The following is a 57,671-nucleotide window of genomic DNA, read 5'->3' as shown; positions in this document are numbered from 1 at the left end:
CGGCGGCGGCGCTACCAGCGGTGGTGACGGCGGCGGCACGACCAGCGGTGGTGACGGCGGCGGCAGCGGCGGGACCGGCGGCAGCGGCGGGGTCGGGGGCGGCGACAACGGCGGAGGCGGAGGCGGCGGCAGCGGCGGGACCGGCGGCAGCGGCGGAGGCGGCGGCAGCGGCGGGACCGGCGGCAGCGGCGGTGACGGGGGGGGCACGCAGCCGCGTCCATGCGCCCCGGCCCGATCGCACGAACGGATCCCTCAGCGCCACTCGGCGACGGTCGAAGAGGCCCTCGATACCTTCGGCAACCTTTCAGGGGAGATCGAGATTCAATGTGGCAACTGCCACAAGGCCCCAGCAGAGCAAGGAGATTTCTCCTACACGGGCACCCCGGAGAACCTGTGCAATGCGCGCGGCAAGAGCGGCAAGACGCCCGTTGATGTCATGCTCAGCGGGGAGATGCCCTACAAGATCGGCGGGCAAGAGGCGCTCGGCCGGCGGCTGCAGGCGTGGATCGAGCAGGGGTGCTCCGCCGGCACGTACGTCCTCCCAAAGGGCGATATAGAGGTCGATCCGGGCGGAGATTTCGTGACCCCGCGCGCGATCGGCGATGCGCTGACGGAGCTCGGGAGCTGCATCCCCGACGCCGAGATCGTCGGTCGAGACGAGGAGGTGGACGAGCGCTTCGCCGCGATGCGATCGTTCGAGGACCTCCCGGTCAAGCTGTCGGAGACCGATTTCGTCTCGCTGGACGCCGAGGTGCTCGCGCGCAGGGGGACGCTCGCCTACGCGCCGACCTACCCTCTCTGGTCGGACGACGCGGCGAAGCTGCGCTTCGTGCACGTCCCGGCAGGACAGGCCATCACGTACGACCCGGAGACGAAGAGCCTCCGCATTCCCCCGAACACCCGCTTCTACAAGACATTCTTCAGGGCCGTGGTCGAGCCCGACGGCGTCACGCGATACCGCAAGATGGAGACGCGCATCATCGTGACGCGCGAGCACGCCGAGGACGCGATCTTCGGCGCGTACGTGTGGAACGCGGAGGAGACGAGCGCGAAGCTCCTCGGGACCGGGCTCGATCCAGCGTCACCGGACAGCAGGGAGCTCTACCTGAACGGAGAGCCGTTCCCGGATCACGTCCGCCCTTACACGGCCAACGAGACCACCGGCGCGCTGCAGAGCTACGCCGTGCCCGGCGCGACGCGATGCGTGGCGTGCCACTCGGGCTCGGAGAGCGAGAGCTTCGTCCTCGGTATCACGCCCTTCCAGCTCCACAAGCGACCCCAGGGGGAAGGCGGCGTCTACACGACGGACGTGCTCGCCGACGAGCTCAATCAGCTCGAGCGTCTCCTCGCGTACGGTGTCGTGCGCGGCACGTCGGCGACCCTCACGCCCGATGACTTCCCCAAGCTGGAGGAGTCTGCGCTGCCCCGCCGGCCGCGCAACGCCGACGAGCTGAATATGCAGGCCTACATGGCGGGCAACTGCGCCCATTGCCATAACCCGCGCGGCTATGCGGTGGCGAGCAAGGCGACGCTGCGAGGCCTGGACATGTCGCCTGGCGGGAGCGTCTTCGGGTTTCGCATGGATACCGTCGGCTCGGACGGGCTGTCCTACTTTCCTGGTGTGCCCGCGTCCTTCGATGAGCTCGTCATCCAGAACTCCATTCCGGTCGGAGGGATCTACCGTCGCGTCGTCCTGCCCACGGGAGCGTGGACTCCCCGCGCGTTCGGCCTGCCCGTGGACAACGAGGAGGCAAGCGCGTTCTTCAGCCTCCACATGCCGATGCACACGGCGTCGGTGGACTGCCGCCTGCCGGTCCTCGTGGCGCGCTGGTGGGCGTCGGTGCCGCGCGATTACGAGCGCGGTGGACGGGAGGCGCCGGAGGATCCGGAGGCGATCGAGCTCGCGATGCGCGCGGCGGACGCCGCGGAGGCGCGCGCCCTTCGCGACTGCGAGGAGCATCGCGAGCTCGGCTGGGTGCTCGAGGACACGACCGAGCGTTATCCGTACGTCCCGCGCAACATCGACTGGAAGACGAAGCTCGACGGCTGGATCCTCGCGGAGGAGGTGACGAGCGAGCACGAGGCGCTGGCGAAGAAGGTTTATGCTCAGGGGTTCTACGCCCCAGGCTGTGCGTTCCCGGGGGACGCGCCAGAGCCCGAACCGGTGGAGCAGTGGATGATCAATCCGGGGACCGGGAGGCCGCGCCAGCCGTGGAGCGCGATCTACTGGGCCAACCCAGGGGAGCATATCTACGCCGGGATCTGCTCGAATTGCCATGGGATTCACGGAGACGCTCAGACCGGCGCGGCCAGAGCGCTCCGCGCGACCTCCGGGGCGAGGGTGGCGAGCTTCGTCGACGGGCTCTTCGGCCCGCGCTGGGCGCCCAACGAGAACCTCGCCACGTTCCACGGGCCCGACGCAGGGGAGAACGACCTCGGGCCCGACGGGGCGGCGAAGTACCTCGTCTGGATGGCGACCGGGGGCACCACCGTCTCGTTCGGCCGTACCGAGGAGGAGGAGAGGACGTTCTTCAACGTCTTCGTCAGCAACCGGATCGTGGCCGCTGTGCCGATCCCGCTCGATCCGGAGACCGCGAAGGCCGCCTTCAGGCGATCGAGGGCGAACATGCTCGGTGTCGCGCGCGCCGTCTGCGATGAGATCCGCACCGATGCTCATCGGTTCGGAGCCCGTCACGACGCCGCGGTCGCGAGCGGGGATTGGAGTCGCATCCTGAGCTATGCAACGTCGCCGGAGTTCGGCGTGCCCATGTGGAGGGACGTCTGCACGCTCAGGAATCCTCTCACGGCTGAGCTCCGCGCCGCGGACGCGAGCTCGCCGGAGGTCGATGCATGGCTCCGGAGAGCGGTCTTCAACGCCGGCGTGATGGCCTACATCTATATGCGTGACGAGCTGACGAAGGGAGTCGTCGCGGTTCCGCGTGACGCCTGCGACCTGAAGTTCCCGAGGTAGTGAATCGTTCTGGCGCGTGCGACGCGCTACACGGAGATTTGTTACGATGAAGATGCGTCAACGATGGCTGATCATGGTGGGTGCGCTCGCCGGGCTTTCGATCTTCACGAGCGCTTGCGGGGACGACGATACCTCGTCACAGTCGGGGCAAGGCGGAGGAGGGACCACGAGCACCAGCGCCAGCACGTCGTCGGGCGGCAGCTCTGACGGCGGCGGCGCGGGCGGCAAGGACGGCACGGGCGGCGCTGGCGGTACGGGCGGCGCTGGCGGTACGGGCGGCGGCGGCGCTGGCGGTACGGGCGGCGCTGGCGGTACGGGCGGCGCTGGCGGTACGGGCGGCGCTGGCGGTACGGGCGGCGCTGGCGGCGCTGGCGGTACGGGCGGCAGCGGTGACGCTGGTGGCACGGGCGGCGCTGGCGGCGCTGGCGGCACGGGTGGCGCTGGCGGCACGGGCGGCAGCGGTAACGCAGGCGGCAGCAGTGACGCAGGCGGCGCTGGCGGTACGGGCGGCAGCGGCGGCACGGGCGGCGCTGGCGGCACGGGCGGCGGCGATCCGGAGGAGTGTGGCCTGCCGCCGGACACCGACCCTGAACCCAAGGTCCGGCTCATCAACGCCCTTTTGCCGAACCGCACGAACACACCGGTGGGCGTTGGCGACCCGCCCGCGCTCCGCCTCTATGCGAACGGGGCGCCGGTACCCGACACAGAGGCCGTGTCGCCCGGCATGGCCGCCGCGTCCGTCACGAGGTACGCCAGAGTCACGGCCGACGCGATCACCTTCTCGGCACGGAGTGATGACGGAACAGGCGTTGGCGTGGGCGACGCGCTCACGATCTCGGCCGATCCACTGACGGTTGCCCCTGGGACGCGCTACACGATCGTGGCCGTCGGAATCCTGGGCACGACGGGCACGTCGACGCCGCGGCTCCTCATCGAAGAAGAGAAATTCACGAAGCCTTCATGCAGCGAGGTCGCCCTGCGCTTCGTGAGCGCCGACTCCACCTTGTTCAATCCGAAATCGTTCTACATCGACCAGAGCGCCACGGCCGCGGCGGCGCCCGGCTGGTTCACCGCCAGCGCTCCAGAAGGCGTGCTCGTGCCCCTGTCGACCCGCTCGATCACGGTCACCGCGTCGAGGAACTTCGGTCCGACGGGTCGGGCGCCGTTCTCGCTCTCTCGGGCATCGCTCGTCGGCGGGCGATCGTACTTCGTCATCGAGACCGGGCAGCCGACCCGCGTCGTCGGCGACGCGCGCGCACACGGGCTGCTCATCGTCCCAGCGGGGGACGACTCGCCTGCCGTGTTCATCAAGCGGGATCCGCTCGTCTATCTCTTCCACGCCTCGCTGCCGCCCACGCCGTCGCCCCTCGAGGTGTACTCGGGCACGGAGAGGGTCGCCATCAACCTGAGGTATGCGCAGGCGCCGACGTATACCGATCTTCCGCCTGGCGAGTCGACGCTCTCGCTCGTCGCGCCCGGCGCCGGCGAGGGGGGCTCGGGCGCCGTGGTGGTCGAGGCTCAGCGGACGGGCCCGCTGGAGCCCGGCGCGATCTACCTGGGAGGCTTGCTTGGCACCACCGGAGAGACGGGCGAGAAGGCGCTGCAGCTCAAGCTGTGGAACCTTCAGCTGGAGCTACCCGGGACATTCACCACCCCGCGCGTCATGTTGATCAACGCCTCGGCGACAGCGCCCTCGGTGGATCTCGGCCACTGGTCGGTCAACGCAGACGGGACCCGAGGTGAATCGTTTACACCCGTGCTCACGGACGTCGCGTACGCGTCGGCGGGGGCCGGCACCGGCGTCGAGTTCGCGCCTCCGCGCGCGGCCTTCCAGCAGTGGGTGGGCGTTCGACCGGCCGGCTCGGCCGACGCCATCCGGAGCGTCTCGGCGGTCGTGGACACGTCCTGGTACACCGCCGTCCTCCTGGGAGACTGGGCCTCATCCGACGCTGCGAGCGCCGCGAAGATTGTGTTCATAAGGAACTTCGGCGCTGTCCCCGAGGCCCTCCCGTGGACGCTCCCGAGCCCCTGACCGGTCGAAATCCTGCGCCCCCCGCTCGACCGTACTGATCCTCCCCGCACGCACCCTCACGATACGCAGCTTGCCTGGCGGCCTGACGGAGCGGCACACGCCTTCCGGCCCGCGCGGCTCGTCTGCTACTGCTGACCAGGGTGCACATGAAGAAAGTCGTCGAAGCGCTGTTGATGGGGTCGTGGCTCCTGGCGGCCGCCGCATGCCGCGATAACGGGCCATCCTCGGGCGCGGGAGGAGGCGGCAGCGCGGGCGACGGCGGGAGCGGCGGTTCCGGCAACGGCGGTGTACCCGGGAGCATCCGTTGCCCCGGCTCGGACATCGTGTGTCCCGGAGGCGCGCGGTGTCAGATCGACGCCGAGGGCAAGCCGTCGGGCTGCGCGGCCGCGTGCGAGGAGGCGCGCGCCTGCGGCGACACGGCGTGCTGCAGCCCCGGCGCCACGTGCGTGCGCGGCAGCTGCGAGGCGGCGGACCTCGTGCTCGGGCTCCCCGAGCAAGGAGAGCCCGTCACGTTCGCCACGGTCCGCGTGGACGAGGACGCGTGCGAGGTGCTGCACGGGTGCTTCGGCGCGAGCGGCCGGCGGGCGCTCATGCGCTTCCACGTCTCGCTCGCGAACGCTGGCGACGTTCCGCTCGACCTCGGCGCGCCCTCGGAGAGCGACGTCTTCGAGCCGAACTTCTGCGAGGACAGCTACGTCGTCCCGCGCTTCTTCCGCGCGCGCCTCAGGCAGGGCGGCGCGGTGGTCGCCGAGGCCGAGCTCGACGCGCGCTGCGTCGCGATGCCAGGCGGCCAGTACGGCTGCGACGCGCAGGGCCTCGGCCCAGGAGAGCACGTCGAGCAGCCCGGCACCGTGGCCTGCAACGCCCTCGACGTGACCGGCGTCCCGGCCGGGCTCTACGAGCTCGAGATCACCGTGAACCCGAGCAGGACGCTCGCCGAGGCGCGCTTCGACAACAACACGATCGTCCTCCCGGTCGATTACCCCGCCTGCGACGGCACGATCTGCGGCGGCGCGTGCTGTCCGAGCGGCCACGCATGCGAGGCCGGCGTCTGCATCGTGCCCGACCTGCGCCCGGACAGGCAGCGCATCGTCGACACGATCCAGTTCTCGTACCAGACGTTCCCCAGAGACGCCTGCGAGCTCATGGAAAGGTGCATCGGCGGCCCCGGCCGGCGGCATCTCCTCGAGTTCGAGGGGCGCGTCGAGAACGCAGGGCCCGGCCACCTCGACCCCGGCCCCGAGTTCAACAGCCCGCTCTTCGAGTATGCGCAGTGCCACCAGCACTTCCATTTCCTGGACTTCACCGATTACCGGCTGGTGGACACAGAGGGCGAGGTCGTCTCCCAGGGGCACAAGCAGGCGTTTTGCCTTGTCGACATGGAGCCTCTCGATCCTTCGTCCCCCGCGCCGCGGGGCTACCCGACGTCGGGAGGCATGGGGTGCAACTTCCTGAGCGCGGGGTGGGCCGACACCTACGACGTCGGCACGCCATGCCAGTGGGTCGACGTGACGGACGTGCCCGAGGGGGACTACACCCTCCGCGTCACCGTCAACCCGATCGGCGCGATCGCCGAGCAAGCGATCGAGAACAACGTGGTCGAGGTGCCCGTCCACGTCCCGGCGTTCGCGCCCTGCGAGCCCGAGCCGGAGATCTGCGGGGACGCGGTGGACCAGGACTGCGATGGGCTCCCCGACGACGGCTGCGAGGGCGAGGGGTGCGCCTCCCCGGTGCCCGAGGTGTGCGGCAACGCGGTCGACGAGAACTGCAACGGCGTCCCGGACGACGGCTGCACGCCGATCCCGGGCGCCGACAGCTGCGAGACGCCGGGGGAGCTGACGGGCTCGATGGATTACGCGGCCGAGATCACGGCCGAGAACACCTCCGACGTCGCGCTGCCGTGCGGCGGCAGCGGCGGCGAGGTGTTCTTCCGGTTCACGCTCCCGTCCGACGAGGTCGTGTACCTCGGCACCCTGGCGTCGGACGTCGACACGGCGCTCGCGGTGCTCGAGGGCGACGGGTGCGGCGGCCCCCCCGTCGGCTGCGCGGCCGACAGCTGCGGCGACGCCGCGCCGGGCGCGCACTTCGCGGCCAGGCTCCGGGCCGGGACCTATACGGTGGTGGTCAAGGCCGCGCACCCCGAGGCGCTCGGCACGGTCCGCCTCAGGTTCCAGCGCGCGTCGTGCCTCGGCGAGCGGGCCGGGGTCATCTCGGGTAGCGGCCTCGTCAGCGGCGACACCACCGGGGCGCCGATCCCTCCCAGCTCCTTGTGCGGCGCGAGCAGCCCTGAGCAGACGTTCTATGTCCCCGTCTGCCCGGGGATGTCCACCGTGGTGTCCTCGTGCGGCCTGACCGACTTCCCGATGACGATCAAGACCGCGGACGACGCATGCAATCCCATCAACATCGAGTGCTTCGGCCCGCTCAGCGCCTGCGCGGGCGAGAGGGAGGGCGTGAACTCCCGGATTTACGGGGCACGACCGGGAGGGAGCCTCGGCGCCATCACCGTAAAGGGGCGTACTCCGGTGGATTTCGGGCCGTACCAGCTCTTCGTCACGCCATTCCAGTGACAGGAGCGCAGCGCCGAGCGTGAACCGCGCTGCGCTGCGCCTCCCTTTCCACGAGCGAAGTTTGCGCTCGACGTCGGGCGATCTGCGCTAAAACCGCGCTCATGCGAGCCCACCATCGGTCCGAACGGACGCGCCTCCGGGCGCTCTCGTCCCTGTCCACCGCGCTCGTCGCCGCGCTCGGCCTGACGTTGCCCGCCTACGCCGCGCCCCCGGCTGCAGCGCCGGCGAAGCCTGCGGCGGCTCAACCTGCAGCGGCTCAACCCGCAGCCAAGCCCGCGCCGCAGCCTGCGGCGGCGGCGCCGGTCGCGCCGAAGGCGCAGCCTGCGGCGGCGGCGACCAGCGTGAGCGTCGCGATCCCGGTCGAGAAGTACACGCTGGAGAACGGGCTCGAGGTGGTCCTGCACGAGGATCACCGCACGCCCGTCGTCGCCGTCAACGTCTGGTACCACGTCGGCTCCAAGGACGAGCCGCGGGGGAAGAACGGCTTCGCGCACCTGTTCGAGCACGTCATGTTCCAGGGCTCGAAGCACGTGGGCGAGGACATGTTCTTCAAGTACCTGGAGCGAGCCGGCGCGAGCGATCGCAACGGGACGACGAACACCGACCGCACCAACTACTTCGAGACCGTCCCCGCCAACGAGCTCGCGCTGGTGCTCTGGCTGGAGAGCGACCGGATGGGGTGGCTGCTCGACCACGCGAACGACGCGACCTTCACGAGCCAGCGCAATGTCGTGAAGAACGAGCGCCGCCAGAACTACGAGAACGCTCCCTACGGCCTCGTGCCGCAGTTCGTCCGCGCGGCCCAGTTCCCGGAGAGCCACCCCTACCACCTGCTGACCATCGGCACGCCCGAGGATCTCGACGCGGCGCAGATGGACGACGTGAAGGCCTTCTTCCGGACGTTCTACGTGCCCAACAACGCGACCCTCGTCGTGGCGGGCGACATCGACCGGAGCAAGGCGAAGGAGCTCATCCAGAAGTACTTCGGCCCCATCGCGAAGGGCGCCGCGCCGCCCGTGGCGACGAAGCCCGATCCCGGCGACCTCGCGACCGAGAAGCGCCTCGACATCGAGGCGGACGTGGAGCTGCCCCGCGTGACGATCAGCTGGGTGACGCCGCCGAGCTTCGCGCCCGGCGACGCCGAGCTCGACCTCGTCGCCAACGTCCTCGCCTCGGGCAAGACGAGCCGCCTCTACAAGAAGCTCGTGTACGATCTCCAGATCGCGCAGGACGTCTTCGCGTTCCAGCAATCGAGCCAGATCGCCAGCACCTTCCAGATCACGGCCACGCTGAAGAAGGGCAAGTCGCCCGAGCAGGCCCTGAAGCTCATCGACGCCGAGCTCGATCGGCTGCGCAAGGCGCCGCCGACGCAGGACGAGCACGACCGGGCCCAGGCCAAGGTGCTCTCGGAGCTGGTCTTCAGCATGGAGCAGGTGACGGCCCGCGCGAACGCCATCAACAACTACAACCAGCTCACCGGCGACCCGGGGTACTTCCCGAAGGACGTGGCCAGGTACGAGAAGGCCACCGCCGCCGACCTGCAGAAGGCGACCGCGGATCTCCTGCCCCAGGGCAGGCGCGTGATCGCCCTCGTCACGCCGAAGCCGGGCGCTCCGAAGGCCGGGCGCCTCGTGAAGCAGACCGGGACGGCGACGCCCGCGACGGCGGGCGCGAAGCCCACCGCCACGGCGCCCGCGGCAGCGGCGAGCGCGAAGCCCGCGGTCGCGGCGCCCGCGGCCGCGGCAGGCGCGAAGCCCGCGGTCACCGCGCCCGCGGCCGCGCCGGCGGGCGCGAAGCCCGCGGCGGCACCGGCAACCGACCAACCGGCGGCCGCGCCGGCCATCATGAAGCCCGCTGGCGACAAGCCCGCGGTCCACAAGCCTGCGGCCGGCCCGGCCGCGCCGAAGGGGGGTTGAGCCCATGCGCATGAAACGAACCGTCTCCGCCTCGCTCGCAGCCGTGGCGCTCGCCGCCTGCGCTCCGGTCACGTCGACGCCGCCCCCCGCGCCCCCCAGCGCGCAGCCCCCCGCCGCGGCGCCGCCCGCCGCCGCGGCGGCGGACGACTTCCGCAAATCGTCGCCTCCCCCGGGGCCGGAGGTGGTCTTCCAGCCGCCGCGGATCGAGGAGGCGAAGCTCGCGAACGGGATCCGCGTCCTCGTCGTGGAGCGGCACGAGCTGCCGATCGTGGCCGTGGACGTGACCACCGTCCGCGGCGCCGACCAGGCCGAGCCGGGCGTCGGCGCGTTCGCAGGCGCGATGCTCATGCAGGGCACCAAGACCCGCAGCGCGCTGGCGCTCAGCGACGCGCTCGGCAAGCTCGGCGCGAGCTTCTCGTCCGCGGTCGGCTTCGACGGCGGCGGCGTGGAGGGCCAGAGCGTGACGCCGCGGTTCGGGGAGATGCTCACGCTGCTCGGCGACGCGTACATGAACCCGGCCTTCGCGCCGGCGGAGATCGAGCGCGAGCGGTCGCGCCGCATCACCCAGCTCGCCGAGATGAACGATCGCCCCGCGTCGCTCCTCTCCATCGCCCAGGCCCAGGTCCTCTATCCCGAGGGCCACCCGTACAACGCGCCGCTGATCGGCACCGAGGCGGCGCTGAAGAAGATCACGGCGGGCGCCCTGGCGAAGTTCCACGCCGCGCAGTTCCGGCCGGAGCTGACGACCGTCGCCATCGCCGGGGACATCACCAAGGCCGACGCGGTGAAGGAGGTGGAGCGGGTCTTCGGCGCCTGGAAGGGCCCGGCCGCTGCGCCGCCCGCCCCCGCGAAGGCGACGCTCCCCGCCGATCCGCCGGCGATCGCCGCGGGCGCGCCGCGCGTCGTGGTCGTCGACCGGCCAGGGCTCACGCAGTCGACCGTGACGGTGGCGCTGCCGGGCGTGCCGCGCGCGACGAAGGACTACGACGCGCTGCTCGTGATGAACACCCTCCTCGGCGGGCAGTTCTCGAGCCGGCTCAACCTGAACCTGCGCGAGAAGCACGCCTACACCTACGGCGCGCGCTCCGGCTTCGACATGCGCCACGGAGCGGGCCCGTTCGCCGCGGGCGGCGCCATCGTGCGGGAGAACACGGGCCCCGCCGTGAGGGAGATCTTCGCGGAGATCGACCGGATGCGGAGGGAGCCCGTCACGAATGAGGAGCTCGCGGACGCCAAGGCGAACCTCATCCGCCAGCTGCCGGCGCGCTTCGAGACGGCGGACGCGACCGCGTCGACGATCGCGGGCCTCGCTGTCTACGATCTGCCGCTCGACGAGTACGCGACGCGACCGGCGAGGCTCCAGCGGATCACGCCCGCGGACGTGCAGCGGGTCGCGCAGAAGTACCTCGTGCCCGAGCAGCTCCGGGTCGTCCTGGTGGGCGACGCCGGCGCTGTCGGAGAGCAGCTGTCGGCGTTGCAGCTCGGCGAGGTCACCGTGCAGAAGGCGCCAGGCGTGGCGGCCGGACCGGCGGCGGCGGCCAGCAAGCCGGCGGCGCCTGCCGCGCCCCAGGCCACAAAGCCCGCGGCGCCCGTGCAGCCTGCCGCGCCCCAGGCCACAAAGCCCGCGGCGCCCGTGCAGCCTGCCGCGCCCCAGGCCACAAAGCCCGCGGCGCCCGCGCAGCCTGCCGCGCCCGCGCAGCCCGCAGCGCCCCCCGCAGCGAAGAAGCCGTGAGGTACGCCGCGCCGCTCGCCTGCGTGTGCGCGCTGGCGTGGAGCGCGCCCGCCGCCGCGCAGGCGGGGCCGGCGGCCCCGGACTGGGCGTTCGGCACGCCGGGCGGCGAGGCGGCCCTCGCCGCGGCCTGCACCGCCTCGCTCGCGACGTACCTGCTCCCGCAGCGGCGCTCCGGGTGGGGCGCCGCCTCCAGCGAGGAGCGCAACGACGCGATCGGCCTCGCCAGCGATATCACCGGCGCCGCGGTGGGCACGCTGCTCCTCCTCGGCAGCGGGTACGCCCTCGAGGGCAGCTACCTCGCGGGCGCCGGCGTCCCCCGCCCCTACGCGCGGGCGCTCAGGACATCGCTCATCGAGGTCGAGGCGGTGGCGCTGTCGACCGGCCTCTCGAACGTGATCAAGCGCCTGTCGGGCCGGTGCCGGCCGCGCTCGTGGCGGACCGATCGGTGCGGCGAGACCGACCTCGATTTCGACGCCTTCCCCTCGGGTCACACGACCCCGGTGGCCGCCATCGCGGGCGCGCGCCTGAACCTCGCGCTGCGCACGACCGGCGACGCCGCGCCGCGCCTCGGCGCGCTCGCCCTCGCCGAGGCGGCCACGGTGGTGACGATGGCGCTGCGGATCGGCGCCGGCGCGCACTCGTGGCAAGACGTCGGCGCCGGCATGATCCTGGGCCATGTGACGGGCTTCGCGATCGCGGCCATCCACCCGATCCAGCCGAGCGAGGCCAAGTACGCGGCAGGCGCGCTGCCCGGCCCGCCCCCCGAGCCCGCCGCGGTCACCTGGTCGTGGGCATTCTGATGCCGCCTTCGCGAGGCCGCCGGGGGCTCGGTGGCCGCGGTTGCGCCCCGCTCTCCGGCCGCCCGCCTCAGAGGCCCATGCAGTTCGCGTAGTACGTCACGGTGGCTGGCCAGTCGGAGAAGACGCCGCGGACACCCACGTCGCGCGCGAGCACGTCGAGCATCACCATCGTGTCGCCGTCGTTGTCGATGCTGTCCGCGACCGACTCGTAATAGTAGCCGCCGCCGCTCGCCAGCGGGCCCGAGCGCTCGAGCGTCCACGTGATGATGTCGAGGCCCGCGGCCTTGGCGGCCTCGGCGTAGTCGGAAGGCACGATCCCTCCTTTGCCGTCGAGCGTCACGAGCGCGAACATCGGCGGCGCGATGATCTTCACGCCCTGATCCGCGATGCTCTGCATCCCGGAGACCGCCTCCTCGTACCCCTCGGCCGTGTCGACGCGTTCGTCGAGGTACACGGCCTGCGCGCCGAACTCCGGCTCTTTCTCGAGCCAGTAGAGCACGTCGTCGAGGCTGAACGACTGCGCGAACACGTGCTTCGGGTCGATGTCGGCCGTTTTGTACTCGTCGATCATCTGCTGCGCGAAGTCCTGTTGCTCGTACTCGCCCTCGTACGGCATCTCCACCTCCGGGATCTTGAGCTCCGGGGTGAACTTGACGCCCAGGCTCGAGAAGAGGTCGATGCTCTCGGCGTGCGTGAGCAGCGTACCGCAGGTGGCGTAGAGGTCCGTGCGGAACGTGGGCGTCGCGGCCATGTACTCCTCGACCGTGGCGGCGTCCGGGTTCGCGGAGTCCATCTTGCCGCAGAGCCGCTTGAACTCGGCGAGCGTGATGTCGCTCGTGCAGCACTTCGCCGACGCGGGCGTTCCGGCCTCGGCGTCGGCCGGCGCGAACGGCTCCGAGCACTTCTCGGCGAGCTCCGGGATCGCGAGGATGTTCGTCGTCGTGTGGAGATCGCACTGGGCGTGGCGGCACACGAGCTTTCGGTCCTTGGTGAAGGTCACGTCGCACTCCACGATGCCGGCGCCCATGCGGGCGGCCGCCTCGTACGACTCCTTCGTATGCTCGGGGAACTGCATGCAAGCGCCGCGATGGCCGATGGAGAAATCGGTGCGCTCGAAGGGCCCCTCGGAGCACGAGAGGAGCTTCTCCTTCAGCTCGCCTTCGTCCATGTCCGCGACGAGGTAATACGGCCGCGGGCCGAGCTGCACGCTGTACTGCGCGGCATCGTCCTCGGCTGGCGGCGCCGGCAGCGGCGCGGGCTGCACCGACTCGTCGCCGCTGGAGCACGCGCTCAGCGCAGCGACAGGCAGCATGACAAGCGCCGTGGCCGCGCTCATTCTGGCGCTCTTCCTGATCATGAGACGCTCCCCTCTGGGTGGATTGAAGTTCGGACGGTACTCGCGTGCTCCTGTGAGAATATGTCGTCAGTGAAACAACCAAGCGACATCCCCTCTCCGGCGTGCCGTCGCCAGGAGCGGCGGTGATGCGCGTGCGCTTCTCGAAGAGGGGCGTGACGCGATCCATGCTCGCGCATGCCCACCTTCGAGAAGCGCACGCGCATCGCCGCGCCCCCCGAGCGGGTCTTCGCCTTCCACGAGGAGCCTGACGCCCTCGAGCGCCTCACGCCCCCCTGGGAGCACGCGCGCGTGCTGGAGAAGACCGGCGGCATCCTCGTCGGCGCGCGCGTGGTCGTGGAGACGCGCGTCGGCCCCGTCCTGCTGCGCTGGGTCGCGGAGCACACGCAGTACGAGCGGGGCCGGATGTTCCAGGACACGCAGCGCAGCGGGCCGTTCAAGCGCTGGGTGCACACGCACTGCATGGACCCCGACGGCTCGGGCGGCTGCTACCTCACGGACCGCGTGGAGTACGAGCTCCCGCTCGGTGCGCTCGGCCGGCTCGGCGGCGGCCGCTTCGTCCGGCGCAAGCTGGAGCGGATGTTCGACTACCGCCACGAGGTGACGCGACGGGCCTGCGAAGCCCCACCGCGGTAGCCCGCTCGCCGGCGGCCGCGTCCGCCGCGCACGCGACCCGCTGGTTGCCAGGACAGGCGCCGGGCCCAAGTCCCTCGCAACGCGAGGGCGCGCAGCGACGGCGGGGAGTAGGAGCATGGCTATCTGCCGTTGCGGCCAGTGCGGCTCGATCAACCAGGTTGTGTTGCGAGTCCGGCGAGACAGGCGCGCCGTCGCCGGATTCTTTGATTCCGCGCCGCTCGACGCGCTCATTTGGATTTCTGCACGCCCCGAGCGCTGCAGTAGAGTGGGCGCGGGAGGGCGAACAGAACTTGGCCGCTCACTACCCTTTCGGCGTAGTCACGCGCCGTGCCGAGCACACCGCACGAGGTTTTGATCGTCGCATTGCGTGAGCAGCCCGGGTTGCTCGGCGCGCTCGTCTCCAAGCTCACCGGCGTGCAGCTGCCGCGACGCCTCAAGCCGGCCGACGCCACCCTCCGCTTCGTGAAGCCGGCGGAGCTGCGGCTCGATCTCGTCCTTCATGGCGGCCGCCACCGCTGGGTCCTGGTCGAGCTGCAGCGCAGCGTCGATCCGGCCAAGCGCCGCCGATGGCCCCTCGCGGCCAGCCTGCTCTTCAGTCAGACCGGCGCGCTCGGCGACGTGATCGTCATCACCGCGCGCCGCGCCGTCGCCCGCTGGGCCGAGCGCGTGGCGTGCGTGCGGACGCGCCTCGGGACCGTGCTCCAGCTCAAGCCGGTCGTGCTCCACCTCGGCCACGCTGAGGGCAAAGCGTTGCTCGATGAGCGCCACCCGGAGCTCGCGCTCTTCGCGGCCTGGGCCATGCAACACCGCCATGGGCCTGGGGCGCGCGCGGTCGTCGAGCGCGCGTTCGAGCTGACCGAGCGGTTACCGCGCGCGTTGCGACGGGCCCAGCAGCGTGCGATCCTTTCCGTGCTCAGCGAGCGGATGCTGGAGCTCCTCAGAGAGGCATCGATGAACCCCGACAAGATCCCGGAGACACCCGCTGCCCGGAAGCTCCGCCTCTTCCTCGAAGCGCAGGGGCGGAAGAAGGGCCGGGCCGAGGGCGAGGCCAAGGGCCGGGCCGAGGGCGAGGCCAAGGGCCGGGCCGAGGGCGAGGCCAAGGGCCGGGCCGAGGGCCGTCAAGACGCGTTGCTCACGCTGCTGCGAGCGCGCGGGCTCTCCCCTTCGCAGGATGATGAGGCGCGCATCCGGGCCTGCGCCGACGCGGCGAAGCTCGATCGGTGGATCGCGAAGGCGGCCACGGCCACGACGGTGCGAGAGGCCCTCGGGATCAGAACCCCGGCCGCGAGAGCTCGCTCCCGCACGCCAGGTCGCCCCCGGCCGGCCTCCCCGTCGCGCTCTTGAGCCGCGCGGCCTTCGCCCGCCTCACCGCGCCAGCGCGCCCCGCACAGCGGAGCTGACGCGCTGCCTCCGCGTTCGCTCAGGTCGTCCCCGGGGCGCGCGACGCGGAGCTCGCCTCCCCTCGCCCGAACGCCGCGGCCGCCCCCCCGCCGCGCGACGCCCGGTAACGCGCCAGCTCCCCGAACTGCGCGAGCCGCGCGCGCACGATGTTCCTGCTGATGCCGAGCAGCCTCGCCGTCTGGAGCTGGTTGCGATCGCAGTAGCGGTACGCCGTCCGGATGATCGTCTCCTCGATCTGCTCGTGCAGGTTCGGCAGGTTCTGCTCGAACAGCGCGAGCAACGCGCCCTCCAGCGCCGTCGCCTGCGGTGTCGGCCTGACCTGGGACACGGCGTCCGTCGCCCCCTGATCCGGCGGAGGAATGCTCGCCCCCGCCTTCGGCTGAAGCGCCGTCAGGCGCAGATCCGCCGGGGTGACCTCCTGGCCTTTGCAGACCAGGAGCGCGTGGTGCATCGCGTTCTCGAGCTCCCGGATGTTCCCGGGCCACGGGTGCCCGAGGAGCCGCGCCGTCGCCTCCGCCGTGAGCACGGCCGGCCCCGAGCCGAGCCGCTGCGCATAGAGCTCGAGGAAGTAGCGCGCCAGCGGGAGGATGTCGCCCGGCCGCTCGCGCAGCGGCGGGAGCGACAGCGTCGCCACGTTGAGCCGGTAGAAGAGATCCTCGCGGAATTTCCGCGCGATCACCGCCTCCTCCAGGTTCACGTTGGTCGCCGCGATGAGCCGCACGTCGATGGGGACCGGCTGGCGCGAGCCGAGCCGCACCACCTCGCGCTCCTGCAGCACGCGGAGCAGCTTGACCTGGAGCGGCAGCGACAGATCCCCGATCTCGTCGAGGAACAGCGTCCCGCCGTCCGCCGCCTCGAACCACCCGGCCTTCGAGGTCGTCGCCCCCGTGAAGGCGCCTCTCTCGTGGCCGAACAGCTCGCTCTCGACGAGGGACTCTGACCAGGCGCCGCAATTGACCGCCACGAAGGGCCGCCCCCGCCGGTGGCTCAGCGCGTGGATGTGACGGGCCACGATCTCCTTGCCCGTGCCGGTCTCCCCCGTCACGAGCAACGTCGCGTCGCTCGGCGAGAGCTGCCGGATCCGCTCAAGGATCGCCTGCGAGCGCGGATCCTCGAAGACAAGCGCCTTGGCGCGCACAGAAAGGGCCAACGAGCTCGTGTTAGGAAGTGTGAGCAAGGGCATTGTCATCGGGCTTCACTCACCATGATAGCGGATGGTTCATCCATTATAACGGATGGCCCTGCCGTGCGCCAGAGATCTTTCTCTGGCGCGGCCCCACCGGTTGTCCCAGAGGGTTTCGGGCCTTCCGTCACGCTGCGCCTCGATCCGTCGCGCTACGCCTCGAGGAGATAGCCGCGCACCTCGTCGACGAGGGCCTTGATTTCGTGATCGGTGCGGGACCTCGGGCGCGGCGCGCTGACGGGGACGACGTGCTTGATCCTCCCGGGCCGCGGCTCGAGCACGACGACGCGATCGCCGAGGAACACCGCCTCCTCGACGTCGTGCGTGACGAGGATCATGGTGATCTGCTCCTCCTGCCAGATGCGCTGGAGCTCCTGCTGCAGCTTCGCGCGGGTCAGCGCGTCGAGCGCGCCGAACGGCTCGTCGAGCAGCAGGATGCCCGGCCGGTTGACCAGCCCGCGCGCGATCGCCGCCCGCTGGGCCATCCCGCCGGAGAGCTGGTGCGGGTACGCGCGCTTGAACGCCGACAGGCCCACGAGCTCGAGGTGCTCGTCGACCGCGCGGGCCTTCTCGGACTGCGTCCACGCCGAGCTCTCGAGCCCGAGCGCGACGTTCTGCTCGATGGTGAGCCAGGGGAAGAGCCGGTGCTCCTGGAAGACGATGCCCCGATCGAGGCTCGTCCCCTCGACGCGCGCGCCGCCGACGAGGATGTCGCCCTCGTAGTCGCCGTCCAGCCCGACGAGGAGCCGGAGGAGCGTCGACTTGCCGCAACCGCTCGTGCCCACGACGCTGATGAACTCGCCGGGGTGAATCGTCAGGCCGATCCCCCGGAGGACCTCCAGGGGCTTGTCCTTGACCACGTACTTCTTGCTGACATCACGAATGTTGATGACTCCAGGCGAGCCCATGAGTTCCTCCTCGAAGCAGACGAAGCAGACGGAATCAGACGTTGGCGACGTTCACACGCCACGGACGCGCCATCGCAACAGGCGGTCTTCCGCGGCCTTGGCCAGCGCGTTCAGGCCGAAGCCCACGAGGCCGGACACGATCAGCCCGACCAGCACGACATCCATCGCGAAGCGCTCGCGCCCGTCAACCATCAGGCTGCCGATCCCGGGCGCGGGCTCGAGCAGGTACTCGGCCCCGAGCGTGCCGAGCCACGCGTAGATGAGCCCCTGGTGCACGCCCGCGAAGAGCGACGGCGCGGCGGACGGCAGGATGACCTTGCGGAGGATCTGCCACCGCGAGAAGCGGAGCACCCGCGCCACCTCGATGTGCTCGACACCGACGCTGCGCACGCCTTCATAGGTGTTCACGACGATCGGGTAGAAGGCGGAGAGCGCGATGAAGGCGATCTTCGCCTGCTCGCCCACGCCGAGCCACACCGACATGAGCGGGATCCACGCGAACAGCGCCACCTGCTTCGCCGCGTGGAAGCTCGGTGAGAACAGCTTGTCGGCGGTGCGCGAGACGGCGAGGAGGCCGCCGACGGCGCCGCCCGCCAGGATCCCGAGCGCGAGCCCAAGGAGATCCCGGACGAGGCTGGCGCGCAGGTGTCCCCAGAGATCGCCGCTCTCGTGCAGCGCGCTCGCGGCCTTCCAGACCGCGAGCGGCGGGACCAGGATGCGGGTGTTGGCGAGCTCGTAGCGGCAGACCACGAGCCACGCGACGAACAGAAGGACGGGCAGGACCAGGCCGCGCCGCAGCCGCGGCTGGATCAGAGCATGGGTGATAGCACTCATCGTGTGATCTTCGGTGAGGTGTTACAGGGCGGCGCGCCGCCAGCGGAGGAGGCGAGCCTCGATCGCCTCGAGCCCCTTGTCGAGCACGAGCCCGACGATCCCCACGACGAGGATCGCCGAGAGCACCACGTCGAGCTGGAACAGCTGGCGGCCCCAGACGATCAGGAACCCGACGCCCTCGGACGAGGCCAGGAGCTCGACCGTGACGAGCGACAGCCACGCTTGCGTCAGGCCGTAACGGATGCCGACGGCGATGGACGGCACCGCGGCGGGGAGCACGACCTTCCGGAGCAGCTGAGCATGGCTGAACCGGAAGACCCGGGCCACCTCGATGTACGATCTCGGCACGTTCTTGATGCCCTCGAACGTGTTGATCGCCACCGGGATGAGGCTCGCCTGCGCGATGAGGATCAGCTTGAGCGACTCGCCGATCCCCACCACCATCATGACCAGCGGCAGCCACGCGAGCGCGGGGACCTGCGCGAGCGCCTTGAAGAGCGGGTGGACGTGCTCCTCGATCCGCCGCGAGAGCCCCATGGCGATGCCGAGCGCGAGGCCCGCCGCGCCGCCCGCCGCGAAGCCGCCGAGGACGCGACCGAGGCTGATGGCGATGTTCGTGTGCAGATCGCCCGAGCTCGCGAGCTCGGTCAGCGTCTGCACGACGAGCCCTGGCGCGGGCAGGATCTGCGCCGGTATCAGCTCGCGCTGCGAGGCGTAGCTCCACGCGAGGAGGAGCGCCGCCGGGAAGACGAGCCCCACGGCGACGTTGCCCACCTTCCGCGACAGGAGCCGGGAGACACCGCCCGCGGGCAGCGCCACGTCGGGCGCCGCGAGCTTGTAGCCGGCCTGGGTCTGGCTTTCTTGAATTCCCTGCTGCGTCATCTTGGTTGCCTTTCTCTCGTGGCGTTCCGCCCTGCGCTAGGCCCCTTCGCCGCGCGCTCCCCTCTCATGACCTCCCGGGGTGCTTGACCTTCCCGTTCACGTCGAACTCGGGCCAGTAGCCCTCGAGGTTCAGCTCCTTCAGCGCCGCGTTCAGGAACCGCAGATCGATCCAGGAGTCGACGTCGAACGTGTTCCTGACGAGGCCGAACCGCTTCGCGTCGGCGACGGCCGCCTTGTAGCGGGAGATCAGGTATTCATCGAACAGGGGGCTCGCGCGCACCTTGAGCGAGTCGCCCGTCTGGTCCGACTTGAAGTTCGAGTACGGCACGCCCGACTTGGACCAGAGCTGGTAGATCGGCGCCGGGTTGGCCTCGTTCTGCGCGATCCAGTGGGCGGCCTGCACCACGACCTTGACGACGCGCTTCGTGATGTCGGGATACTTGTTCGCGAAGTCCTCGGTGACGATCAGGTGGGCGTGCCGCAGGTAGGCCGGCGAGTCGTTCTTCGTCGAGTAGACGATCTTGGCGACCCCCTGATCCTGGAGCGTGAGCAGGTCGTATCCGCCGAAGGCGGCGTCGATGTCCCTGGTCGCCAGCGCCGCCTTCGCGGTCGCGCTGTCCATGTTGAGGATCCGGAGATCGCGCTCTGACAGGCCGCTCCCCGCGAGGATCTTGTTGACGGCGAGCTGGAGGTTCGTGCCCTTGAAGAGGGCGACCTTCTTCCCCTTGAGGTCCGCGAGCGACGCGATCGACGAGTCCGCCGGGACGGCCAGGTACGTATGCTGCCTCGTCGACACCCCGGCAAGGAGCTTCGTCTTGAGCCCCCCCGCCCTCCCGATGCTCGACGGCAGGTCTCCCTGGAGCGCGAAATCGAGCAGGCGGTTCGCATACGCCTCATTGACGGCGGGCCCGGCGCCCTTGAAGAAGGACCACTCGATCTTGATGTTGTCCTTCTTGAACTCCTCCTCCAGGAGCCCCCGCGCGTGCACCACGCTCAGACTGCTCCCGCCAACAAAAGGCCGGTTCCCGATCCCCACCCCCGCGAACGCCACCCGGATAACGCCAGGCGCCTCCGCCCGCGCCACATGCGCAGACAACGTCAAGATCGCCGCGACCAGTATCTGCACCAAAACCAAAGCTCGTCTCATAACTTTCCTCTCTGAATTCATTGCCACGCGCCGCCCCCAGAGGGGGCTCTCCCGCACAGGAGACGGGTCCAGATCGACGTTTTCGGCGCGCAGGCGTACTCCAGTACGCCGAGCACCGAAAACGTCGAGGTGGGCCCGTATCCGCAGCGGGTGAGCCCCCTCTAGAAGGCGCCTTGGAGTTGGGCTAGGATCTCGTGCTTGGCTCCCTCGGTGCTCGTGCGGTCGTCTCGACGGTTGAAGTTGAGCTGGAACTTCGTCGTCTCCGCGAAGAAGACGTTGAAGCCGAGCGTGTAGACGTCGACCCGGTTCTCTTTCACCTCGGTGCTGGGGTCGAAGAGGTCGACGCGGAGGAACGGCTGGTAGGTCTTCGGCCACCAGTCGTCGTAGCGGCCCTGGTTGCGGTAGCCCCTCAGGAACTGCTCGCCCCAGTTGTAGAAGAAGGTCGCCACGTGCGACAGGCTGGTTTGCCTCGTCTTCCGAGGGTCCTCCGCCGTCGTCCCGAGCGTCACGTCGTCCTGGCCGTAGATGAACTCGTAGGTGACGCCGATCGGATAGTGGTTGTAGTAGATATCGCCGCCGAAGCGGCGCTTGACGCCCTTTCCGGACAGCGTCTTCTTCTCGTCCTTGAGGAACGTGTTCTGCCAGCCGATGTACGCGCTCCCGCCGAGCGTGATCTGGCGGAGGATGGAGTTGTAGTCGGACGGCACGGTGAACGCGAGGCGGCCGATGATGTCCTTCTCGCTGTTGTCGTCGGGCGTGTTCGGCCCGCTCCCGTTGACGATGCCGATCGCGTAGGCGAGGATGGGCGCCCGGTAGTTGTAGCCGTAGTCCACCTGCGGCAGCACGTCGCCGCGGACGATGAGCCCGAGGTCGCGCCGGTTCAGCCCGAGCTTCGTCGTGAACTGCGCGTTGGTGATCACCGGCTTCAGCTCTTCGCTCGCGGGGACCTCCAGCCCGAAGGGCAGGAGCTGCTGGCCCAGGGTGACCTGCAGGACCCAGTCCTCGGGGGCGAGGGTGGGGAGCACGGAGTACGCCAGCTGGGCGTCCAGCAGGTTGAGGAAGCTGTTGTTGCTCGCCTGCTGGGGCGAGGCGCCGAAGCGCACCGAGTAGGTCAGGTTGCGGCCTTCCTCGTAGTCCTTGTAGAGGATGCCATTGAACGTGAGGGTCGCGGCGCCCGTGTCGAACGTCACCTTGCGATCGTTCGAGGTCGCCGAGTTCACCGGCTGCTCCGTCCATCCGATGCGCGCCTGGATGACGCCACCGACGAGGAGAGAGCGGGTCGAGAGGGCGGTGTGGAGGTCGCGCTCTCGCTGCCACTGGAACTTGAAGTTCTCGAGGTCGGTGACGAGCCCTTGCAGGTCGTCCCGCGTGACGGCGTTGGGATCCGGCTCGACGAAGGCCTCCGCGGCTGCGTCGCCCGCGGGCGGGGTGCCGGGGGCCGGCTCGCCGGGCGTGGCGCCGGGAGCAGCCGGGGCGGTGGCCGCGGCGCCCGGCGCGGCGGGGGCTGCCCCAGCAGGCGCCGCAGCCGCGCCAGCTGGCGCCTGCGCCGCACCAGCGGGCGCAGGCGCCGCAGCGGCAGGCGCGGGCGTACGCGCCGCGCCAGCAGGCGCAGGCGCCGCACCAGCAGGCGCCGCACCGGCGGGCGTACGGGCCGCACCAGCAGGCGCGGGGGCGGCGCCGGCAGGCGCAGGGGCAGCGCCGGCAGGCGCAGGGGCCGCGCCAGCAGTCGCGGGGGCGGCGCCGGCAGGCGCAGGACGCTCGCCCTGGGTTCTGCCGGGCGGGTTCTGCGCACTCGCCTGTGTCACGCAAAGGACGACGGCCGTCGCGAGGGTCGATGAGATGGCGGTTCTTGAGCGGTCGAGCAAACGCATGAATGGATCCAGATGGGTTCGTTGATTCACAGCTACCGTCGGGCGGGGCTGCTTCCGTCGCCCCGCCCGACGCTTCACGTTCAGGCCGCCTTGCTCTTCCGCAGCTTCTGCTCGACCGCGGTCCCGGCGAAGAAGCCGGGGTTCTTGCCGGCAAAGAAGTTGTATGGATGGGTGAACACGAGATCGCGGAAGTTCGCCTCCGTGAGCGCCCCGCGCTCGACGAGGCTCCAGGTGTCCGCGAGGACCTCGGTCAGATCCGGCACGTCCCAGTGGCCGCTGTCCGACGCCCAGAAGGCGTTGAGCTGGACGCCGAGCGGGTTGACCTTCGTGTTGAACGCGTACGCGATCGTCGCGTCGTCCGCCTCCGAGCCGAAGTAGAAGTTCGGCACGTACCGGTCGCGGATGTCCTCGATCCGCTCGATGCCCGCCACCGAGAAGTCGTCGAGCGCGCCCGGGTCCTGCGGCTGCCTCCGCGAGTTGTTCGAGACGCCGAGCGCACCGCCGAGGACAGCGTGGATGTCTCCGAGCCGCGCCCCGACCTCCTCGCCGCCGTACTGCTGGTACAGCGCGTACAGCAGCTTCGCGTCGATCAGGTCGGGGTTGTAGTTCTGGACCGCCCTGCCGTTGCGCTTCTCCCAGTGCCCCACCAGATCCGCGAACAGCGTCGCGCCCCACGCCGCCCCTCCCTCGAGGAAGCCGACGCGGAGATCGGGGAACCGGCGGGTCACGCCGCTGAAGAAGAGCGACTTCGCGAGCGCCTCGGAGGCGGAGGCGAAGTGGCCGATGTGGTTGTACATGTAGCTCGAGACCGAGCTGCGGCTGGTCCACCCCATCCCGGCGGAGTGGGTGGTCAGCACCGTCCTGAGCTCGACCGCCTTGGCCCAGAACGGGTCGTAGTTGTATTCGCTGTCCACGCCGAACGTGTCGAGCCAGTTCGCGTGCCGAGCGACGTCCGGGTGGTGCCGCGACGGGTACTTCTCGGCCACCGACCGGATCGGCCGCCGGAGGTTGCCCGGGATGAGGGCGACCTTGAGGCCGAGCTCACGCACGGCGAACTCCAGCTCTTCGACACCCTCCTCGGGCGTGTGCAGCGGGATGGCCGCGACAGGCGTGAGGCGGTCGGCGTACGGCCGGTACACGTCGGCGTGATAGGCATTGACCGCGCGGATGAGCACCCGGCGCAGGTCCTCCTTGCCGACGTGGGTGGCGAACGTGGAGACGTTCGGGAAAAGAACCGCGTAGTCCGTCCCCGACTCGCCGAGCCGCTCGTGCAGCAGCCTGGGCAGCGACACCGTGGCGAGATCGAGGGTGTTCTTCGTCGGCAGCGCCCACCACGGCGGCCGGACCGAGCGCTGCGCCGCGCGCTGCTCGGGCGTGAGCTCGTACCACTCGTTGCTCAGGTAGCCGAAGCCCCGGTTGATCGCGTCGCGGAACTCGTCGACGGATTTCGCGCCGCCGTACTTCGCGATGTAGTCCTCGAGGATCGGCGCGAACTCGATCGTGTGCAGATCGGTGTCGATCACCGGGTAATCGAGCTTGTCGCGCACCACCCGCGAGCGAGAGGTCTTCTTGCCGTCTTTCAGCGAGAGGTGAGAGGATGAGACGCTCATGACGATGACTCCATGGCGCGATCGCGCGGTCGCGCGGCGGCCATCGGCGCCGGGCAGCCGCGCCCAGGGCGCACGAGGCCGCGCGCCGACCAGGCGCCCGCTCCTGTGCTGAGAATGTGAGAGGCCTTCGAGCTAGAGCGCCGCGAGCGCGGCGCCCCTACAGCGCGTGGCGGTCCAACGCTCGACGTCAGCGCCGCTCCGGCGGGGCGCGAGCCGCTGCGAGCGCCAGGGGGGCGCTGCGGAGCGCGCCTGCGCGCAGAGCGCAGGGCGCGTCGCGGCTCGGCGCCGCACGACGGCTGGCGCGCCCGGGAGGGCGTTCGTCAGGGTCGTGCTCGCAAGGATGGCTGAGACCGCGCCGCGCGCGATCACTGGATCTTTCATGGCTCTCTTCAGGTCAACACTCGTCCTGACGCATTGCATTGCGCGGACCAAGCCTTCACCGTGGCCAGCAGAGCAGGTCGGGCGGAAGCACCGCAGATGCGCTCGGCCTTGTGGCCGCGCCCTCGCGCTCCAGCGCGCCGTCCCGGGGGAGAATTCAGAGAGGGCTCGAAGGCCCCGACGCCTCCCGGCAGCGAAGGAAACTCAGCCGCGCGCGGCACACGCCGCGCACTCTGTCAGGAAAGAAGCTCGACGCTCGTTGCGCCGCTGCGAATTCCCTTCTGCATGCGGCGTACCAGGTTTATGTCCGCTTCAAAAGACAAGGATCCGTTATATCGGACGACCCTTTGCTGCTGGAGCAGCAGGCGCGTGCTGCGGGGGTGCTGCTGCAGCAGCAGCCCCCGGGCAAGGTGCGTCAAGGCTGGGACGGCGACGCGGGCGCCAGGCTCATCCCGGTCGCGAACGAGATCGCGCTCTGCAGGTCACGGCGGGTCACGATGCCGGTGAGATCGATGTCGAGGCAGACGATGGCCTGGGACACCTCCGGTCGGATGCCCGTCAGGACGACCTGCGCCCCGAGCAGCCGGACCGCCCGCGCCACCTGAAGGAGGGCGCTCGCCGAGGCCGCGTCGATGTGCGGCACGCCGGTGACGTCGATGATCGCCACCCGCGCCTGCCGCTCGACCACCTTGCTCAGCAGGTTCTCCATCATCTGCTGCGCCCGCGCCGCGTCCAGCACGCCCACGAGCGGCAGCACGAGGACGCCCTGGCTGATGGGCACGATGGGTGTCGACAGCTCCAGGAGCGTCTTCGCCTGCAACCGGAGCGTGTCCTCGAGCCGCTTCCGGTCGGTGATCACCTCCGTGAACAGCATGATCCCGCCGATCTCGCCGGTCGACTTGTACCAAGGAAAGATCTTCCAGCGCACCCAGTCGACGCTCCCGTCGGCCCGCGGGAAGGGCTCTTCATCATTCGATTCCGAGGCCCCTGCGATGCAGCGCCGGTGGATCTCCCTCCAGTGCTCGGGGATCTCGGGGAAGAGATCGTAATGACATCGGCCGATGATGTTCTCCTCCTTCATGCCGAAGTCTTCCCGCCAGCGATGACTGGCCAGGATGTAGCGCATGTCCTTATCGAACATGGCCACCGCAGCCGGGCTGTAGGTGACAAAGACGCGCGCATGCTCCTCGCTCTGGCGCAGCTCCGCCTGGAGGCGATCCCGCGCCTCCTCGGCCTCCTCCAGCTCCCGGATGCGCTGCTTCAGCTGCTGGTTCTCCGCAACGACAGCCCTGTAATCCGCATCACCGTTCATCCGTACCCTCGGTTCCGTCCTGGTCTGTATATCAAAGAAGCGCGGTGCATGGCGCTCGACCGGCACACGCGTGCGCTACCGAGGGGGTGGGACAAGGCTGCAGCCGTCTAGACCGGCGGCTCGCGTTCACGCGGGAGGATCAGCAGGCGCCCACAGCGGCGCGCCCTGCGCCGGCGTTCAGCGCGCTCTGTGCGCGGCCTTGAGGCCGGCGATGTCCAGCTCCCCCATCTTGAGCATCGCCTCGGGGAGCCGGGCCGCCTCCTCCGCGTACCAGAGGTGCGGCGTGATCTTGTTGACCTTGGTGCTCGCCTAGCGCTCCTCTCCGCTCGAGTCGAACAGGACAGCGAACCCGCCGCAGATCATGCGCTTGGGGTCGAACGGCGGGTTGTCTGTCAGCTGCATGCGCGGGTCGTCCTTTATCTTCGCGCCCGCCTTGTCGCGCACCTCCTTCGATGGCCACACGATCCAGGAGAACATGATGGTCTCGCCTGGCTCGGCCTTCACTGCGCCCTTGAAGTCGGTGATCTTGCCGTCGGGGACGTCGTCGCCCCAGCACTCGACGACGCGCGTCGCGCCATACTCCAGGAAGACCTCCGCGGCCTTCACGCAGACCTCGCGATAAGCTGCCTTTTTGCCCGTGGGCACAGGAGTGACAAAACCGTCGATGTAGCTCATGGGCGTGATTATGCGGATCTGCCGCTCACGACGTCAAGTGCGGCTCCTCCACGTAAATGGCAGACTCTGCCGTTCACGCGAAGCCCGTCGGCCCCGGGCAGGCCCAACCAATCGCGGCAAACAGCCCCTGGCGCGGGCAATGATTCGGAGAGAGAGAAATCGAGATACGTACTCGCAATGCGCTCTGCGCGTCGTCGAGGACGGCGACCGCCGCGCCTGGATGGTCCACACCATCGTGTCCGGCGCGAGCAGCATCGAGGTGGGTCGCGATCCTCGTCGGGGCTCGCGACCCAGGCCTTCAGCGTGACGTCATGGCCAGCCGCGCAGGACGTCGAGCGCCCGGGCTTCCTGTCGCATCTCGCGCAGGAGGGCGGCGGCGACGACGCCGGGGTGCGTTCGCTCCGGCGCGGCGCCGAACGCGGCGAGGACCTCCGCGAGCGGGCGGGACGCGTCGTCTTCAGGAGGCGGCCCGCCGAGGCGCGCTGCCACGAAGAAGAAGCTCGCGGCGTAGAAGGCGAGGGCGATGGCGCGCGCAAGGCCCGCTCGCGCGCGCTCGCCGTCGTTCGCGGGCCTCTCGAGGTACGCCTCGAGCAGCGCCTCGCGCTGCTCGGGCCGCGGGCACGCAAAGACGCCGAGCTGCGCGAGATCGATGAACGGATCTCCCGCGCCCGCGTGGGTCCAGTCGACGAAGTACACGCGCTCGGCCGCCACGAGCACGTTGTTCGGGTTGAGGTCGCGATGACACGCGGCCGCGTGCGCGTGCGGCGCGCTCACACGCTCGAGCTCGACCACGGCGCGCACGAGCTCGGCTGGCAGGCCCGCGCCTGCGACCGCGGCGCACTGCGCGTCGAGGGAGCGCAGGAAGTCCATGCGCGACGGGCTGCGCGGGAACGGCGGACCGTCGTGGAGCCGCCGCAACGCCGTCGCGACCCGCTCGATCTGCGCCGGATCGCGCGTCGGGCGGAGCGGCGTCCCCGCGATCCGGTCCATGATCGTCACGCCCGTCCGCGCGTCCGCGTGGCGCAGGCGCGGCGCGACGCCGCGCTCGGACGCGATGCGCATGCACGCGCTCTCGCGCGCGGCGCGCTCCGGATCGCTCGGATCGAGCGCGAAGCGCTTCGCGACGTACGGCGCGCCGTCGACGACGAACGCGATCAGCGCGGCGCCGGAGAACCCGCCGGAGAGCGAGGTCACGTCCTGGACCGGGCGCCCCGGGAACGCAGCCTCGATCGCGGCGGTGAGGTCCGGGTGCAGCTCCGGGGCGCTCATGCCCGCCCCCGCATCGAGGCGAGCCGCTTTGCGTAGAGGCGGCTCCGCGCGGCGAGATCGGCAGGCCGCGCCCAGTCCCACCCGATCGCCTGCCAGTCCGGGTCGTCGGGATCGAGCCCGAGCGACGCGACGAACGCGCGATCGGCGACGAAGAAGTGGTGTTTGTACGCGAGGAGATAGCCGGGCGACGCCTCCGGCAGCGCGTCGACGTGGGCGCGCGCCTCCTCGTAGGTCGCGAACCAGTGGTGCAGCACGCCGCCATCCCGGCCGTAGAGCAGCGTCCCGAGCTCGGGCGCGCCGGGCTCTCCAGCGAGGGCGAGGCGCGCGCTCTCCCAGCTCGAGAAGCCGCACTCGCGCGCGACCACCGCGAGGCAGTGCTTCCTGCGGATTCCGGGAGCGGCCGCGGCGAGCGCGGCCTCGTCGGCGCGCCCGAGCTCGGGCAGCGCGCGCAGGCGCAAAAGCGCCTTGGCGTCGTTCGACGCGAGCTGCTTGTGCAGCAGCTCAGCGCGGGTCTTCAGCTCGCGAACGGGATCCATCATGGACGTCTCCTCTCGAATCGGCCGCTACCCGCTCCCTCGGCCCGAGGATGTCGACGTGGTCATGACAGTGCGAGGTGACTCGCGGTCGTCGCGTCGCAGGGTGAAAGGCTTCTTTCCGGCGGGGAGGGCGCCCCTGCGCACCCTGGCCAGACGCTAGCGCTTCGCGTCGGGGCGCGCCAGGCCGAACCCAGGAGCGCGCGGGCGCTGAACGCGCGAACGGGCGTCGGTGCTCCACCTTCTCCACCTCTTCCGAGCCGAAGGTGTGAGTGCACCCTCGCGGCCTCACGCGGGCCCGCACCAGGACGCGAGCGCGCTCCTCAGATCGGCGAGGCGCGTCGCCCGTCGGGCAGCGTCGCTCGCCCACGCGACGTGCCCGTCCGGCCTCACCAGGACCGCATCGACGGCGGCGAGATCGCTCTCGGGGGCGGCCGTCGCGCGGACGACGTCGACGCGATCGCCCCACGCCGCGCCTGCCTCCCGGAGATCGACCGCGCCGGCGAGGTCGATCAGGACGAACCGGGCCGTGTGGAGCAGCTCGTACAGCCGCGAAGCGCCGGAGTCCGTCACGAGCGCGCGATCGGGCGCCCGCCTACCGACCCAGGGGTGCGCCTCCGCTGCCCCGCCGGTCGGATACGCGACGTCGAGCGCGCTGATCATCTCGGAGATCCGCCGATTGACGGGATCCATGGCGAGCAGCTCGCTCATCATCTGGCGGAGCGAAAGCCCCGCTTCCGAGAAGTCGCCGAGCTTGGTCTGAATCTCCGTGTTGCGCCCCAGGGCCACGCCCACGGGGTGACGCTCGGCATGATAGCTGTCCAGGAGGTGGGGCGGCGCCCAACCGTTCACCTCGGCCGCGAGCTTCCAGCCGAGGTTCATCGCGTCTTGCAGCCCGACGTTGAGCCCTTGGCCGCCGGCGGGAAAGTGGATGTGCGCCGCGTCGCCCGCGAGGAGGACCCGCCCGCGCCGGTACCGCTCGGCGACCCGCGTCGCATTGCCAAAGCGCGACAGCCACCGTGGATTGCGCATCCGGAAGTCCCTTCCGACGATCCGCGCGACGCCGCTCTGCAGCTCCTCGAGCGTGACCGGCTCGGACGTGCTCACGTGCACCCTTTGCGGATCGAACACGACGAAGCGATAGACGCCCTCGTGATCGCCGGGTGGAAGCGGGGCCGCCAGCACGGAGCCGCGCGAGCACGTGTGCCTGAACGGCCTGGCCGGAGGCTCGTCGAGTTCCACGTCGCCCAGGATGGCCGTCACCGTCGTCTCCGTGCCCGGAAACCCGACGCCGATCGAGCGTCGTACGACGCTCCTCGCCCCGTCGCACCCCACCACGTAATGCGCGCGCTCCTCGGCCTGCCCCGCGGGGCCTTCGACCCGCAGCGCGACCTCACCTTCCCTCTCCGCGACCTCGACGACCGAACGACCGCGCTGGATCTCGACGCCCAGCTCGCGGGCCCGCTCCTCCAGGAGCGCCTCTGTCTGGGCCTGGGCCAGCCACAGCGTGTGCGGGTGCCGCGTGTCGAGGCGCGAGAAATCGAGCGGCGTGTCGAGCCACGCGAAATGCCCTGCCGGCACCGGCACGCCCCGGCGCTGGAAGCGGTCCACGATCCCGCGCTGATCGAGGATTTCCAGGGTCCTCGGGTGCACCGTGAGCGCGCGCGATTGCTCGGTGCGCATCCGCCGCTGCTCCAGCACACGGACCCGGACCTTCGCGAGCGCGAGCTCCGAGGCCAGCAACATCCCTACCGGGCCACCTCCAACCACAACAACATCATTTTGCATCAACACCGAAACCTCCACGTCCCAAACTCTAACAACGTTAGAGTAAATTGAACGGTGTTAGAGTCAAGGCCGTGCTTCGACTTCCGGGCGCGAACGAGGGAAGGACCGGCGATGCGGCTACGACGTGAGCAGGTCGTCGCGACGGCGCTGCGTCTCCTGAACGACGTCGGGCTCGATGCGCTGACGATGCGCCGGCTCGGGCAGGAGCTGGATGTCCAGGCGGCGACGCTCTACTGGCACATCAAGAACAAGGAGGAGTTGCTCGACGCGATGGCGGAGGCCATGCTGGCGGGCTGCGCGGACAGCGTGCCGGTAGCGCTCTCGGGGATGGAGCTCGCGGCGGACATGGCCGAACGGCTCCGCAGGGCGCTCCTCGCGCACCGCGACGGGGCGCGGGTGTTCGCGGGGACCTACGTCGCGCAGGACAACACGCTGCGGGTCTCGGAGGTGCTGCTCGGCGCGCTGAGCGACGCCGGTCTCTCCCCGCGCGCCGCGGCGTGGGGGTGCTGGTCGATCGTGTACTACGTGATCGGCTTCACCCTCGAGGAGCAGGCCCTGGTGGTCCGCCCGGGAGCGGACCCCGGCAAGGCCGATCCAGCGCTCTTCCGCGAGGCGGTGGAGCGAGGAGCTTACCCGCACCTCGCGGCGGCGCTTCCGCACCTCCTGAGCACCGACACGGACGCGCGGTTCCGGTATGGACTGGAGCTACTCCTCAAGGGACTTCAAGCGGAGCTCGAAGGGGCGCCGCGACCGAGGGAGTCCAAGAGCCCGCCGCACGCCGGAGCCAAGAAGCGGGCGCCCCGCCGGAGCGGCTGACCGCCGCCGGCGCGGATGGCCGCGCCCGCTCGGGCCGACGGTCGTTCCCGACCTGGACCGCGCCGCTGCGGCTGCTGTCCGGCGGCTGCACTTACCTGGATCGAATCGCTGCGATCACGCGCCACGCGCGCGGAGAACCATCCTCCCGCCGAGCTCACGACGTGCGGAGCGGCTCCGCGAGCCAGCGCACCAGCGCGTCGGCCTCGAGATCGAGCAACGCATCCTCGACCTCGCCCGGACCGATGGCGCGGGCTCGCTCGATGATCGAGCGCTCTTCTTCGGCCGTCGGACGCCGCCCGAGCCGCCGGGCGAAGAGCCGGCCGAGCAGCTCCGCGATCGCCTGCTGCTTGCCTCGCTCCTCACCGCGTCGCTCCCCGCGTTCCTCACCGCGTCGCTCCCCGCGCTCCTCGCCGCGCTCTTCACCGCGTCGCTCCCCGCGCTCCTCGCCACGTCGCTCGGCCTCGATGATCATCTCCCCGATGATCGGCGTGCGCCGGAGCAGCCCCTCTTCCTTGTCCTCCACCATCATGACGAGCTCCTTCAGCAGATTATGCCCCCAGGGATCGATGGTGGCCATCACCAGGAGCGCCGTGTACAGCTCGGCCCGCTCCTCGGCGGTGGCCGCCCCCGTATGGATCTCCGCGACGATCTGCCTCAGCGCCGCCAGGGTCGCGTTCCGGGCGAGAGGCGCGAACACCAGCCAGAGCACGCTGCCGCGCGCCCGCAGCTCGGAGACCGTGCGCTGGTAGACGGCGTCGATGCGGAAGTGCGCGCCGCTGAACGGCCGCCCCGGCCACGCGATGCAGCGTTTGCCCGTCGTCGGCAGTCGCTGCCTACGGCCCGACAGGACCACGGCGACGCTCTCGATCGGCGGCACCGCCTCCCCCTGGGCATCGAGGCGGAGCGCGGCGAAGAGGAAGCCGAGGTACTCGAAGAGGCGATCCGGAACATCGTCGCGGAGCGCGAAGCAGAACTCGACGTGCAGCACGCGCGGCTCGCCGTCGATCCGCAAGCGAATGGCCTTGTCGAGGCGACGCTCGATGTTCGTGACCTGGCTGTCGACCCAGCCGAGGACCTCGACGGGACGGCCCTCCGGAAGGAGGGCGCGCACCAGGTCCTCGGGGCGCCTCCGGGCGAGGTGGCGAAGCGTGATGTCGGCGTCTCCCATGCGCCGGGTCCATGGCAGCGCGCGTACCAGGGGCGCAGGCAGCCGAAATCAGGGGAATCCAGGGTGTGCCGTGGCGCCAGGCAGGTGGCGGCGCCATGGCGGGCGCGGCGCCGAGAACTGCTCCGATGGCCTGTCGAGTGCTCCGGGAGCAGCGGATCGCCACCGGGTGCTTCTGCAGCAGCAGCGCACCAGCAGCCTTCCGGGCGCATCGAAGCTCCGCGTGTCCTGCCAGCAGGCGCGCGCCGACCCGCGTCCACCGCCATACGCCGAGCGGAGCTGCGGCACTGGAGTTGCCTATCGCCCGCCGTCCGCCGCTTCCTCCATCGCGCCGTCGGCCGCCTCTCCATCAAGCCGCCCGCGCGTCCCCCGAGTTCGAGAAGGAGTATCCCGTGACCGTGCCCCCCCGACCCGGCAAGCTGCACCTCAACGCGTTCCTGATGACGATAGGACACCACGAGTCGGCGTGGCGGTACCCGGAGAGCAACCTGACCGGCACGTGGGACGTGGCGCACTACCAGCACCTCGCCCGCGTGGCCGAGCGGGCGAAGTTCGACTCGATCTTCTTCGGCGACGGCCCGGCGCTGCAGGGCGACATCCGGTACCGGCCCGTGGGTCGGCTCGACCCGACGGCGCTGCTGCCGGCATTGGCCGTGGTGACCGAGCGGATCGGGCTCGTGGCGACGGCCTCGACCACGTACAACGAGCCTTACAACCTGGCCCGCCGCTTCGCCACGATAGACCACATCAGCGGGGGCCGCGCCGGGTGGAACATCGTCACCACCGCGGGCAGCGACGCGGCCCAGAACTTCGGGCTGGACGAGGTACCGGAGCACCGGCACCGGTACGAGCGCGCGGCCGAGTTCGTCGACGTGTGCCTCCAGCTGTGGGACAGCTGGGAAGACGACTTCCTGATCGGCGACAGGGAACAAGGGCGCTTTGCGGACGGCGACAAGATCCACCGCATCGACCACGAGGGCCGGTTCTTCCGCGTGCGCGGTCCGCTCAACGTGCCGCGCACGCCGCAGGGGCACCCGCTCCTCGTCCAGGCCGGCTCCTCGGAGGACGGCAGGGAGTTCGCCGCCCAGTACGCCGAGGCGGTGTTCACGGCGCAGCAGACGCTGGCCGAGGGGCAGGCGTTCTACGCGGACCTCAAGCGGCGGGTTGCCGCGTTCGGTCGGAAGCCGGCGCTCGTGAAGATCCTCCCGGGGATCGTGCCCGTCCTGGGCGGCACCGAGGAGGAGGCCCGGCGGCGCGAGAACGAGCTGGCCGAGCTCCAGGTGCCCGCCTACGGCCTGAAGCAGCTGTCCAACCTGATCGGCGTCCAGCTGACGGAAGCGGACCTAGACAGGCCGCTTCCCCCCGTGGGCGACGTGACCGCGGTGCGGGGGATGCAGAGCCGCTTCGCGCTCGTCACCGACCTCGCGCGACGGGAGAACCTCACCGTGCGGCAGCTGCTCTCGCGCCTCGGGGGCGGCCGCGGACACCGCACGTTCACCGGCACACCGGAGCAGGTCGCGGAGACGATCGAGGAGTGGTTCACCCAGGGGGCAGCGGACGGCTTCAACGTGATGCCGCCGCTGCTCCCCTCCGGCCTGGAGGCGTTCGCGGAGCACGTGGTGCCCATCCTGCAGCGGCGCGGCCTGTTCCGTACGGAATACGAGGGCACGACGCTGCGGGACCACTACGGGCTTCCCCTGCAGGAGAACCGGTTTGCGGCGCGCCGGGCGGCCGGCGGCCAGGTCGCCGTCGCCGCGCCGGCGCGCTGATTGCTCTCCCGCGTGCAATTTGCGCAATTTCAGGATCGATGCCCCAGCGCGAGGCCGGTGACAGAATCATCTCACGCGGCCGGTTGCACGGCCGGCAAGGAGGGGCTCGATGCGAACGTTGATCACGACGGTACTCCTGCTCGCCACGCTCTCGGCGGGCTGCGCGGCGGAGCAGGCGGGAGCGCGGGGCAACACCCCTGGAGGCGCGGGCGCGAGTGACATCCGACTGCCCGAGGGCGCGCGGCTCGTCGACCTGACCTATCCCTTCGACGACAAGACCATCTACTGGCCGACGGCGACGACAGGCTTCACCCACGGTACGGTGCACCACGGCAAGACCGAGGGCGGCTACTTCTACTCGGCGTACACGCTCTGCGCGCCTGAGCACGGCGGCACGCACCTCGACGCGCCCATCCACTTCGCCGAGGGCAAATCGACCGCAGACGCCGTGCCCCTATCCCGCCTCGTGGGCTCTGCGGTGGTGGTGGACGTGTCGGCCGCCGCGGCCAGGGACAGCGACTACCTCGTGAGCCTGGCGGACATCGAGGCGTTCGAGCGGGCGCACGGCGCCATCGAGCCGCTCACCATCGTGATGATCCGGACGGGCTGGGGCGCGCGCTGGCCTGACAAGAAGCGTTATCTCGGCGACGATCGACCTGGCCACGCCGAGGCGCTGCATTTTCCGGGGATCGGCGAGGACGCCGCGCGGGCGCTCATCGAGCGGAACGTGGGGGCGGTGGGCATCGACACGGCGAGCATCGACCACGGCCCATCGAGGAACTTCATGGCGCATCGGGCGCTGCTCGGGGCGGATATCCCGGCGTTCGAGAACATCGCCTCGCTCGATTCGCTGCCCCCGCGAGGAGCGCTCGTCATCGCGCTCCCGATGAAGATTCGCGCCGGCTCCGGCGGGCCGCTGCGCATCGTGGCCGTGCTGCCGCGCTGACCGCCGGATCTGCATCGGCTCCTGGCCCGCGCTGCCGCGCGGGGAAGGAAGCCCGCGAGCGCTCGGACGCTAGAGGTTGATCTTGTAGTTCAGCTTGACCTCGTCGCCGTGCATCCCGCGAAACCCCCAGTCGTGGGGCGGCGACTCCGAGATACAGATCTCGATGTCCTGGTGGTCGATCCCGACCTCGTCCCGGATCTTGTCGAACAGGAGCCGCACGAGCTTCTTCTTCGTCTCCACGCTGCGCCCGGTGATCATCGAGATCTCGATGATCGTATAGGCGTCGGTGCGCCCGCCCGGCGCCAGCATGTCCTCGCGCTCCATCGGGAAGAAGCGATGCGCCCGCTTGTCCTGCGGCATCTGCAGCGCCTCCATGACGCAGGCGTGGATCACCCTCGACAGGGCCTCCTTCACCGGATTGAGCCTCTCCTTGATTCCGTAGATCTTCACCTGAGCCATCGGGAGTTCTCCTGAAACAACGTCAAATCATTCATACTGCTCTGCTCTCGTCTCTCGAGCGGGCTGAAGACGTGTTCCGCCGGCTCCGGCGCTGGGGCACCCCGCTCGGCGAAGCGACGCCGGGCCGCGGCCGCGCGCCCTCCGGCGACGCCGCCCCCGTCTGCGCGCGCTGCCTTCAGTCGTCCGCGTCCTCGCCCTTCGGCCCGGACTGCCCCGCGGCGGCCTCCTCGCCGTCGTCCTCGGGGAGCCCCGCGTCCGCCGCGCCCGGCGCCTCCGCGGCGAGCGCCATCCGTTCGGCGAGGGGCCGCTCGGGCAGCGTGAGCAGCGTGCCGTCGCCGAGCTCGCCGATCATGTTGAGGTACGCGTTCATCGCGTGGCACACCGAGTCGGTGCGCACATAACGATCCCTGACGCTCCAGAACACCCCGCCGGCGGCCGCCTGCGGGTTCTTCACCACGAACGAGCTCTCCGGACCGTAGGTGTATTGCAAGAGCAACCGGATCGCGGCGACCACCGCGTCCTTGTACCGATCGCAGCCCTCCGTGCCCCTCTTCCGGCAATGGTGGTACACCTCCGACATCACCTCGGCGAGCCAGCCGCTCCCGCTGCTCGACAGCGAGCGCTGCCAGCGGCCGTAGCGGTAGGCGTCCTCGGGCCTGCGCCACTGCCGCTTCACGAGGTCGTCGGCGCAGCGGAAGACGGTCTGCTCGACGCGCTGGTCGCCGCCGGCCTTGGCGAAGTCGAGCAGCGATTGGACCGCCCACGAGCTCGAGATCGGGTTGGGCTTCCTGTAATCGTCGCCGAGGAAACACCCCTTCTCCGCGATCCTGGCGAGCAGGTAGTCCGCGGTCCGGGCCGCGGCGTCGAGGTACTTCTTGTTGTTCGTGGCCCGGTAGGTGCGCGACAGGGCGGAGAGGACCTGACCCGTGTAGAGCGTCGAGTCCTTGCCCTGGACCTTCCACGCCCCGCCCTCCTGCCCGGTCAGGGCCGAGCGCACGCTGCCGTCCGGCCGCTGCATCGAGATCAGCCACTCGGCCGCGAGCACGGCGGACTCGAGGTACCTCTTGTCCTTCGTGACGCCGTGGAGCTCGAGGAGCGTGAAGATCGACTTCGACGCCGTACCGACGACCAGCCGGCGCTCGGGTCGCTCGCGCTCCAGGTCGAACGCATAGAAGAAGCCGCCGGCCGTGCGATCGCGCGCCTCGCGGCTCTGCATGCCCATCATGAAGCCGGCGGCCTCCGTCGCCAGCCGCAGCAGGCGCTCGTCGGGCTTGTAGGCGTGCAGCTTCAGCAGCGTCAGCGCCGTGGACGCGGTGTAGATCGTGTGCAGCTCGCGCTCGAACCGGTCCGCCGGGGCGTGGTAGTACTTGTGAACCCCCTTGTGCCGCGGATCGATGACGCGCAAGAGATAGCCTTTGCCATCCTCGATGCGCCGCGCGAGGAGGGGCTTGTCGAGGACGCGCACCGGCACCAGCCCCTCGACGAGCTCGACGCCCTTCCCCGGGCGCTCGACGCTCTCCACCATCGACTCGTGATGATCCGGAAGCTCCACGACCAGCCGCGCGCCCGCGAGCGCGCTCGTCATCGCCGCCGCGCCGCCCGCCGCGGCCACGGCCCTGCGCGCGGCGTCCTTCAGCGCGACGCAGAGCCCCGCGTCCGACGCCTCCCCGCGGGCGATCTGCTTCCCCTCCTGAAAGCCCATCACGACAGCGCGGAAAGGGCGTTTGGACGAGAGGGCGAGATCGCACGTCACCTTGTCACCGCCCGCTGCCACCTGGCGGACGAAGGCGATGGCGCGATCGCGGAAGGTGCCATTGTCGAGCTCGGCGCTCGCGCCCCCGCCGTCCGGGGCCTGGATCGTCGGATCGGGCACCCGGGGTAAGTTCGCCGCGATCTGGGCCGCGAAGCGGTCGTCACCCGGGGGCAAAGCGCGCTGTCGACGTTCCGCGCCTTCCGCGCCTTCCGCGGCGCTGGCCGTCGCGGAAGCCGCGGCGGCGGGCTTCCCGGCCGCGGGGTCCTCGCTCGGTTTGCGGCCGTCACAACCGCTCGTGCCCCCACACGACAGAGCGGCGAAGGCCGCCAGGGTTGCGATGGAGAGCACGCGAGCAGACGGCATGAACAAGGACCCCGGAAGCAGCGATTTCGACGCGTATCAAGAACCCAGAGGTCCCGCAAGGCCGAACGGGGTAGCCGCGCGCCTCGCGATGCGCCCGCACGCGCGCCTCGCGATGCGGCCGCATGCGCCCCTCGCTGTTCGCCTACACGCGCCCCGCGCTATTCTGCCCGCATGGGACCCGCGCAGATCAAGGGCAAGAACGTGGACATCAAGCTGTGGACCCGGCCGGACGAGGTCGAGGAGATCGCGCTGGAGCAGCTGCGGAACATCAGCGCCCTTCCCTGGGTGTTCCACCACGTCGCCGCCATGCCCGACGTCCACTTTGGCAAGGGCGCGACCGTCGGCTCGGTCATCGCGATGCGGGACGCGGTGGCGCCGGCCGCCGTCGGCGTCGACATCGGCTGCGGGATGGGCGCGCTCCGCACGAACCTGACCGCGGCCGATCTGCCCGACGACCTCCGGCGGATCCGCAGCGACATCGAGCGGGCGATCCCCGTCGGGTTCGCCGCCCACGACGCCCCGCCGGAGGGGTTCGAGCGGCTCCCGCTCTGGGACGAGTTCGCGAGCCTGAGCCCGAAGGTCCAGGGGCTGTTCACACGGGCGCGCTGCCAGCTCGGCACGCTGGGGGGCGGCAACCACTTCATCGAGCTCTGCCTCGATACGGACAGCGGCGTGTGGCTGATGCTCCACTCCGGCTCTCGCAACATCGGCAAGGAGCTCGCCGAGATCCACATCGCCACGGCGAAGAAGCTCGCCCACAACCGCGATCTGCCCGATCGCGATCTCGCGGTGTTCCTCGCCGGCACCCCGGAGATGAAGGCCTACCGGCACGACCTCTTCTGGGCGCAGCGGTACGCGCGGACGAACCGCGAGGCCATGTTCCACCTCGCCGAGGGCGTCCTCCGCCGGCACTTTCCGCAGCTCGCGATCCAGGAAGCCATCTATTGCCATCACAATTACGTGGCAGAAGAGTGTCATTTCGGCGAAGACGTGCTGGTGACGCGCAAAGGCGCGATCCGAGCGGGCAAGGGCGAGCTTGGCATCATCCCCGGCTCGATGGGCACGCGCTCGTACATCGTCCGCGGCCTCGGCAACCCCGAGGCGTTCGAGAGCGCCTCGCATGGCGCGGGGCGCAAGATGAGCCGCGGCGAGGCGAAGCGGCGCTTCACGGTCAACGACCTGGCCGCGCAGACGGCCGGAGTCGAGTGCCGCAAGGACGGCGGCGTCCTCGACGAGATCCCCTCCGCCTACAAGCCGATCGAGCGCGTCATGGAAGACCAGCGCGATCTCGTGGAGGTCGTCGCCGAGCTCCGGCAGGTCCTCTGCGTGAAGGGGTGAGCGACCGGCGCGGGTCCGGACCGGGAACTTTTCGCGGCGGCCCCGTTCGTGGCCCCGCCCCGCCCCGCTCTCGGCTACGATGCGTCGCTTTCACGACGCGCGCCGCCTACCCGCTGCGGCGCGCGCCGCCGCGCGGAGACGCCATGAAGTCGGACTGGATCGATCTGGGCCCCCTCTCCGAATTTCCGGCGGAGGTGCCCGTGCTGCGCAAGGACGACGCAGGGCGGCGCTTCGCCTGCGTCCTCCGGGGCGGCGAGGTCCACGCGCTCGACGATCGCTGCCCGCACCAGGGTTACCCGCTCTCGCAGGGCGCGCTGCGCGGCGGCGTGCTGACCTGCGCATGGCACAACTGGAAGTTCGAGCTCGCCTCGGGCGCCTGCACGTTCGGCGGCGAGCCGGTGCGGCGCTACGCCACGCGCATCGACGGCGGGCGCGTGCAGCTCAACCGGGCCGTCGACACCGCGGCCGAGGTGCGGCGCCTCGTCGCCGGGCTGCGGGAGGCCATCCTGCGCGACGAGCCGGCGCGCGCGCTGCGCGAGGGCCTCCGGCTGGGCGCCCTCGGGCTCCACCGGGGGGAGACCGGCCTCGGCAGCCTGCACCTCGCGTTCGAGGTGCTCGCCAAGGACGGGGCGGAGCGCGCCGAGTACGGCTTCGATCACGGCCTCGCCCTGCTCGCGGATCTCTGCGCCTGGGTCGAGCGCGGCAGGATCCCCGCCGAGGAGGCGTTCGTGGTCGCCGCCCACGCGATCGGCGAGGCGTCGGCCCGGCTAGGCCCCCGCGGCAAGGGCCCCGGCAAGGTGGGGGCCCGCTCGCCCCTCGCGCGCATCGCCGACTTCGAGCTCGACGAGCCGGCGAAGGTGAGCGAGGCGCTCGCGGCGGAGCGCCGCGACGAGGCCGAGGCGCGGATGCGCGAGCTCGTCGAGATCCGCGGCACGGCCGGCGCGCGCCGCGCGCTCATGCCCTTCGTCGCGCAGCACCTGTACGACTACGGGCACGGCGCCATCTTCCTCTCGAAGGCGCTCGAGCTGGCCGAGCGGTTCTCGTCCGCCGCCGACGAGGTCCTCGCCGCCTCCACGGTGCAGCTCGCCTGGGCGACCGCCGACACCAGCCTGCCCCCCTTCACCGCCACGCGCGCCGCGCTCGCGCGCCTCGCCGATCTGCCCTTGCCCGGCCCCGACGGCGCCGCGGCGGCCACGCGCCCGGACGCCGCGCCGCTCGAGGGCGCGGAGCGCGCCGCCTTCGAGGCCGAGGTGCTCGCAGGAGAGCAGCCGGCCGTCGAGGCGACCGTGCGCTGGCTCGCGCGCGGCGCCGGGCCGCTCGCGCTGCTCGGCGCGATCGGCCACGCCGCCGCCGTCCGCCTCGCGCGCTTCGACTCGGCCTGGGAAGCGCGCCTCGACGCCGAGGTCGGGGTGCTCGACGTCACCCACGCCGTCACCTTCGCGGAGGCGGCGGCGGCGCTCGGGCGTGAGGCCCTCCCGCGCGAGGCCGCGCAGCTCGCCGTGCTCGCGGCCGGCTTCGTCGGCAAGCTCCGCAAGGCGGACGCCGCCACGCCGCACGCGTCCGCTACCGCTGCTACCCGCGCGCGGGGCGGCGGGCTGCTCCAGGCGGTGGAGGCGCGCGACGTCGGCGCTGCGCTCGCGATCGCGCGGGAGCTCGACGCCGCGGGTCGCCGGCGCGCGTTCGCCGAGCTCGCCCCCTTCGCCGCGTTCGACGCCGCCGTCAGGCCCATCTTCACGGCGCACGCCGTGAAGACGCTCGAGGCGCTGGAGCGGCTCGAGTCGTCCGATCCTCAGCCCGACGGCGCGTACCTCGCGGCGCTGCTCACCCACGTGGTCCCCGTCCGGCGGGAGCTCTCCGCGCGCCGGATCGCGGCTGTAGCCAGGAAGTTCATGTCCGATGGGCGACCACCCGATGGGCTGTATTGAGCCGGCCGCCCGCCCGGTGGACAGAGACCAGAGAAACGTGCACTGGTGCGAGCATCATTCATACTGATTGTCTATGCGGCTTGAGCCTGGATCCCACGTAGCGCCGCACCTGACGCTCGACGTCCTCCTCCGGATGGGAGGCGTCGGCAGCATCTGGACGGCGCATCACCTCGGGCTCGGCAAGGAGGTCGCCGTCAAGTTCATCTCTGCGTCGCTCGCGACCGACGCGACCGCGGTCGCCCGGTTCCACCGCGAAGGCGCGCTCATGGCGAGGATCAAGAGCCCTCACGTGGCCGAGGTGTACGAGCACGGCGTCGCCGCCAACGGCCTCTCGTACATCGTGATGGAGCTGCTGCGGGGCGAGGAGCTGTCCGACCGGCTAGCGCGCGCCGGGCGCCTCCCCCTGGAGGAGACACTCGCCCTCGTCCTGCAGCTCTGCGCGGGGCTCACCGCGGCGCACAAGCTCGGCATCATTCACCGGGACATCACGCCAGAGCACGTCTTCCTCGCCGACACCGACGCAGGCATCTGCGTCAAGCTGCTCGATTTCGGGGTGGCCAGGGGGGATGTCGACCCGGATGGGACCACGCTGACGAACACGGGCGCGGTGGTCGGCAGCCTCGTTTATATGAGCCCGGAGCAGTTCTTCAACCCGAAGCTGGTCGACGGCCGCTCGGATCTCTGGTCCGTGGGCGTCATGGCGTACCACGCGCTCACCGGCGCGCCGCCGTTCGAGCAGAAGGGGATCGAGGCCCTCCTCGGCGCCATCCGGATCGGCACCTTCTCGCCTCCGAGCCAGCGTTGCGCCGAGATCACGCCTGCCCTCGACGCGTGGTTCGTCAAGGCGCTTGCCCGTGAGCCGTCCGGCCGCTTCGGATCGGCCGAGGAGATGTCCGAAGCGCTTCGCCGGGCCACCGCCGGGCCGCCGGGCCCAGGGAGCGCGCCTCCCAGGGTAGATTGACCGGCATGGCGCGCACCCGCACCCCGAGCCGTTCCAACCATGAGCTCGTGTTTCGCAGCGCCCGCAAGGGCGAGGAGGGCACCCTCGCGACGGTCGCCTACCGCGCGTTCCAGGCGGGTGATCCAGAGGCGTGGCTGCGGTATTTCACCGAGCACGCGCACCTCGCCCTCGACAACGTGATCGTCGCGGAGACCGACGGCCAGCTCGTCGGGTACGTCGCCTCGCTCGACCTGACGATGAGCTTCGCGGGCGCGGACGTGCCGTTCCAGGGCCTCTCGTCCGTGGCGGTGCTCCCGGAGTTCCGCCGCCGGGGCATCGCGGATCGGCTCGTCCGCGAGAGCCTCCGCCGCATGCGCCGCCGGGGCGAGGCGCTCACCCTGCTCCACCCTTTCCGGCTCTCGTTCTACCGCAGGTTCGGCTTCGGCGTCTGCGAGCTCCGGGACGTCGTGCGCACCTCGCCCGATCGGCTCCCGGACTCGGTGCTGCGCCGCCACGTGCGGGCCTTCTCTCGCCCGCGGGACGAGCCGCTCATCAAGCAGGCCTACGACGTCGCGCGGGCCGACACGACGGGGCAGCTGAAGCGGAGCGACTACTGGTGGGACGTGCGCGTCTTCAAGCGCTCTCCGAGCGGCGCGGTCTACGTGGATCCGGGCTCCAAGGCGATCGCCGGCTACCTGTTCTTCGACGTCCCGGAGGGCGGCGCCTACGGCGCCCAGCAGCTGCTCGTCCGCGAGCTCCACGCGCCGACGCCGGGCGCTTACCGCGGGCTCATCGGCTTCCTCGGCGCGCTCGGCGATCAGTACGAGGTCGTGGAGCTGACGCTCCCGCGCGGCCAGGGCGCGCCGCTGCTCGACGAGCCCGGCATCCGCGACGAGCCGATCGTGTACGAGACGGCGGCCCGGCACCCCGGCCTGTGCCCGCCCGCGCACACGGCGCAGCGCCGCAGCGTCCTCGGCCTGACGGCGGCGGGCGCGATGGGGCGTATCGTCGACGTCGCCGCCGCGCTCGCGCTGCACCCGTCACCGCGGAAGCACGCCGTCCGCGGCGCCATCGGCGTCGACGTCGAGGACCCCGTGTTCACCGACGCGCCGCGCGCCTTTGACGTCACCTTCGCGGCGCGCGGCATCCAGACGGCGCCCGGCAGCACGGCGGGAGACCGCCTCTCGCTCTCCATCGAGCGGCTCACGCAGATCTATTTCGGCGCCTCCTCGGCGCGCGATCTCCTGAGCCAGGGCTTCGTGGTAGGCAGCGCCAAGGCGGCCGCCCTCCTCGACGCCGCGTTCGCCGGCCCCCCGCTCTTCCTCGGCGCCTTCAACGCCTTCTGAGCGCCCCGCTCTACAGCTCTGCTACATGCAGAGCAGAGCGGCGGCTGCGGAGGAAGAGCTTGAGCGAGCGCGATGTCAGCGCCGTCTCTTCGCCGCCTTTCCGCGTCTCGACGGCGACGTCGTCCTGCGTGTCCACGAGGAGCTGCCACGGCCTGGGATCATCGGCGAAGGGGATGAGAAAGCCCAGGTCGCACGGCGACGCGTTGAGCAGCAGGACGAAGTCGTCGTCGACCAGCCGATCGCCCTCCTCGTCCACGTCGTCGAGCCCCTCTCCCGACAGGAACACGCCGAGGCACTGCGTGCACGGGTTCGACCAGTCCTCGTCGGTCATGAGCTCCCCGTCCGGGCGGTACCACTGGATATCGTAGGTCTTGCCGCCCCGGATCGGGCGCCCCTTGAAGAAGATCGAGCGCCTGAGCGCGGGGTGCTCGTGACGGATGCGGAGGCATTTGCGCGTGAACTCCAGGAGCGCCCGCGACGCCTCGTCCCAGCCCCACGGCTGCCACGTGAGCGGGCTATCCTGGCAGTAACCGTTGTTGTTCCCCTCCTGCGTGCGCCCCCGCTCGTCCCCGTGGAGGAGCATCGGAGTCCCCTGCGAGAACAGGAGCGACGCCATGATGTTCCGCGCCTGGCGCGCCCGCAGCTTCAGGATCTCGGGGTCGTCGGTCGGCCCCTCGACGCCGCAGTTCCACGAGCGGTTGTCGTCGGCGCCGTCGCAGCCCCCCTCCCCGTTCGCCTCGTTGTGCTTCTCGTTGTACGAGACGAGATCCGCCAGGGTGAAGCCGTCGTGGGCCGTGACGAAGTTGATGCTCGTGTACGGCTTGCGCCCGCTGTTCTCGTAGAGATCGCTGCTCCCCGTGAGCCGGAACCCGAGATCCGAGGCGGTGCCGCCCGAGCCGCGCCAGAAGTCGCGCAGCGTGTCCCGATAACGGCCGTTCCACTCCGCCCAGCGCACCGGGAAATTGCCCACCTGGTAGCCGCCGGGGCCCACATCCCAGGGCTCGGCGATGAGCTTCACCTGGCTGAGCACCGGGTCCTGATGGATGATCGTGAAGAAGCTCGAGAGCTGGTCGACGTCGTGGAGGCCGCGCGCCAGCGCCGCCGCGAGGTCGAAGCGGAACCCGTCCACGTGCATCTCGAGGACCCAGTACCGCAAGGAGTCCATGATCAGCTGGAGCGTCTGCGGGTGACGCACGTTGAGGGTGTTCCCCGTGCCCGTGTAGTCGAAATAGTAGCGCTCGTTGCCAGGGACGAGACGGTAGTAGGTCGGGTTGTCGATGCCGCGCAGGCTCAGCGTCGGGCCCAGGTGGTTGCCCTCCGCCGTGTGGTTGTAGACGACATCGAGGATGACCTCGATGCCTGCGGCGTGGAGCGCCTTCACCATCTCCTTGAACTGCCGCACCTCCGACGCCACCTCGGCGCCCGCGCGGTACCCGACGTCCGGCGCGAAGAAGCCTATCGAGTGGTATCCCCAGTAGTTCCGGAGCCCCTTGTCGAGCAGGAACTTCTCGTGCACGAAGGCGTGCACGGGCAGGAGCTCGATGGCCGTGATGCCGAGATACCGCAGGTATCCGATGATGGCCGGGTGGGCGATGCCAAGGTACGTCCCGCGGAGCTCCTCCGGGATCTCCGGGTGCTGCATCGTCATGCCGCGGACGTGCGCCTCGTAGATGACGCTGCGGTGGAACGGCACGTACGGGCGCCGGTCGCCGCCCCAGTCGAAGGACGGGTCGATGACGACGCCGAGCGGGGCGCCGAGCGCCTCCCCCTCGGCCATGGCGAGGTCGCCGTCGGGCTCGCCGCTCCGGTGGGCGAACGCGCCGGCGTCCCACCGGACCCGTGAGGCGAGCGCCTTCGCGTACGGATCGAGCAGGCGCACCCGCGGGTTGAAGCGCAACCCCCGCTCCGGCGCCCACGGGCCGTGCACGCGATAGGCGTATTTCTGCCCCGGCCCGACCTCCGGCACGTAGACGTGCCAGACGAGGGAGGTACGGTGACGCATCGACAGGCGTTGCTCGTTCCCCTCGTCGTCGACGAGGCACAGGTCCACGGCCTCGGCGTTCTCCGAGAAGAGGGCGAACTGCGTTCCAAGGCCGTCCCACGTCGCGCCGAGCGGGTATGGATCCCCGGGGCGCAATCCTTTGCGCTTGTGGCTCATGCTGGTCTCGGTTTCGGGATCCGCGGCCGGGGCGTGGCGCCCCTGGCGGGCCTTGTCGCCCCGGCCTTCGTGCTTGAGCGGCTAGGCGACGTGAGCGCGCCGGTTGCCCATGGCGTCGGTCACGACATCCGCGACGCTCCGAGCCATCCCCTCCGCGATGCGGAGGGCCTGGGCCTGCTCGCCCTCCGGGGTGCACATCCTGAGGCGCTCGATCATGTCCACGAGCCGCCGGGCTAGCTCGCACGCCTCGGTCATGGAGGCTGGTGACTCGAGGGAGGTCCTCCGCGTGAGGGAGACCATCTCTTCGCTCGGCGTCATCGTGGTTGACATCATGCCTGGCTCCTTATCGGTGATGGCTGCGGTCCGCACCCCCCAGAGCAGGCGTCGTGCCAGCGCGGCTCCGGTGCGGATGCTCACCGTAGACACAACGGTAGGTGGTCGGCTGACAGCCTGGGCGGCACAAACCGCCACAGGTGGGGCGATTTGTCCCCTCACAGCCATCCTCGCCCGGCAAAGCGGGGCGGCGCACCGAACAGCCAGACGCAAAAATTTAAGACACGATACATGCCGCAGGGGTTCGCTGCGCTCTGGCTGTCCGGGACGGCCGCTCGGGCTCTGCTGGAGTGTGCTCGAGCTTCCATGATCTCTGCGCACCCCTTGCCGTGGGGCGGCGGGCCGCGTGCGCTCCGCTGCTTGCGAGGGCGAGGACCGCGTCGCGCGCGCCTCGCGGGGGAGACGAACGTGGCGAGCACGATCGCGACGCTGGCCCTGCCTTACGCGCGCCGTCCGGGAGGCAGGTGGGCCGCGCGCCGCGCGACGCCGCGTGAGGCCGCGCGGTGATCTTGATCGCTGCGCGGCCCCGAGGCGGCTATGGCTACGCCCGGGGGGGCCAGGTTAGTATCCGTTCCGCCGCGGCGGCCGCCGGTCCAACGCGTCGCGGTCGAGAGAGCTCATGATCGGAACACTCCAGGCGAAGATCCAGTATCTCAAGAACAAGAACCTTCACAACTGGCTCGGCGGCTACGCCCGGCAGAGGATCGAGAACGCCCGTGCTCCGCGTCCGCTCGGCCCGCGGCACCTGCTCTTCGCGGTCTGTGATCACTGGGAGCCGGGGTGGGAGAACGCCACACCGGAGGTCGGCGACGCGCGGGTGAGGGCGTGGTCGAAGGGGTATCCCGAGATGGCAGGCGCGTACCGCGACGCGGACGGCCACCACCCGCGTCACAGCTTCTTCTTTCCGGGGGAGCAGTACACGCCGGGGTGGCTCGACGCGCTCGCGGATCTCACGCGCAGCGGCTTCGGCGAGGTGGAGCTGCACCTGCACCACCACAACGACACGGAGGAGAACCTGCGCGCGGACATCCTCAGGTACCTGGACATCCTGGGGAAGCACGGGCATTTCTCGCGCGACCCGGACGGGCGCATGCGTTACGGGTTCATCCACGGCAACTGGTGTCTGGCGAACTCCGGGCGGGACTCGCGGAACTGCGGAGTCGACGCGGAGCTCCCGCTCCTCTTCGAGACGGGCTGCTATGCCGACTACACGTTCCCGTCGGCCCCCGACGAGTCGCAGCACTCCATCGTGAACCAGATCTACTGGCCGACGGGCAACCTGGCGCGCCGGAGTGCCCACGCCGTGGGGGCGCGGGCCAAGGTCGGCGAGGTGCTGGAGGACCGGATCCTGATGATCGAGGGCCCTCTCGCCCTCGCGCTGAGGCGCCGGGGAAACCGGGTGGGGATGCGGATGGAATACGGCGCGCTGCAGGCGATCGACCCGCCGACGCCGGATCGGGTGAAGACGTGGGCCGATCAGAACATCCATATCGAGGGGAGGCCTGAGTGGGTGTTCGTCAAGGTGTACACGCACGGCGCCCCCGAGGAGCAGGCGGCGTCGCTGCTCGGCGCCGGGGGCCACGCGCTGCACCGGGAGCTCACCACCCGTTACAACGATGGCAAGGAGTGGGTGCTCCACTACGTGACCGCGCGGGAGATGTACAACATCGCGATCGCCGCGCTCGACGGCAAGACAGGCAATCCCGGTGACTACAGGGATTACCGCCTGAAGCCGCCGCCCTGCGCGAGCTGACGCGACCAATCCCCCTCTGACAACACCGCAGGCCCGAGGCGCGTAGGCGTTAACCAACCTTCGCGCCGCGTTCTCCTACATCCGAACGTTTACGTGGACGTTTACGTGGACGTTTACGTGGACGTGGACGTGGACGTGGACGTGGACGTGGACGTGGACGTGGACGTTTACGTGGTCGTGGTCGTGGTCGTCAACGATAGGTCGTGAACGACCACGACCACGACCACGTAAACGTCCACGTAAACGTTCACGTTGATTGTCCGTCGCGCGGGCCGGACAGCTGGCAGCGCCTCAGCCCGGCCCGCCACCGCGCTGCTCGGCGAGGACCTCCTTCAGGAGCGCGTGATAGCGCTCCCCCACGACGTCCCATGACAGCGCCCCCACGCTGCCCCGCAGCGCCTCCGGCTCCCATGCCGTGTCGAGCGCTCGCGTCAACGCGGCCCCGAGCGCCCCGGGATCGCCGGGGGGGACGAGGAGGCCATTGCCCCCTTGCCCTTCGCGGACGAGCTCCGGCACGCCGCCGACCCGGGTTCCGACGACGGGGCGGCCCGAGGCGAGCGCCTCCAGGACGACGTTTGGGCAGCCCTCGCGGCGGCTCGGCAGGCAGAACACGTCGCACGCGGCCATGTAGTCCGGGATCTCGACGGGCAGCGCCCAGCCAAACAGCCGCACGCGATCGCCCAGGCCGAGCGCGCTCACCTTCGCGCGCAGCGGCTCGAGCAGCTCGCCGCCGCCCACCATCATCAGGTGAATGTCGCGACGGCCCGCCCGGTCGAGGTGCGCCATCGCCTCGACGAGAACGTCGACGCCCTTCTCGGGCACGTGATAACCGGCGTACAGCACCACCTTCGCGTCCGCCGGGACGCCGAAGCGCCGCCGCGGCTCGGCCCGATCCCGGATCGCGAACCGCGCGCCGTCGACCGCGTTGTGCTGCACGACGACACGCTCCCTCGGCACCCCGAGCTCCACCAGGCGCTCCCCGAGCGCCCCGCTCACCGCGACCACCCGGGCGCAGCGCTGGAGCGCCGGCGCGATCTGCGCCCGCAGCGCGGCGTTCCTCGGCTGCTCGTTGATGTCGCTGCCGAGCACCGTCGTGACGACCGGCACCCCCGCCTCCCGCGCGAACGCCTCCGCTGCGACGGTGTCGGGATAGGCCCACGCGGCCAGGATCGCGTCGTACGGAAACTCACGCCGCAGCCCCGCCATCGTGCGCCGGAGCGATGCGCGGAGCGCCTGCGCGTGCAGGCTCGGCAGCCCCGGGATCGACCAGTACGTGGGGAATAGCGCGTCGATACCCGTGTGCGCCTCGCGCGTGCCGCCGAAGAGCTCCCGGTGCGCCCCGCGCGCGCGCGTCCACCAGGGGATCGGGGCCACGAGCCGGAGCTCGCAGCGGCGCGCGAGCGCCCTGTACGTGTGATAGCTGTACGGCGCCATCGTCGGCAGCCGCGTGGAAGGGTAATGATGGGTGAAGACGAGTACCTTCATTGCCCGCTCGCCTGTCACGTGAGGCGGAAATAGAGTTGCTCGTATTTGCGCGTCATCTTCTCGAACGAGAAGTCGTCGCGCACCCGCACGTGCCCCGCCTCGCCGAGCCGCCGCCTCAGCGCCGGATCGCGCGCGAGCCGCTCGATCCCGTCCGCGAGCACGTCGTGCCCGTCCACCGGGACGAGCAGGCCGTGCTCCTCGTGCCGCACCACCTCGGGGACCCCGCCGACGGGCGTCACCACGACAGGCAGGCTGCGCGCCATGGCCTCGAGGACGGCGAGCGGCAGCCCCTCGTCGCGCGAGGGCAGCGTGAAGAAATCGGCGGCGACGAGCAGATCGGGCACGTCCTTGCGGAAGCCGAGGAAGCGCGCCTCGGCGCCGTGGACCCCGAGCTCCCTCGCGAGCCCATGGATGCGATCGCGCTCGTCGCCGTCGCCGACGACGAGCACCGCGACAGCGACGCCCCGCTCCCGGAGCCGCGCGAGCGCCCGGAGCAGCACGTCGTGCGCCTTCACCGGATGGAACGCGGCGGGCATGATGCCAAGGAACACGTCCGGGCCGAGGCCGAGCTCGGCGCGCACCTCGTCGCGCGTCCGCTTGGCCGGGGTGATGTCGATCCCGTTGTGGATGACAGAGATGTTGCTGGCCACGCCAACGGCACCGCTCTTGTCGGCCGTGTCCTGCGAACAGCCGACGACAGCGTCCGTTTCACGCCACTCGAAGCGCGACGGAACGCGGATGATCCCGCGCGTCTGGGCGTGATCGGTGAAGACGAGCCGCGCGCGCGTAAGGAGCTTGCCGATCGTGGCGTAGTGGAGCGCAGTGGGGTTATGCGCGTGGACGACGTGCGGACGGGAGCGCGCGAAGGAGAGGGCCGCGTGCGCGAGCCGCGCGGGGAGGCGCCCGCCCAGCACCGTGGTCGGCAGCGTCCGCTGCCGCGCCAGCTCCGCGAGCGGCCCGCCGCGCAGCGCGAGGATGGAGGCGTCATGGCCGTGGCGCCGCTGCGCCTCGGCGAGGCGCAGCACGAAATGCTCCATACCTCCGCCGTTCAGGCTGCTCACGACATGGACGATCCGCAGCGTCGAATTCCCCATGAAGGCTTGCTACCCGAATCGGGTCCCCTGTTGAAGCGCAATCCGCACCCAGCATCACCCGCGCTGCCAAACGCCTACCCGGCACGCCGGCGGTCGGTGGCGTCTGGCGCGCGTCCACGTTCGTCCACGCTCGTTGGCGCTCGTTGGCGCGCGTCGACGCTCGTCCACGCCCGTCCACGCCCGTCCACATTCGTCCACGCTCGTTGGCTCGCGTCGACGCTCGCCGACGCGCGCGCCCAAGGTCGATGGATCAGCGTACCACCTCGCCTCGCCGTCACCTCACCTTTTGATTTGCCGAACGGAAGCGGCTACTAGACGGGCATGAACCCTGAGCTTCGGCGCGCCCTTGACGAAGGCATGCGCCGCGTGCCCGGCATGGACGCCGCGACGAGGCTGCTCGCCGTGCGGCTCGAGACGGTCAGAGCGCTCCTTGCGCGCCGGCTCGCCGAGAACCCGCTCCCCGTGCCCGACGCCGTGACCCCGAGCGAGATCCCATCGGTCGCCGAGCTCGGCCCGGGGGACAGGGTGCTCGCGGAGCTCGATCAGGACGGCTTCGCCTTCGCGGTCCACCCGGCCGACGTCGCCTTCTTCAACCGGCGGAGCGAGAAGATGCCGCGCCTGCGCTACCGGCTGCACGTCGTGCTGCGCCACGGCTACGTCTGCGTCCGCAAGCGCTTCATCGGCCAGCCGCAGAACGCGCCGCTCCAGGCGCACCTCTTCGCCCTGCTCGGTCTCTTCTTCTACAACGAAGCAGCCGCGCTCTTCCGCCTGCGCGACCTCCCCAGCGTCCCGAGGATTCGCGATCTCAGCCTCGCCACGCGCACCCTTTACCTCGACTACGTGCGCGGCCAGACGCTGCAACATCAGGTCGCCGAGCGCGGGGAGAAGGTGCTCGACATCGATCTCGCGCCGCTCGGGCAGCTGTTCGATCCCGACCGCGACCGGCGCGAGATCGAGGCGTTCTCGAGCGGCGGCGGGGAGACCTACCGCGGCCAGATCGAGGAGATCGTCCGGGCGATGAACACGCGCGGCGTCGCGCCGCTCGACGTCAAGCTCGGCAACGTGCTCATCGGCGAGAAGACGGGCGCCCTGTACTGGGTCGATTTCGAGCGGGCCGCGCTCGAGGGCACCCCCCGCTACCGCGACCGCCTCGAGGAGCACCATGACCTCGTGAACCGGTGGTTCGGGCTCGCGCTCCCCGGCGACGGCGGGGCGTGAGGCGCGCGGCGCAACGCGGTGCGCTGCGGTGGGCTCGATGGACGGCTCCCGCGATCGAGGGTGCGATCGATGACGAGAGATGAAGGCGCGGCGCCGCGGAGCGCCATCCAGCGAATCGGCGAGAAGGCGGGGCGATCGTGGCCGAGCATCGAGGCGGCCGCGCGGCTCTCGGCGGAGACCCGGGCGCAGCTCGCGGCGCTGCTCCGCGAGCAGATCCCGTGCGACACGAGCGTCGTGGTCTTCGGCTCGCTGGCGCGGGGCGAGTACACGACCGGCAGCGATCTCGACTGGACGCTGCTCATCGACGGTCAGGCCGACGAGGGGCATTTCAGCCAGGCTCAGGCCATCACGAGGATCCTGAGGGAAGCGAAGTTCCATGAGCCGGGCCCGACGGGCGTGTTCGGCAACGTGGCCTTCAGCCACCCGATCCTCCACCAGATCGGCGGGCAGGAGGACACGAACAAGAACACGACCCAGCGCATCCTGCTGCTCCTCGAGTCGCTCGCGATCGGCCAGCCGGACGCCCACGAGCGGGTGCTCAGGCTCGTGCTGTCGCGGTACGTCGAGGACGACCGCGGGCTGCGCTACGGCAGCAAGCGCGAGATCCTCCCGATGTTCCTCCTGAACGACATCGTCCGATACTGGCGCACGGTCGCCGTCGATTTCGTCTACAAGCAGCGGGAACGCAGCTCGGGCTGGGCGCTCCGCAACGCGAAGCTCAGGATGTCGCGGAAGCTCATCTTCGTGAGCGGGCTCCTCACCTGCTTCGGCTTCGAGCTGTTCTGCAAGGATCGAACGACGTTGACCGACGACGGCGAGCGGCTCTCGACGCCAGCGCTCGTGCGCTTCCTGCGAGAGCGCATCCGGGTGACGCCCCTGGAGAGCCTGGCCGAGGTGCTGCTCCGGCCCTCGATCTCCGCGGAGACGGCGCGCACGCTGTTCGACAGCTACGACGCGTTCCTCGCGCTCCTCTCGAATGAAGAGGAGCGCGGCCGGCTGAAGCAGCTGCCGCTGGACGATCAGCTGGGCAGCGACCCGACCTTCAAGCGGGTGCGGGACATCGGGCGTGAGTTCCAGGGCGGGCTCGACCGGCTCTTCTTCAAGGAAGACGACGAGCTCCGCAAGCTCCTCCAGACCTATGGGGTGTTCTGATGCGACCCGTGGGCTACTCGACAGGGGCGCTCGCCCTCAGCGACGTCGAACGGGCGCTCTCGATGCTCGAAGGGAGCTCGGCGACCGCCGTGGAGCTCTCCGCGCTGCGGATCTCGGAGCTCAAGCCGCTGCTCAAGCTCCTCGGCTCGCTCGACCTGTCGCGGTACGACTACGTCTCGTTCCACGCTCCGAGCCGCTTCGATGCGGCGGAGGAGCGCGCCGTCGCCGACGCCATGGCGGAGGTGGCCGCGCTTGGATGGTTGATCGTCCTCCACCCCGACACCCTCCATGATCTCGGCGCCTTCCGGCAGCTCGGCGGCTCCCTCGCGATCGAGAACATGGATAAGCGCAAGCGGACAGGACGCACCGTGGAGGAGCTCGTGCCCTTCTTCGACGCGCTGCCGGACGCGCTGTTCTGCTTCGATATCGGCCATGCGCACCAGGTCGATCGCACGATGACCGAGGCCCATTTCCTCGTACGGGAGCACAGGACACGGCTGAAGCAGCTCCACGTGAGCGAGGTGAACGCGGGGAGCCGACACGGCGCCCTGAGCCAGAGCGCGGCGCACGCGTTCCAGCGGATCGCCGCCCATGTCCCTGATGACGCGGCGCTGATCCTGGAGACCCCGGCGTCTCCCGCGGAGCTCGAGCGGCAGATGGCCGTCGCGCGGGCGGCGCTGTCGAACCCGAAGGGCCTGGAAAACGCAAACGCCTGAGGCTGCGCGCAGCGCAGCCTCGATGGGAGCCGCGCCACGCCCGCAGCGCCCGGGTTCGGCCGCCTCCTGGGCGGCTCCGGGAGCTCCGGCTTGCCCGGCGGACGGGCCGCGCGCGCTCGAGGCGCTACGCTTCCGCTCGTTCCCGGCGCGACCTGGGCCGGAACCGGGGGACGACGATGAAGCTGAAGACGCTCGCGGCGGCGAGCACCGCGTGGCTCGCCGCCCTCGCGCTGCTGACGGCGAGCGGGTTCACGCTCAGCGCCACGTACATGACCCGCGAGGTCACGTGCCTCTTCAACATCGTCCGGGAAGTGCGGTCGATCACGCAGCTGGAGGTCCACCTCCTCTCCCACGAGCGCGAGAGCGCCCGCGTCGCGCTGACCCAGCTCCCCGAGCACGTCGGCGCGCGCGACGCCGCCAGGCGCGAGCTCTCCCGGTGGCTCGAGGACGCCCGCGAGCAGCCGGTCACCGCGGACAGCGCCAACGTCTTCGAGGAGGCCGAACGGGAGATCGAGCGCTACCTCGCCACGCACACGCGGGAGCACCGGGAGGCCGGGGCGAACGCGGGAGCGTCCCACGATGAGGTCGACCGTACGTTCGCCGCGCTCGAGCGGCTGCTCGCAACCCGGCTCGCCGAGGCGCGGATCGCCCGGCAGCGCGTCGACGAGGTGCACAGGCTCTCGGAGATCGTGAGCCTCGGGGCCGCCGGGATGCTGCTCGCCGGCGTCCTGCTCGCGCTCTGGCAGCTGCGCAGGTGCGTCTATCGGCCGCTCCTCTCGATCCGCGCCGCGATCGACCGCTACGGGGCCGGCTCGCACGACGCCCGCGCGCCGCAGGGCGGGCTCGACGAGCTGCGCGAGATCGCCGTCGCGTTCAACGAGATGGCCGCCGCGCTGGCCGAGCAGCGCAAGAGGCAGCTCGGGATCCTCGCGAGCGTCGCGCACGACCTGCGCAACCCGCTCGCCGCGCTGAAGCTCACCGCCGACGGCCTCCGGCCGGATCGGCCCCTCCCGCGCGAGGAGCGGCTCCGGTCGATGCTCGCCCGCATCGGGAAGGAGGCGGCGCGCTGCGATCGGATGCTCACGGACCTCATGGACATCGCGCGGATCGAGGGCGGCGAGCTCGATCTGCGCCGCGAGGCCCGGGACGCGCGCGAGCTCGCCCGCGACGTCGTGGAGCTCTACCGCCCGACCGCGACCGCGCACGAGCTCAGGCTGTCGCTCCCCGAGGAGCCCGTCCCGCTGTGCTGCGACCCGATCCGGATCGAGCAGGTGCTCAACAACCTGGTCGCGAACGCCATCAAGTACTCGCCGGCGGGCGGCGCCGTGCAGGTGACCGTCGCGCGGGTAGGCGCCGAGGTCTCCATCGCGGTCTCGGACCGCGGGGTGGGGATCGCGGCCGACGATCAGCGACGGCTGTTCGAGCGCTACTTCCGCGCGCCCTCGTCGAGCGGCGTGGCCCCGGGCGTCGGCCTCGGCCTGTGGGCCGCGCGGCGCATCGCCGAGGCGCACGGCGGGCGCATCGAGGTGACGAGCGCCGCAGGCAGGGGCTCGACCTTCACCCTCCGCCTGCCGTCATGAGCGCGTCGTCCCGCAGGGATGGCTCGGCGGCTCGTCCGGCTACGGGAACAGGCTTTCGGGCTCGTCGGGATCGAGCTCCCAGCCGAAGAGCCCCGGGGTGCGCGCGCGGTGTCCGCCGAGCGCGTCGCCGGGCAGCCGGGGGCCGTCGGCGGCCCAGCGGGTGGCAAAGGCGTCGCGCAGCACGAGCTCCGCGAGCTTGCCCCTCGGCGAGAAGCCCCACTCGGCCTCCTGCGAGACGTCGTCCGGATCCGCGTAGAGCCGCCAGACGAAGAAGCCGGCGCACGTGCGCGCGTCGAGGAACGGCGCGATCACCGCGGCGTAGGCCTCGGCCTGCGAGCGCTGGTCGACCACCACGCCCTTCATGCGGTCGGGCCACTCCCACGGGCGCACGGCGGGATCGCGCCGCGTGGTGTAGCCGATCTCCGTCAGCAGGATCGGCTTGCCCCACGCGCGCGCCACGGCGTCCACCCCGGCCGCCACCTTGCGCCCGCCGCGCAAGAGCTCCTCGAACGACGCGCCCTCCCGCTCCGCCAGCGGGTAGAACGCGTTGATGCCGATGAGGTCGAGCGCGTCGAAGATCAGCGTGTGCTCGACGTCGTCCCAGTTCGCCGAGTAGGTGAGCAGCCCCGGGTACACGCGGCGCACCGCCTCGATGATCGGCAGGAAGCTTGCCGCCCGCGGCGTCGTCACCCAGCTCCGCAGCTCGACGCCCACGCTGAGCATCTCCGCGCCGCCCTCGCGCGCGACCGCGGCCCACGTGAGCAGGAACCGGCGGTACGACTCGGCCCAGCGCGCCCAGCCGGCGTCGTCCCCGGGGTCGATCAGGGCCCGCCACTCGCCGCTCTCGACCCAGAGGTGCGGGACGAGCAGCACCTTGAGCCCGCGCGCGTGCGCCTGCGCGATCGCCGCGAGCACGTTGCGCCGGTTCTCCTCGAACGGCGCCTCGAAGACGAGATCGACGCCCGTGCCCTTGCCGTCCCACACGCGGCCGAACGGCGTCAGGCTGACCCACGTCGCGCCCATGGCAACCGCCTCATCCATCGCCCGCCCGCTCGCCGCGGTGCCGTAGCCGCGGCCCGGGTGCCGCAGGTTCTCGATCGGCCCGATCGTCACGCCGCGCACGCCGCCCCAGCCCGACACAGCCCACCCCGCCGCGCCGTACGGCAGGTGCTCCGGCGCGACCCGCGGCGCCTGCTGCGCGACCCGCGGCTCCTGCTGCGCGACCCGCGGCTCCTGCTGCGCGACCCGCGGCGCTTGCTGCGCGGCCCTCGCAGGGCGCACAGGAGCACCGACCGCCGCCGCCGACACGGCGAGCGCGGCGCCCGCCGCGCGGGCGAGCGCGTAACCTCCTCGACTCATCCCTGGCACGGGCCGCCTTATACCAGGCAGGCGGACCGCCGGGCCGCGGACGTCACCCGCCGTCGCTCGCCTGGGGTCGCTGCGCGCCGTCGCTCTCCGCGGGTTGCTGCGGCTCGCGCGCGCCCTCCGCGGGCTGCGCCGTCTCGCGCGCGGCGTCCTCGGGCCGCGGCGGCTCGCGCCGGGACGCGTCGCGCTCCTGCCGCGCGCGGGTGGTCGCCTCGCGCCACGCCCGCTCGCGCTCGAGCTTCTCGCGCCGCCGCCGCCGCTCGCGCTCGACCTCGTCGTAGATGACCTCGGGGCGCCGCGCGTCGAGCCGGGCCCCGCGCGCTTGCGCCACCCGCGGCGCCTCGCTGTCGGGGCCCGCGGCGCTCGCGGGGACCAGCTCGGCCTCCGAGGGCTCGGCCGCCGGAGGCTCGGGCAGGGGCTCCGGCGCGGCAGGAACGGCCGCGCTCGATCGCCTTGCCACGACCGACGACCGCGCCTCCTGAGCCGCGCGCTTCGCCAGCCCCTTCGCCGCAGGGAGCGCGCTCCCGCCTCCGTCGAGCGTGCGCATCTGCACGAGCCACACGCCGCCGATCCCCGCGAGCATCCCGAACAGCGCGAACGCGATGGCGAGCCGCCGGGGCCATGGCGACGGCCCCCGGCGCACCACCGTGAGCCGCTCCGCATCGGTCTCGGCCTGCGCACGCGCCGTGAGCACCGGCGTGACGCGAGGCGCCGCGCCGTCGCTGACGCGGTGCACGACCTTGCGACCGAGCGGAACGGGCGTGTCCCCGGCGGTCGGCCGCTGCCCTGGCCCGCCCGCCTGGGGATCGGAGCGGCGCTCCGGCGGGCTCACCGTCAGGACCGGCGGGGGCGGAGACCGGCTCGCCCGGAGCTGATCGCCGCCGTCCCACGCCGCCCCTGCGTGCGACACCAACGTGGCATCGGACAGACGGCCTGCGGGAGATTCCCACTTGGCCGTCGTCTCGAGGTCGCTCATGAGATCGTCGGGCGACATCCTCGGCAGGTCCGCCAGCGTGTCGGCCTCCCACTCGTCCTCGACCGGGGCAGGTGTCGCCATGCGGACGGTCTCGTCCGCCCGGAGCGCCTCCCACACGCGCTCAGCCGCGTCCTCCGCGCCCTCGCCCCCGAAGCGCGCGAGCGCGAACGCGAGCTTCGCGACGTCCGAGGGACGTGCTTCCGGGTCCTTGGCGAGGCAGCGCAGCAGGAGCGCCCGCAGCTCCGGGGGCTCGACGCCCGCCGGAAAGGGCGCGGGCGGCTCGGTCAGGACCTTGGTGCAGATCTCGAGCTCGGTCGGCGCATCGAACGGGCTCGCCCCGCAGAGCAGCGCGTAGGCGACCGCGCCGATCGACCAGATGTCGGCGCGCTCGTCGATGCCGCCCGCCGACCGCATCTGCTCCGGCGCCATGAAGAGCAGCGACGTCCGCATGGCGCCCGAGGCGGCGTTCGGCCCCTCGCTCTCGACGCCGCAGGCGACGGCCGACACCCCGAAGTCGAGGACCTTCACGCTCGGGGCGCCGTCGCCGAAGCTGAGAAAGAGGTTCTCGGGCTTGATGTCCCGGTGGAGGATCCCGACGCCGTGCGCCTCGGCGACCGCCTCGCAGATCTGCAGGAGGTACTTCACCGCCTCCCTGACCCGGATCGGCCCGCGGCGCCGCAGGTAGCTCGTGACGTCGGAGCCCTCCAGGTACTCGCTGACAACGAACGGCGCGCCACCTTCGACCCCGACGTCGAGGATCCGCGCGACGTACCTGCCCTTGAGGCCGCGCGCGGCGCGGGCGCCCCGGAGCAGCCGATCGACGGCGTGCCTGTTCTCGACGAGCCTCGGATCGACGCGCTTGAGCGCGACGCGCTGGCCCGACAGGCGATCGGTGGCGAGCTGGACGACGCCCACGCCGCCAGCGCCGATCCGGGTCTCCACCGCGTACCTGCCGGCGACGATCTCTTGCCACCTCGGGCCGCCCTCGGCCGCCCGCAGCGCACGTTCAGCGTCGGTCCGCTCCCGTGCGGCCGCGCGATCCTCTCCTCTGGGCTTCAGCGACGTCAACGCACTGCCTCGGTGTGAGTCCGCGAGCGCCGCGGACAGAGTAAAAGCCTGTCCCCTGAATAACAGATTCAGAGTGCTGCTATCGCGTCCATGACGTGTCGTCTAGTGACACCCGCGCACGAAAATGTCCGTTCGGTGCGCATTTGGCCGC

Annotated in this window: 42 protein-coding genes (1 of these 42 running past the window's edge); 20 read left to right on the top strand and 22 right to left on the bottom strand. The window is 70.9% G+C overall.

Annotated elements, in window-relative coordinates; genetic code table 11:
• From WME79_RS07390 to WME79_RS07365, 6 genes are all read left to right on the top strand, one after another.
• Positions 1 to 2,971 carry the 3' portion of a hypothetical protein gene (locus WME79_RS07390; RefSeq protein ID WP_437533810.1) on the top strand. Its footprint begins 89 nt before the window's first position, so the window shows 2,971 of its 3,060 coding nt (coding positions 90-3,060); its start codon lies beyond the left edge, outside the window; it ends in the stop codon at positions 2,969 to 2,971.
• A gap of 46 nt (positions 2,972 to 3,017) precedes the next feature.
• A complete protein-coding gene (locus WME79_RS07385; protein ID WP_437533809.1) occupies positions 3,018 to 5,003 on the top strand; it encodes a DUF4397 domain-containing protein in 1,986 nt (661 codons plus the stop codon).
• Between the two features lie 146 nt (positions 5,004 to 5,149).
• The gene (locus WME79_RS07380) at positions 5,150 to 7,573 is read left to right on the top strand and encodes a lysyl oxidase family protein (protein WP_437533807.1); all 2,424 of its coding nucleotides are present in this window, start codon (positions 5,150 to 5,152) and stop codon (positions 7,571 to 7,573) included.
• A 101-nt stretch (positions 7,574 to 7,674) separates the two neighbouring features.
• Complete coding sequence (locus WME79_RS07375) at positions 7,675 to 9,489, top strand: M16 family metallopeptidase (protein WP_437533805.1); 1,815 nt, start codon at positions 7,675 to 7,677, stop codon at positions 9,487 to 9,489.
• A gap of 10 nt (positions 9,490 to 9,499) precedes the next feature.
• Positions 9,500 to 11,221, top strand: a complete 1,722-nt coding sequence (locus WME79_RS07370) for a M16 family metallopeptidase (RefSeq protein ID WP_437533803.1) — start codon at positions 9,500 to 9,502, stop codon at positions 11,219 to 11,221.
• Positions 11,218 to 12,021 carry a phosphatase PAP2 family protein gene (locus tag WME79_RS07365; RefSeq protein WP_437533801.1) on the top strand — a complete coding sequence of 268 codons (804 nt, stop codon included), beginning with the start codon at positions 11,218 to 11,220 and terminating at the stop codon, positions 12,019 to 12,021. The genes WME79_RS07370 and WME79_RS07365 overlap by 4 nt, the downstream gene beginning before the upstream one ends.
• Before the next feature lie 67 nt (positions 12,022 to 12,088).
• Here the strand turns inward: WME79_RS07365 and WME79_RS07360 are convergent, their stop codons facing one another.
• On the bottom strand, positions 12,089 to 13,357 hold the full coding sequence (locus tag WME79_RS07360; protein WP_437533799.1) for a glycerophosphodiester phosphodiesterase family protein: 1,269 nt from the start codon (positions 13,355 to 13,357) through the stop codon (positions 12,089 to 12,091).
• 195 nt (positions 13,358 to 13,552) lie between these two features.
• Here WME79_RS07360 and WME79_RS07355 point away from each other — a divergent pair, with 195 nt between their 5' ends.
• Together WME79_RS07355 and WME79_RS07350 are read left to right on the top strand one after the other, a co-directional pair.
• Positions 13,553 to 14,011, top strand: coding sequence for an SRPBCC family protein (locus WME79_RS07355; RefSeq protein ID WP_437533798.1), 459 nt, complete (start codon positions 13,553 to 13,555; stop codon positions 14,009 to 14,011).
• Positions 14,012 to 14,374: 363 nt separating this feature from the next.
• Complete coding sequence (locus WME79_RS07350; RefSeq protein WP_437533796.1) at positions 14,375 to 15,355, top strand: hypothetical protein; 981 nt, start codon at positions 14,375 to 14,377, stop codon at positions 15,353 to 15,355.
• A gap of 76 nt (positions 15,356 to 15,431) precedes the next feature.
• Here the strand turns inward: WME79_RS07350 and WME79_RS07345 are convergent, their stop codons facing one another.
• The 12 genes from WME79_RS07345 to WME79_RS07290 form a co-directional block, all read right to left on the bottom strand.
• Positions 15,432 to 16,595: a sigma-54 interaction domain-containing protein gene (locus WME79_RS07345; RefSeq protein WP_437539792.1), complete on the bottom strand. Its 1,164-nt coding sequence runs from the start codon at positions 16,593 to 16,595 to the stop codon at positions 15,432 to 15,434.
• Between the two features lie 152 nt (positions 16,596 to 16,747).
• On the bottom strand, positions 16,748 to 17,503 hold the full coding sequence (locus tag WME79_RS07340; protein WP_437533794.1) for an ABC transporter ATP-binding protein: 756 nt from the start codon (positions 17,501 to 17,503) through the stop codon (positions 16,748 to 16,750).
• Between the two features lie 51 nt (positions 17,504 to 17,554).
• The gene (locus WME79_RS07335) at positions 17,555 to 18,337 is read right to left on the bottom strand and encodes an ABC transporter permease (RefSeq protein ID WP_437533792.1); all 783 of its coding nucleotides are present in this window, start codon (positions 18,335 to 18,337) and stop codon (positions 17,555 to 17,557) included.
• A 21-nt stretch (positions 18,338 to 18,358) separates the two neighbouring features.
• The gene (locus WME79_RS07330) at positions 18,359 to 19,219 is read right to left on the bottom strand and encodes an ABC transporter permease (protein ID WP_437533790.1); all 861 of its coding nucleotides are present in this window, start codon (positions 19,217 to 19,219) and stop codon (positions 18,359 to 18,361) included.
• Between the two features lie 64 nt (positions 19,220 to 19,283).
• Positions 19,284 to 20,366, bottom strand: a complete 1,083-nt coding sequence (locus tag WME79_RS07325) for an ABC transporter substrate-binding protein (RefSeq protein ID WP_437533788.1) — start codon at positions 20,364 to 20,366, stop codon at positions 19,284 to 19,286.
• A 161-nt stretch (positions 20,367 to 20,527) separates the two neighbouring features.
• Positions 20,528 to 22,171: a hypothetical protein gene (locus WME79_RS07320; RefSeq protein WP_437533785.1), complete on the bottom strand. Its 1,644-nt coding sequence runs from the start codon at positions 22,169 to 22,171 to the stop codon at positions 20,528 to 20,530.
• A gap of 146 nt (positions 22,172 to 22,317) precedes the next feature.
• Positions 22,318 to 23,847 carry an amidohydrolase family protein gene (locus WME79_RS07315; protein ID WP_437533782.1) on the bottom strand — a complete coding sequence of 510 codons (1,530 nt, stop codon included), beginning with the start codon at positions 23,845 to 23,847 and terminating at the stop codon, positions 22,318 to 22,320.
• Positions 23,848 to 24,640: 793 nt separating this feature from the next.
• A complete protein-coding gene (locus tag WME79_RS07310) occupies positions 24,641 to 25,537 on the bottom strand; it encodes an STAS domain-containing protein (protein WP_437533779.1) in 897 nt (298 codons plus the stop codon).
• A 309-nt stretch (positions 25,538 to 25,846) separates the two neighbouring features.
• Positions 25,847 to 26,212, bottom strand: coding sequence for a DUF1428 domain-containing protein (locus WME79_RS07305; protein WP_437533776.1), 366 nt, complete (start codon positions 26,210 to 26,212; stop codon positions 25,847 to 25,849).
• Positions 26,213 to 26,521: 309 nt separating this feature from the next.
• A complete protein-coding gene (locus tag WME79_RS07300; RefSeq protein ID WP_437533773.1) occupies positions 26,522 to 27,481 on the bottom strand; it encodes a phosphotransferase in 960 nt (319 codons plus the stop codon).
• Positions 27,478 to 28,020, bottom strand: a complete 543-nt coding sequence (locus tag WME79_RS07295; RefSeq protein ID WP_437533770.1) for a hypothetical protein — start codon at positions 28,018 to 28,020, stop codon at positions 27,478 to 27,480. Before WME79_RS07295 ends, WME79_RS07300 begins: the two co-directional genes overlap by 4 nt.
• 282 nt (positions 28,021 to 28,302) lie before the next feature.
• Positions 28,303 to 29,802 (bottom strand): FAD-dependent monooxygenase, encoded by a 1,500-nt coding sequence (locus WME79_RS07290; RefSeq protein WP_437533767.1) that lies wholly within the window; start codon positions 29,800 to 29,802, stop codon positions 28,303 to 28,305.
• A gap of 111 nt (positions 29,803 to 29,913) precedes the next feature.
• Between WME79_RS07290 and WME79_RS07285 the strand changes: the two genes are divergently transcribed.
• Positions 29,914 to 30,618 (top strand): TetR/AcrR family transcriptional regulator C-terminal domain-containing protein, encoded by a 705-nt coding sequence (locus tag WME79_RS07285; protein WP_437533765.1) that lies wholly within the window; start codon positions 29,914 to 29,916, stop codon positions 30,616 to 30,618.
• A 154-nt stretch (positions 30,619 to 30,772) separates the two neighbouring features.
• Here the strand turns inward: WME79_RS07285 and WME79_RS07280 are convergent, their stop codons facing one another.
• Positions 30,773 to 31,786: a hypothetical protein gene (locus WME79_RS07280; RefSeq protein WP_437533762.1), complete on the bottom strand. Its 1,014-nt coding sequence runs from the start codon at positions 31,784 to 31,786 to the stop codon at positions 30,773 to 30,775.
• A 395-nt stretch (positions 31,787 to 32,181) separates the two neighbouring features.
• Here WME79_RS07280 and WME79_RS07275 point away from each other — a divergent pair, with 395 nt between their 5' ends.
• Positions 32,182 to 33,552, top strand: a complete 1,371-nt coding sequence (locus WME79_RS07275; RefSeq protein ID WP_437539790.1) for an LLM class flavin-dependent oxidoreductase — start codon at positions 32,182 to 32,184, stop codon at positions 33,550 to 33,552.
• A gap of 109 nt (positions 33,553 to 33,661) precedes the next feature.
• Positions 33,662 to 34,498: a cyclase family protein gene (locus WME79_RS07270; protein WP_437533760.1), complete on the top strand. Its 837-nt coding sequence runs from the start codon at positions 33,662 to 33,664 to the stop codon at positions 34,496 to 34,498.
• A gap of 69 nt (positions 34,499 to 34,567) precedes the next feature.
• Here WME79_RS07270 and WME79_RS07265 read toward each other — a convergent pair whose 3' ends face one another.
• Positions 34,568 to 34,957 (bottom strand): tautomerase family protein, encoded by a 390-nt coding sequence (locus WME79_RS07265; RefSeq protein ID WP_437533757.1) that lies wholly within the window; start codon positions 34,955 to 34,957, stop codon positions 34,568 to 34,570.
• A gap of 175 nt (positions 34,958 to 35,132) precedes the next feature.
• Positions 35,133 to 36,830 carry a D-glucuronyl C5-epimerase family protein gene (locus tag WME79_RS07260; RefSeq protein WP_437533755.1) on the bottom strand — a complete coding sequence of 566 codons (1,698 nt, stop codon included), beginning with the start codon at positions 36,828 to 36,830 and terminating at the stop codon, positions 35,133 to 35,135.
• 414 nt (positions 36,831 to 37,244) lie between these two features.
• On the opposite strand from WME79_RS07260, the gene WME79_RS07255 reads away from it, so the two are divergent.
• The 4 genes from WME79_RS07255 to WME79_RS07240 all read left to right on the top strand — a co-directional run bounded on the left by WME79_RS07255 (position 37,245) and on the right by WME79_RS07240 (position 42,622).
• Positions 37,245 to 38,411, top strand: coding sequence for an RtcB family protein (locus WME79_RS07255; protein WP_437533752.1), 1,167 nt, complete (start codon positions 37,245 to 37,247; stop codon positions 38,409 to 38,411).
• Positions 38,412 to 38,554: 143 nt separating this feature from the next.
• Positions 38,555 to 40,336, top strand: a complete 1,782-nt coding sequence (locus WME79_RS07250) for a Rieske 2Fe-2S domain-containing protein (protein ID WP_437533750.1) — start codon at positions 38,555 to 38,557, stop codon at positions 40,334 to 40,336.
• 73 nt (positions 40,337 to 40,409) lie between these two features.
• Positions 40,410 to 41,297 carry a serine/threonine-protein kinase gene (locus WME79_RS07245; protein WP_437533747.1) on the top strand — a complete coding sequence of 296 codons (888 nt, stop codon included), beginning with the start codon at positions 40,410 to 40,412 and terminating at the stop codon, positions 41,295 to 41,297.
• Between the two features lie 5 nt (positions 41,298 to 41,302).
• Positions 41,303 to 42,622, top strand: coding sequence for a GNAT family N-acetyltransferase (locus WME79_RS07240; RefSeq protein ID WP_437533744.1), 1,320 nt, complete (start codon positions 41,303 to 41,305; stop codon positions 42,620 to 42,622).
• A gap of 10 nt (positions 42,623 to 42,632) precedes the next feature.
• Here WME79_RS07240 and glgX read toward each other — a convergent pair whose 3' ends face one another.
• Positions 42,633 to 44,780, bottom strand: a complete 2,148-nt coding sequence (glgX, locus tag WME79_RS07235) for a glycogen debranching protein GlgX (RefSeq protein WP_437533741.1) — start codon at positions 44,778 to 44,780, stop codon at positions 42,633 to 42,635.
• A gap of 81 nt (positions 44,781 to 44,861) precedes the next feature.
• The gene (locus tag WME79_RS07230) at positions 44,862 to 45,113 is read right to left on the bottom strand and encodes a hypothetical protein (RefSeq protein ID WP_437533738.1); all 252 of its coding nucleotides are present in this window, start codon (positions 45,111 to 45,113) and stop codon (positions 44,862 to 44,864) included.
• Positions 45,114 to 45,732: 619 nt separating this feature from the next.
• On the opposite strand from WME79_RS07230, the gene WME79_RS07225 reads away from it, so the two are divergent.
• Positions 45,733 to 46,866 (top strand): hypothetical protein, encoded by a 1,134-nt coding sequence (locus tag WME79_RS07225; protein ID WP_437533735.1) that lies wholly within the window; start codon positions 45,733 to 45,735, stop codon positions 46,864 to 46,866.
• Between the two features lie 291 nt (positions 46,867 to 47,157).
• On the opposite strand, the gene WME79_RS07220 is transcribed toward WME79_RS07225, so the two are convergent.
• Both WME79_RS07220 and WME79_RS07215 read right to left on the bottom strand, forming a co-directional pair.
• Positions 47,158 to 48,351 (bottom strand): glycosyltransferase family 4 protein, encoded by a 1,194-nt coding sequence (locus WME79_RS07220; RefSeq protein ID WP_437533732.1) that lies wholly within the window; start codon positions 48,349 to 48,351, stop codon positions 47,158 to 47,160.
• Positions 48,352 to 48,365: 14 nt separating this feature from the next.
• Entirely contained in the window at positions 48,366 to 49,445 is a 1,080-nt protein-coding gene (locus tag WME79_RS07215; RefSeq protein ID WP_437533730.1) for a glycosyltransferase family 4 protein, read from the bottom strand.
• 321 nt (positions 49,446 to 49,766) lie between these two features.
• On the opposite strand from WME79_RS07215, the gene WME79_RS07210 reads away from it, so the two are divergent.
• From WME79_RS07210 to WME79_RS07195, 4 genes are all read left to right on the top strand, one after another.
• On the top strand, positions 49,767 to 50,663 hold the full coding sequence (locus WME79_RS07210) for a hypothetical protein (RefSeq protein WP_437533728.1): 897 nt from the start codon (positions 49,767 to 49,769) through the stop codon (positions 50,661 to 50,663).
• Between the two features lie 69 nt (positions 50,664 to 50,732).
• Positions 50,733 to 51,815: a nucleotidyltransferase domain-containing protein gene (locus tag WME79_RS07205; protein ID WP_437533725.1), complete on the top strand. Its 1,083-nt coding sequence runs from the start codon at positions 50,733 to 50,735 to the stop codon at positions 51,813 to 51,815.
• A complete protein-coding gene (locus tag WME79_RS07200) occupies positions 51,815 to 52,531 on the top strand; it encodes a hypothetical protein (protein ID WP_437533722.1) in 717 nt (238 codons plus the stop codon). The genes WME79_RS07205 and WME79_RS07200 overlap by 1 nt, the downstream gene beginning before the upstream one ends.
• Positions 52,532 to 52,707: 176 nt before the next feature.
• Positions 52,708 to 54,111: an ATP-binding protein gene (locus WME79_RS07195; protein WP_437533719.1), complete on the top strand. Its 1,404-nt coding sequence runs from the start codon at positions 52,708 to 52,710 to the stop codon at positions 54,109 to 54,111.
• A gap of 39 nt (positions 54,112 to 54,150) precedes the next feature.
• Here the strand turns inward: WME79_RS07195 and WME79_RS07190 are convergent, their stop codons facing one another.
• A complete protein-coding gene (locus tag WME79_RS07190; protein WP_437533716.1) occupies positions 54,151 to 55,470 on the bottom strand; it encodes a glycoside hydrolase family 113 in 1,320 nt (439 codons plus the stop codon).
• A gap of 52 nt (positions 55,471 to 55,522) precedes the next feature.
• The gene (locus tag WME79_RS07185; RefSeq protein WP_437533713.1) at positions 55,523 to 57,520 is read right to left on the bottom strand and encodes a protein kinase domain-containing protein; all 1,998 of its coding nucleotides are present in this window, start codon (positions 57,518 to 57,520) and stop codon (positions 55,523 to 55,525) included.
• Positions 57,521 to 57,671 lie beyond the last annotated feature (151 nt).

It is taken from the genome of Sorangium sp. So ce726 (genome assembly GCF_051521405.1).
Lineage (GTDB): Bacteria > Myxococcota_A > Polyangia > Polyangiales > Polyangiaceae > Sorangium.
The sequence above is the reverse complement of the archived record's forward strand: the minus strand, read 5'-3'. Positions and strand labels throughout refer to the sequence as shown.

Excerpts from the sequence above, each read along its gene's own strand:
- WME79_RS07225 (WP_437533735.1), top strand. The coding sequence starts at position 45,733 with ATGATCGGAACACTCCAGGCGAAGATCCAGTATCTCAAGAACAAGAAC.
- WME79_RS07330 (WP_437533790.1), bottom strand. The coding sequence starts at position 19,219 with ATGACGCAGCAGGGAATTCAAGAAAGCCAGACCCAGGCCGGCTACAAG.
- WME79_RS07340 (WP_437533794.1), bottom strand. The coding sequence starts at position 17,503 with ATGGGCTCGCCTGGAGTCATCAACATTCGTGATGTCAGCAAGAAGTAC.
- WME79_RS07245 (WP_437533747.1), top strand. The coding sequence starts at position 40,410 with ATGCGGCTTGAGCCTGGATCCCACGTAGCGCCGCACCTGACGCTCGAC.
- WME79_RS07265 (WP_437533757.1), bottom strand. The coding sequence starts at position 34,957 with ATGGCTCAGGTGAAGATCTACGGAATCAAGGAGAGGCTCAATCCGGTG.
- WME79_RS07280 (WP_437533762.1), bottom strand. The coding sequence starts at position 31,786 with ATGGGAGACGCCGACATCACGCTTCGCCACCTCGCCCGGAGGCGCCCC.
- WME79_RS07215 (WP_437533730.1), bottom strand. The coding sequence starts at position 49,445 with ATGGGGAATTCGACGCTGCGGATCGTCCATGTCGTGAGCAGCCTGAAC.
- WME79_RS07290 (WP_437533767.1), bottom strand. The coding sequence starts at position 29,802 with ATGCAAAATGATGTTGTTGTGGTTGGAGGTGGCCCGGTAGGGATGTTG.
- WME79_RS07220 (WP_437533732.1), bottom strand. The coding sequence starts at position 48,351 with ATGAAGGTACTCGTCTTCACCCATCATTACCCTTCCACGCGGCTGCCG.
- WME79_RS07195 (WP_437533719.1), top strand. The coding sequence starts at position 52,708 with ATGAAGCTGAAGACGCTCGCGGCGGCGAGCACCGCGTGGCTCGCCGCC.
- glgX (WP_437533741.1), bottom strand. The coding sequence starts at position 44,780 with ATGAGCCACAAGCGCAAAGGATTGCGCCCCGGGGATCCATACCCGCTC.
- WME79_RS07375 (WP_437533805.1), top strand. The coding sequence starts at position 7,675 with ATGCGAGCCCACCATCGGTCCGAACGGACGCGCCTCCGGGCGCTCTCG.
- WME79_RS07200 (WP_437533722.1), top strand. The coding sequence starts at position 51,815 with ATGCGACCCGTGGGCTACTCGACAGGGGCGCTCGCCCTCAGCGACGTC.
- WME79_RS07325 (WP_437533788.1), bottom strand. The coding sequence starts at position 20,366 with ATGAGACGAGCTTTGGTTTTGGTGCAGATACTGGTCGCGGCGATCTTG.
- WME79_RS07360 (WP_437533799.1), bottom strand. The coding sequence starts at position 13,357 with ATGAGCGCGGCCACGGCGCTTGTCATGCTGCCTGTCGCTGCGCTGAGC.
- WME79_RS07335 (WP_437533792.1), bottom strand. The coding sequence starts at position 18,337 with ATGAGTGCTATCACCCATGCTCTGATCCAGCCGCGGCTGCGGCGCGGC.
- WME79_RS07230 (WP_437533738.1), bottom strand. The coding sequence starts at position 45,113 with ATGATGTCAACCACGATGACGCCGAGCGAAGAGATGGTCTCCCTCACG.
- WME79_RS07355 (WP_437533798.1), top strand. The coding sequence starts at position 13,553 with ATGCCCACCTTCGAGAAGCGCACGCGCATCGCCGCGCCCCCCGAGCGG.
- WME79_RS07380 (WP_437533807.1), top strand. The coding sequence starts at position 5,150 with ATGAAGAAAGTCGTCGAAGCGCTGTTGATGGGGTCGTGGCTCCTGGCG.
- WME79_RS07240 (WP_437533744.1), top strand. The coding sequence starts at position 41,303 with ATGGCGCGCACCCGCACCCCGAGCCGTTCCAACCATGAGCTCGTGTTT.
- WME79_RS07285 (WP_437533765.1), top strand. The coding sequence starts at position 29,914 with ATGCGGCTACGACGTGAGCAGGTCGTCGCGACGGCGCTGCGTCTCCTG.
- WME79_RS07310 (WP_437533779.1), bottom strand. The coding sequence starts at position 25,537 with ATGAACGGTGATGCGGATTACAGGGCTGTCGTTGCGGAGAACCAGCAG.
- WME79_RS07270 (WP_437533760.1), top strand. The coding sequence starts at position 33,662 with ATGCGAACGTTGATCACGACGGTACTCCTGCTCGCCACGCTCTCGGCG.
- WME79_RS07300 (WP_437533773.1), bottom strand. The coding sequence starts at position 27,481 with ATGAGCGCCCCGGAGCTGCACCCGGACCTCACCGCCGCGATCGAGGCT.
- WME79_RS07205 (WP_437533725.1), top strand. The coding sequence starts at position 50,733 with ATGACGAGAGATGAAGGCGCGGCGCCGCGGAGCGCCATCCAGCGAATC.
- WME79_RS07255 (WP_437533752.1), top strand. The coding sequence starts at position 37,245 with ATGGGACCCGCGCAGATCAAGGGCAAGAACGTGGACATCAAGCTGTGG.
- WME79_RS07305 (WP_437533776.1), bottom strand. The coding sequence starts at position 26,212 with ATGAGCTACATCGACGGTTTTGTCACTCCTGTGCCCACGGGCAAAAAG.
- WME79_RS07345 (WP_437539792.1), bottom strand. The coding sequence starts at position 16,595 with ATGCCCTTGCTCACACTTCCTAACACGAGCTCGTTGGCCCTTTCTGTG.
- WME79_RS07385 (WP_437533809.1), top strand. The coding sequence starts at position 3,018 with ATGAAGATGCGTCAACGATGGCTGATCATGGTGGGTGCGCTCGCCGGG.
- WME79_RS07210 (WP_437533728.1), top strand. The coding sequence starts at position 49,767 with ATGAACCCTGAGCTTCGGCGCGCCCTTGACGAAGGCATGCGCCGCGTG.
- WME79_RS07250 (WP_437533750.1), top strand. The coding sequence starts at position 38,555 with ATGAAGTCGGACTGGATCGATCTGGGCCCCCTCTCCGAATTTCCGGCG.
- WME79_RS07295 (WP_437533770.1), bottom strand. The coding sequence starts at position 28,020 with ATGATGGATCCCGTTCGCGAGCTGAAGACCCGCGCTGAGCTGCTGCAC.
- WME79_RS07315 (WP_437533782.1), bottom strand. The coding sequence starts at position 23,847 with ATGAGCGTCTCATCCTCTCACCTCTCGCTGAAAGACGGCAAGAAGACC.
- WME79_RS07370 (WP_437533803.1), top strand. The coding sequence starts at position 9,500 with ATGAAACGAACCGTCTCCGCCTCGCTCGCAGCCGTGGCGCTCGCCGCC.
- WME79_RS07190 (WP_437533716.1), bottom strand. The coding sequence starts at position 55,470 with ATGAGTCGAGGAGGTTACGCGCTCGCCCGCGCGGCGGGCGCCGCGCTC.